Genomic DNA, 56,463 nt, shown 5'->3' with positions numbered 1-56,463 from the left:
GCCGGCCACCGGGATGGTGATGGCGCGCAGCTGCTCGACCGTGGTGGCCGCGCCCAGCACCCGCAGGGTCTGCTCGCGGCCGCCGATCCTGGCGCGGCCGCCGGGGGCGTCGACGCTGAAGCTGGCCAGGGCCTGGTTCAGCTGCGGGGCGGTGACGCCGAAGCTGGCCATGCGGTCGGGGTCGATGATCACGTTGATCTCGCGATCGACGCCGCCGACCCGGGCCACCTGGGCCACGCCCTTCTCGCCCTGCAGGGCGCGGGTGACGCTGTCGTCGATGAACCACGACAGCTCGGTGGCGCTCATGTTCGGGGCCGAGACGGCGTAGGTGATGATCGGGGCGCTGGTGATCTCCAGGCGCTGGACGATCGGCTCGTCGACCTCCTTGGGCAGGACGGCGCGGGTCTGGTCGATCTTGGAGCGCACCTCGTCGGTGACCTTCTGCAGGTCCTCTCCGAGGTTGAACTCGATCGTGGTGGTCGAGGCGCCCTGGACCACCGACGAGCGGATGGTCTTGACGTTGGAGATGCTGGCCACCGCGTCCTCGACGGGGCGGGTGACCTGGGTCTCCATCTCGCCGGGCGCCGCGCCGCTCTGGGTGACCGTCACGGTCACGGCGGGGAACTCGACATTGGGGAACTGCTTGATGGGCAGGCCCATGTAGCAGCCGATCCCGGCGATGATCAGGGCGATGAACAGGACCGCGACGGGAATCGGGTTCTTGATCGCCCAGGCGGAGACGCGGAGCTCGCCGGTCTTGTGTTCGCCAGCCATCAGCGGGCCGCCTGCTGGATGGCGGCGACTGCGGGGCGGATCACGTCGCCGTCGGTGACGAACGAGGCGCCGCCCAGCACGATGCGGGTTCCGGCCGGCGGCCCCTGGACCAACTGGGCCCAGCCGCCGCCCTTCTGGCCGATCTTGACCGGCGTCTGGTGGGCGCGGTTGGCGCCGTCGACGGTCATCACGTACAGGCCGTCGGCCTCGTAGCGGATGGCGGTCTCCGGAATGGCGGTGACCGATGCGCCGGAGGCCCCGAACGTGGCGCGGCCGAAGCCGCCGGGCCGCAGGTCGGGACGGACGGGCAGGCGCACCCGCACCCTGCCCAGGCGGCTGGCGCTGTCGACCCGCGGGCTGACCAGGCGCACGACGCCCGACACCGACTGGCCGCCGGGCAGGCTGACCTGAACGGGCTGGCCCTCGCGCACGCCCGCCAGGTCCGCTTCGTTGACCTCGGCGTCCAGCTCGACCAGGCCGTCGCGGGCGATGGTGAACCAGGGGGTGGTCCCGCCGCCGGCGATCTGGCCCGGCTGGACGCCGCGCTGCAGGATCCGGCCGCCGACCGGGGCGGTGATGGTCATCCGCGAAACCCGGGTGCGCAGCTCGTTCAGCGCCGCCTCCTGGGCTTTGGCCTGGTAGCGGCGGGTCTCGATCTGCTCTTGGCTGAGCACGCCCTGGCCGTCCAGGCCGGCGACGCGCTTGGCCTCGGCCTGGGCCTGGGCGGTCAGGGCCGCCTGCTGGTCGACCTGGGCGCGCAGCAGGGTGGCGTCCAGCTGGGCCAGCGGCTGGCCGGCCCGGACCCAGTCGCCCTCGTCGGCATAGAGCCGGGCCACGCGGTAGCCGCTGAGCTCCGAGCCGACGGCGGCCTCCTCGCGCGAGACCAGCTGGCCCGAGGCCTCGACTCCGCCGCCCAGCGGCCGGGTCTCGACCGAGCCGACGCTGACGGCGCGGGCCTGGGCGGCGGCCGGCTTGGAGGCGTCCTTGTCCTTCTTGTCGCCGCAGGCGGTCAGGCCCGTCGAGGCGATCAGGATCATGGCGGCGAGCGCGGTGCGGGTCGTCATGGGGGAGGGTCTCATTTCGAGGAAACTTGGGCCGGAGCCGCGCCCTGCGCGACGTTTTGGGAAGAGACGGAAGCTGGCGACCAGCCGCCGCCCAGCGCCTTGTAGGTCTGGACGGCGTGCAGCAGGGCGTCGGTCCGCGCGCCGGTCAGGGCGGCGCGCGAGGCGCGCCAGGACTGTTCGGCCTGCAGGGTGGTGGTCAGGTCGATCAGGCCCAGGCCGTAGCCCTTGCGGTTGGCGTCGTAGGCGCGCTGGGCCCGGGCTTCGCCGGCGGTCAGCAGGTCGACGCGGCGCTGGTCGGCGGCCAGTTGCAGCATGGCGTTCTCGGCCTCGCCATAGGCGGTCTGCACCGTCTTCTCGTAGGCGATGGCGGCCTGCCGGGTGCGGGCGTTCTGGGCGTCGATGTCGGCCAGCAGGGCCGGGATGTTCAGCACCGGGATCGAGACATTGGCCCCGATGGTCCAGGTGGAGGTGGAGGTCGAACTCTTGCCGCTGCCTCCGCCGAAACTGGGCGACACGCTCTTGGACAGCCCGACACCGGGGGTGATGTTGAAGGTCGGCGGCAGCGCCAGCTCGTTGACCTTCAGCGTGCCGGAGGCCGAGGCCAGGCGGGCCCCCGCCTCGCGCACGTCCGGGCGGCGGCCCAGCAGGTCGCCGGGGATGGCGGCGGGCACGGGCGGGGCCAGGTCCAGCCTGGCGTCGACCGGCAGGCTGGCCAGCGGGTCGATCCCGCGTCCGACCAGGATCAGCAGGCTGCGGCGGGCCGCATCCAGCTGGGCCTCCAGGTTGGCGGCGCGGGCCTGGGTGTCGGCCAGGTCGGCCTCGGCGCGGTCGGCTTCGGAGGTGGCGACCAGGCCGGCATTGGCCTTCTTGACGGCGAAGTCGCGCAGCGAAGTGTTGATGCGCTCGGTCTGGCGGGCGTCGTCCAGCTGCACGGCCAGGCCGCGGGCCTCGAAATAGGACTGGGCGACGTTGGCGGCCAGCGAGGCGCGGGCCCCTTCATAGGCGAAGCGGGCGGCGGCGAAGTCGTTGTTGACCACGCCCAGGCCGGCCCGCTTGCGGCCGAACAGGTCCAGTTCCCAGCTGACGTCGAAGTTGGCGTTGTAGCTGTCGCTGTCGCCGCCCCGGGTGAAGGGGATGCCGCCGCTGGGAACGGTCTGGCTGAGGATCTTCGTGTGGGTGCGGCCGGCGTCGCCGGTCAGGGGCGTGCCGGGGATCCAGATCTGGCGCACCTGGCCCCGGCGCACGGCGCGAGCCTCGTCCAGCACCGCGGCGGCGGTGCGGGCGTCGGGGGCCTTGTCCAGCGCTGTCTCGATCAGGCTGGTCAGCTGCGGATCGTTGAAGCTGGTCCACCAGCGGTCGAGGTCCGCCTGGGTCGCACCGGCGGGCGTCTCGTAGGCGGCCGGCAGGCGGGTGTCGGGCGTCGGGCGCGGGGTGTTCACGCAGCCGGCCACGGCCAGGCCCGCCAGGCCCAGGGCCAGCATCGAGGCGCCGGATCGGGATGGCCGAGGGCGCCCGCGCTCTCCGGTCATGATCTCACTCATCAACAATCACCTGCAGGCGCGACCGAAAGGGGAGGACGGTCGGGATCGATTTCAACAGTGGGGCGGGGAAGCCGGCGACGACGGAAGGCCGGCGACGGCTCCGTAGACGTCGACGACCTGGTCCAGAAAGCGTTCGATGATCTGCCGCTCGCCGGATGACAGGGGGGCGATGACCGCGTCCAGCCCATCGATCATCGGCGCCAGCTGCGCGAAGGCCCGGTCGAGCGAGGCCGCCACCGGCACGACGCAGACCTTGCGCCGGTCGTGGGTCCGCCGCTCCCGGGCGACGTGGCCGGCCCGCTCCAGGCGATCGACGATCTGGGTGGCGGCCGCGGTCGTGACCTTCAGATGCTCGGCCAGCTGGCCGGGCGTCATCGGCCCGTTGTTCAGCAGGTGCTCCAGCGCCGCCATGTCGGTGACGTTGACGCCCAGGCTCTCGCCGATCTTGCGGCCGATCTGACGCGTCAGCATCGAGATGGTCTTCAGGCGCTGGCCGATCGGATCGCGGGGCGTGTGCGACACGCGCCATGCCTCTCGTGGGTCGGGATCGCCGGTCGTCATGGTTGTGATCTATATCGCTAAGCGGATTAATAGTCAAATTGCTTAGCGATATGTTCGGCCGCCATGAAGCGCCTGTCGCGCGCTCGATCGCCGGGAGGCTCATCGCCGAATCCCCAAGAACAACCGCCGCTCGACCCTCGCGACCGATCGGCGTTCGTTCAATTGGGGATGAAGGCGCCGAGATGGAAGGGCGGGACGTCATCGCAATTTTCTCTCCCGGCGGTTGATGGCGCGCGGCCCCTTCCGGGCGCCGCCGTTCGGTCTTCGGAGAGATGACGAACCAGGGGCCGGGTTTTGCGACACCGGCGCGGCGATTATTTTCACTGACCGGACCGCCCGGACCTCGGCTGCGCCTCGTTCACCGGCGACCCTCTGGGCCGGTCTGGCGGCGTGCCGGCAGAGCGTCTGTGCGAAATCGGCGAAGGCGTAATCCCTCACCCTCCCACCGCTGCGCGGCGGGCCCCGCCCTCTCCCTCCGGGAGAGGGAGAATTACCGCGAAAACAATCCCGTCAGCAGCGGCCGGGCGAACAGCCTGGCCGCTTCGTCGTGTTCCAGGCCGGGGACCCAGATCCCCAAGGACGCCGCCGCATTGAGCATCGAATTGATCATGTGGGCCGCGATCATCGGGTCCGCCGCCCGGATCGAGCCCTCGGCCACGCCGTCGGAGATGATCGCCGCGAAGCGCTCCGAGCCGCGATTGTAGCCCTGGGCCATCTCGTGGCGGATCTCGATCGGCAGGGCGCCCATCGACGAGGCGCGCAGCAGCGGTCCGTGGTCCGACAGCTGGTAGGCGACCAGGGCCGCGGTCGCCGACGACAGCTGCTCCCAGCTGTCCCCGGCCAGGGCGCGGGCGTCGGCCTGGGCCTTGCGGGTGACGGCGAAGGTGCGCTCGAAGCACTCGACCACCAGGGCGTCCTTGTCCTCGTGGTGGTGGTAGAACGAGCCCTTGGTGACGTTCAGCTGGGCCGAGATGTCCTCGACAGAGGCCCCGCGATAGCCGCGCTGGTTGATCAGCCGGGTGGCGGCGACCAGGAAGGTCTCGCGCCATTCCTGGCCGTCGGGCGACTGCGGCGTCGGGTCGGGCAGGGCCACCGGCGCCCAGGCGGCGTGGCCGCCGGCGCCCTTCGGGGCCAGGCCGTTGACCAGGATGTCGTACATCTTGTCGCGCACGCGGCCATAGTCGTCGACGTCGTAGCGGCGCAGCCACGAGCCCGACCAGAACACCTGCTCCAGCAGCAGGTGGGTGCGGGCGTTGCGGTCGCGCTTGTCCAGGTGGTCGAACTCGGGACCCTCGAAGAAGCCGCGCACCCGGCGGAACAGGTCGTTGAACGCCCCTTGCACCGAGCCGCGCAGCGGCTCCTTCAGGGCCCGCATCTCGGTGAAGCTGGTCAGGGGCGCGGCCTCGCCCAGGCGCACCCGGCGGTTCAGGTCCAGATGGAGGTCGAGGAATTTCAGCAGGCGGCCGGGGGCGTCGGGCGCCTTGGCGGCCTCGGTGACCAGGGCGTCGAAGCGCTCCAGGCCGCGCATGAAGCAGGCGGCGGCTAGGTCGTCCTTCTTGCGGTAGTAGTAGGTGACGCTGGTGGTGATCAGCCCGACCTTGGCGGCGACGTCGGCCAGGGTCATGCCCTTTACGCCCTGGCGGTTCAGGATCGCCGTGGCCGCGGCGAGGATCGCCTCTTTCTTCTTCGTGTACCGCTCGGTGGCGGGGCTTGCGATCCGGCCGTCGTCCATAAGTCGCCCCCCTTGTTGGCGGCCCGTGCGCGAGTCCCTTGGACCCGTGGGTCCAGATTTAGGAAGCCCGGCCTTCACGACAAGGCGGGCGGCGCGCTTGGTCGCCGCTTTCGTGCGCGCGGAATCTTGCAGCCGTGTTGCGCGATTGAGGCGACGGCGTGGTTCGAAGGCCCAGGACGTCTGGGAGCGTCCGTTGGCGGCGGCCTGTCGCGCAAGTGCTTGCCCATCTCCGCTCCCTCGTTTTCAATCGATATGCGCCTGATCGGGGCGAAGGCCGTGTTGCGACATGCGGCCTCTTCGATCGTCGCCAAGAACAGCACGCCGGCTCCTTGGGAGCGGCCGCAGGAGGGATACCGTCTTGAGCACGCCTGAAGCCGTGGGTCTGTCGTCCGACCGACTGAAGCGCATCGGCGCCTTCATCCAGGAGCGCTACGTGGCGCCCGGAAAGCTGCCCTGCGCCCTGGTCCAGGTGTGGCGTCGCGGCCAGCTGGCGCACACGACGATCTTGGGCGCGGCCGACAAGGAGCGCGGGCTGCCGCTGCAGGCCGACAGCCTGTTCCGCATCTATTCGATGACCAAGCCGATCACCTCGATCGCCTTCATGATGCTGGTCGAGGAGGGCAAGGTGGCGCTGGACGATCCGGTGCACCGGTTCATCCCGTCGTGGAAGACGCTGGGCGTGTTCCAGGCCGGCGTGGCGGGCGCGTTCCTGACCCAGCCGGTCGACCAGCCGATGCGGATCATCGACCTGCTGCGCCATACCAGCGGCCTGACCTACGGCTTCCAGCAGCGCTCCAACGTCGACGCCGCCTATCGCAAGCTGAAGCTGGACGGGGTCGACAGCGAGGGCGGGCTGGAGGGCTTCGTCGAGGCCCTGGGAACCGTGCCGCTGGAATTCTCGCCGGGCCAGGCCTGGAACTATTCGGTGGCCACCGACGTGCTGGGCTACCTGGTGCAGGCGATCTCGGGCCAGCCGTTCGACCTGTTCCTGAAGGAGAGGATCTTTGATCCGCTGAAGATGACCGACACCGGCTTCTTCGTGCCCGACGACCAGCGCCATCGCTTCACCGCCTGCTACACCCTCAATCCCAGGGGCGAGGTGGTGCTGCAGGACGATCCGACCACCAGCCGCTACCTGTCCGAGCCGTCGGTGAAGTCCGGCGGCGGCGGCCTGGTCTCGACCGCGGACGACTACATGCGGTTCTGCCGCATGCTGCTGAACGGCGGCGAACTGGACGGAGCGCGGATCGTCAGCCCCAAGACCCTGAAGCTGATGACCATGAACCACCTGCCGGGCGGGCGGGAACTGACCCAGATGTCCAAGTCGCTGTTCAGCGAGGCGGTGTTCGAGGGCCTGGGCTTCGGCCTCGGCTTCGCCATGACGGTGGACCAGGCGCGGACGAAGAACCTAGGCTCGCTGGGCGAATATTTCTGGGGCGGCATGGCGTCCACCGCCTTCTGGATCGATCCGGTCGAGGACCTGGCGGTGGTGTTCATGACCCAGCTGATCCCGTCCTCGGCCTATCCGATCCGGCGCGAGCTGCGGACGCTGGTCTATGCGGCGCTGACGGAGAGCAACGCTTAGTCGGGGACAGGCCTTGCAAGAAAACGGCGCGGGAGGGGGCTCCCGCGCCGAGTGCGCTTCACCTAGTCGACACGCCGGAACGGCGCGCCGCGTGCGCGTCAGGGGCGGGCTTCGAAGACGGGGGACGCGTGCAAGCCGCGCCCCGAAGCCCTTCTCTCACGCGTACGCTCTCGACAGTCGGACCTCATGCCGGAGGCTCCGCGACGGCGGCGGGCGCTCGGCTCGGCGGCTTCCCCCCGCCCCGCACGGATTGGCTCCGGCTGAAACTTAGGTTTTCGAATTTCAAGTATGAGTTCGGCGGCGTCAATGGCTGGGCGCCTAAATTTCCGGCGCCGTTACGGACCTCTGGACTTCGGCGGCGGGTCGTGCAGGGTTTGCTTCAAACAATCGTTCAAACGCAAGAACGCCAACCTAGGGGTGGAGCACGCCATGGCCGCGATCAACAACGTCACGGATCTGACCGTCGAGGGCGACATCGGGGTCGTCACGCTCGACTCGCCGCCGGTCAACGCCCTGTCGGCCGCCGTGCGCGAGGGGCTGAAGGGCGCGTTCGAGCAGGCGATCGCCGACCCGGCGGTCAAGGCCATCGTGCTGATCTGCGCGGGCAAGACCTTCATCGCCGGCGCCGACATCACCGAGTTCGGCAAGGCCATGACCGGGCCGTCGCTGCAGGATGTGCAGAACACCATCGAGAACTCTCCCAAGCCGGTGGTCGCCGCGATCCACGGCACGGTGCTGGGCGGCGGGCTGGAGGTGGCGCTGGTGGCCCACTACCGCGTCGCCGTGCCCTCGGCCAAGGCGGGCCTACCGGAGGTGAACATCGGCCTGCTGCCTGGAGCCGGCGGCACCCAGCGCCTGCCGCGCGTCGTCGGCGTCGAGAAGGCGCTGGAAATGGTCACCACCGGCCAGCACGTGCCGGCCAAGGCGGCGCTGGCCATGGGCCTGTTCGACTCGATCGTCGAGGAGGGCGCGCTGCGCGACGGGGCCATCGCCTTCGCCCGCGTGGTGCTGGCCGAGGATAAGCCCCTGACCCGTATCCGCGACCAGAACGCCAAGGTCGAGGCGGCGCGCGGCAAGCCTGAGATCTTCAGCGAATTCCGGGCGGCCAACGCCCGCAAGTTCCGCGGCTTCCTGGCTCCGGAGAGCAACATCAAGTGCATCGAGGCGGCGGTGAACCTGCCGTTCGACGAGGGGCTGAAGGAAGAGCGGCGCCTGTTCATGGAACTGATGACCGGCAGCCAGTCGGCCGCCCAGCGCCATGTGTTCTTCGCCGAGCGCCAGGCCGCCAAGATCCCCGACGTGCCGGACGACACCCCGATCCTACCGGTCCGGAAGGTGGGCGTGATCGGCGCCGGCACCATGGGCGGCGGCATCTCGATGAACTTCCTCAACGCCGGCGTCCCGGTGACGATCATCGAGGCCAAGCCGGAGAACCTGGACCGCGGCGTGGGGGTAATCCGCAAGAACTATGAGAACACCGCCAAAAAGGGCCGCCTGACCCAGGACGACGTCGAAAAGCGCATGGCGCTGCTGACCCCGTCGATGAACCTGGAGGACCTGGCCGATTGCGACCTGATCATCGAGGCCGTGTTCGAGCTGATGGAGATCAAGCAGGAGGTGTTCGGCAAGCTGGACAAGATCGCCAAGCCCGGCGCGATCCTGGCCTCCAACACCTCGTATCTGGACATCGACGTGATCGCCGCCGCGACGTCGCGTCCGGAGAGCGTGATCGGCCTGCACTTCTTCTCGCCGGCCAACGTGATGCGGCTGCTGGAGATCGTGCGCGGGGCCAAGACCGACAGGTCGGTGATCGCCACCGCGATGCAGGTCGGCAAGAAGATCGGCAAGGTCGCGGTTCTGGTCGGCAACTGCCACGGCTTCGTCGGCAACCGCATGCTGGCCCAGCGCCAGCGCGAGGCCCAGAAGCTGATCCTGGAAGGGGCCATGCCCTGGGACGTCGACCGCGTGCTTTACGACTTCGGCCTGCCGATGGGGCCATTCGCGATGAGCGACCTGGCCGGCCTCGACATCGGCTGGGACCCGGCCAAGACCAGCTCGTCCACCGTCCGCGAAGTGCTGTGCGAGATGGACCGCCGGGGCCAGAAGAACGGCAAGGGCTTCTATGACTATGACGAGAACCGCGTCGCCCGGCCGAGCAAGGAGGTCGAGCAGGTGATCCTGGACTTCGCCGAGAAGCACCAGATCCAGCGCCGCGAGATCGGCGACCAGGAGATCCTGGAGCGCTGCCTCTACCCGATGGTCAACGAGGGGGCCAAGATCCTGGAGGAGGGCAAGGCGATCCGGGCGTCGGACATCGATACGGTCTGGATCAACGGCTACGGCTGGCCGGTCTATACCGGCGGTCCGATGTTCTGGGGCGAGCTGGTGGGGCTGGACAAGGTGCTGGCGGGGATGAAGGCGTTCCAGGAAAAGCTCGGCGACGACTTCAAGCCCTCGGCCCTGCTGGAGCGGCTGGTCGCCGAGGGCAAGGGGTTCAAGGAGGCTTGATCCCGCCCGAGGCTTTCCCGTTGTCATCCCGGGCGAAGCGCAGCGAAGACCCGGGATCCAGGGGCCGTGCGCACCGCCCCTGGATCCCGGACAGCCTCTGCGAGGCTTCCGGGATGACAACCGTTTTTGCGTGATGCGGATGTGTTCGCCATGACCTCGATCCAATCCATGATCACCGCCGACTACGGCGTGATGGGCGACATCCTGCGCCAGCGGGCCGCCGAGGCCCCCGGCCATCCCGCCGTGATCATGGAAACCGGCGAGGCGGCGACCTACGCCCAGTTCGACGCCCTGGCCGACCGGGTCGCCGCCGCCCTGCAGCGCGACGGGATCGCCCCGGGCGAGGCCGTCGCCGTCTGCGCCCTGTCGTCCATTCCCTACGCGGCCCTGTTCCTGGGCGCCCTGCGAGCCGGCGTGGCGGTCGCGCCGCTGGCCCCGTCCTCGACGCCCGAAGCCATCGCCGGCATGGTCGCCGATTGCGGGGCGCGGCTGGTCTTCATGGACGCCGGCGTGGCCGAGGCCCAGCAGGCCGCCCCGATCGCCGTGCGCTCCATCGCCCTGGACGGAGCCGAGTTCGCCGAGGCCTTCGACGCCTGGCTGGCCCCCGTCGGCGCGGTCCCGGCCGCCGTGGCCATCGCCCCCGAGGCCCCTTTCAACATCATCTATTCCAGCGGCACCACCGGAGCCCCCAAGGGCATCGTCCAGTCGCACGGCATGCGCTGGAAGCACGTGTTCCGCGGCGACGCGGTCGGCTATGGGCCCGAGGCCGTCACCCTGCTGTCGACCCCGCTGTATTCCAACACCACCCTGGTCTGCTTCTTCCCGACCCTGGCGGGCGGCGGGACGGTGGTGCTGATGCGGAAGTTCGACGCCGGCCGCTATCTGGCGCTGGCCCAGCAGCACCGCATGACCCACACCATGCTGGTGCCGGTGCAGTATCGCCGGCTGATGGACCGGCCCGACTTCGGCGACTTCGACCTGTCGTCGACCCACCTGAAGTTCTGCACCAGCGCCCCGTTCGCGGCCGCGCTGAAGGCCGACGTGCTGGAGCGCTGGCCGGGCGGGCTGGTCGAGTACTTCGGCATGACCGAGGGCGGCGGCACCTGCATCCTGATGGCCCACGAGCATCCGGACAAGCTGCACACCGTGGGCCGCCCCGCGCCCGGCCACGACATCCGGCTGATCGACGAGGACGGGGTCCAGGTCGGACCCGGCGTGGTCGGCGAGATCGTCGGCCGTTCGGAAGGCATGATGAACGGCTATCACGGCCAGCCGGGCAAGACCGCCGAGGCGACCTGGATCTCGCCCGAGGGCTGGGCCTTCATCCGCACCGGCGACGTCGGCCGGTTCGACGAGGACGGCTTCCTGACCCTGATGGACCGCAAGAAGGACATGATCATCAGCGGCGGCTTCAACATCTATCCCAGCGACATCGAGGCCCAGATCGTCCAGCACCCCGACGTGGTCGAGGCGGCGGTGGTCGGCGTGCCGTCCGACGCCTGGGGCGAATCGCCGGTGGCCTTCGTGGCGGTCAAGCCTGATGCGCGAATTGACGCGGAAGGGTTGAGAAGCTGGGTCAATACGCGCCTTGGTAAGACCCAGAGGCTGGTCGACCTGAAACTGGTGGAATCCCTGCCCCGCAGCCATATCGGCAAGGTCCTCAAGCGCGACCTGCGCGACAATTGGACGGCTTCTGCCTAGGTCGAAGATTCCGGCCACATTTTTGCCGCGACGGCGCGCCGCATCCGGGGCCGGCGAGTCACTCGATACGTTCTCTTAACCATAGCGGCGCTGTCGTGTGACGGCGCTGGATTGTTCGGAAGCGACGTGTCTGATGCAAGCCCTCCCCAAAGTGTCGCCGGAAGCCCGCAAGCAGGCCCAGGCCGAGGCGGCCCTGGCCGCCGCCGGCGTCCCGCTGGACTTCGCGGCCGTGGAGAAGGTGCTGCGACAGGGCCTGACGCCCGGCCTTGACGCCCGGCTGGCCGACCGCTTCGACCGTCCCACCGCCGTCCGCGCCGTCTCCACCCGAGTGGCCGCCCTGACCGCCGCCCTGGTCGCCCTGGGCGTCCGCCGCGGCGGCGTCTGCATCGTTCCGGCCCTGGCCTCGGCCGCCACCCTGGAGGCCATCGCCGGCGCCGGCCTGCGGCCCTGGCTGGTCGACGTGGATCCCTGCAGCTGGATGTTCGATCCGGCCCACCTGCGCGAGCGCCTCGGCGAGGCGCCGCCGCCGATCGAGGCCATCGTGCCCACCTGCGCCTTCGGCCGCGCCCCGGACATGAGCGCCTGGGCCGCCTTCCACCGCGAGACCGGCCTGCCGATCGTGGTCGACGCCACCGAGGGCTTCGACGTGGTCATGGACGCCCCGGTTCCGGTGATCGTCGGCCTGCCCAGCGGGCGCGGCGTGTTCGTGGCCAGCCAGGACGCCGACTTCATCGCCAGGCTCGACGCGCCGGCCTTCTCCGGCGAGGCGGGACTCGACGACTGGTCGGGCCAGCGCTTGCGCCTGGCCACCGCCGCCCAGCGCCTGCGCATGCTGCTGCTGGGCGCCCGGATCGGCTTCCAGCCGGGCTGGGGGATGAGCTGGGTGTCCAACGCCTGGGTCGTCAGCCTGACCGAAGGCGCGGCCCCGGTCGTGGCCGCCAAGCTGGCCGAGATGGGTTACGCCACCAACCCGGTCGGCCCGGGCGTCGTCGTCCGCGACCAGACCCCGGTTGCCGACCGCCTGGCCAAGTCGGTGCTGAGCCTGCCGTTCCACGCCGACCTGGGCATCGCGGAACTGGACGAGCTGGCGGAGGCGGTAAGGCGGGCGCTTTAAGTCACCCTCTCCCTCTGGGAGAGGGTCCGAAGGGAGTCAGTGCGCCGCGACGTAAGCCTCGATCCCGGCCACCCGCCGCGCCTTCTCCGCCTCGTCCAGGAACGACCCCGTGAAGCTGTTCTTGGCCAGGGTCACCAGCTCGTCGCGCGTCAGGCCGAGGGCGTCGGCGGTCTGCAGGTAGTTCTCCAGCAGGTAGCCGCCGAAATAGGCCGGGTCGTCGGAATTGACCGTGGCCTTCAGGCCCAGATGCAGCATGCGCTTGAGCGGATGTTCCTTCAGGTTCGACACCCCGCACAGCTTCAGGTTCGACAGCGGGCACACCGTCAGGGTCGTGCCGTCCTGCACCAGGCGGGCGGTCAGGCAGTCGTCCTCCAGGGCCCGGTTGCCGTGGTCGATGCGGTCGACATGGATCAGGTCGACCGCCTCCCAGACATAGGCCGGCGGGCCTTCCTCGCCGGCGTGGGCCACGACCTTCAGGCCCAGGTCGCGGGCCGCCTGCATCACGCGGGCGAACTTGGCGGGCGGGTGGCCGACTTCGGAGGAGTCCAGCCCGACCCCGGCGAGCCTGTCGAGATAGGGCTTGGCCTGTTCCAGGGTGGCGAAGGCGGCGGCCTCGTCCAGGTGGCGCAGGAAGCAGAGGATCAGCTTGGAGGTGACGCCCAGCTCGCGCTCGGCCTCTTCCATGCCCGCCGTCAGGCCGTCGATCACCGTGCCGAACGCCACGCCGCGGTCGGTGTGGGTCTGGGGGTCGAAGAAGATCTCGGCATGGGTCCCGCCATCGGCCTTCAGGCGGCGGAAATAGGCCAGGGCCAGGTCCTTGAAGTCGGCTTCCGTCAGCAGCACGCCCGCGCCCTGGTAGTAGATGTCCAGGAAGTCCTGCAGATTGGAGAAGGCGTAGGCGGCGCGGATCTCGTCGACCGTCTTGAACGGCAGGGTCACGCCGTTGCGCGCGGCCAGCTCGAACATCAGTTCGGGCTCGAGGCTGCCCTCGATGTGCATGTGCAGCTCGGCCTTGGGCAGGCCGCGGACGAAGGTCTCGAGGGCGGTGTCGGTCATGGGACAATTATGGGCGCTGGGGGCGGGGGTGTTCAACCCGGGGACATGCACTTGTGCGTGTCCCCAGGCCTGGCGCGGCGTTTGGGGACACGCGCGAGCGCATGTCCCCGTCCAGGAAACCCGGCGGGTGGGAGGCGGCGGAGCGTCCGGGCCATGCCCGGAGGATTGTTTTTGGAGTGTACCGTTTCGACAGGATCCGAACGCTCCGCGCGGCGCGTTATCCGGAAGCCTTCGGATCGCGGATTTTTAACCCGCTCCGATGGAGGCCCCCGACGGGCGGAAGGTTGACGACCCTTCCGGACCGCCCGGGCGATTTCAGCCCGGGCCTGTTGCGTCCGCCGATCCTTCGCCGCCAGGGTTTCGTCCTCTCAGAGGAACCTGCCCTGGACCGCCGCGAAGGCGTCACTGAAGACCACCGACGAGCGCTTCCCGCTCGACCGCCCCCGTCGCACGTTTCGGTCGCCGGCCGGACGTCCTCCCCCGCGACAGGGCGAGGACAAGTATGCCGACGGTTCGAACACGGCCGCGGATGTGACGCTGATTTTCTTTCAGGGCGTTGAGATTGTTGGGGTTTGCCTTGCGACTGACGAGGATTGAGCGGTCTCTGTCCCCGGAATCCCGCTCTCAGAGAGAGGAACCCCAGCGCGCGACCCTACGCCCTCGGAGTCCCCATTCCCCGCCCGATGCCCTAAAAGCCATCCGGTGACCGCCGACCACCTGCCCATCCCCGTCGAAGACCTCGGCCCCGACATCGGCTTCGCGGAAGCCCAGGCCGCAGCCCTGTACGGCCGCGACTACCGCAAGGTCCTGGCCAGCGACGACGGCTTTCAGCGGCTGGACGCCGTGGAGCGGCTGGCGGGCGCCCGCGCCGCGCTCGGCGTCCAGGAGGTGGCGGTGATGGACATGGCCGCCGGCCGGGGACACGCCCTGGCCGAGATCGTCCGCCTGACCGGCCGCGAGGCGGGGTTCGTCGAGGCTCTGTTCCTGGGCGCCTGCGCCAGACTGGTGGCGCACTACCAGGCCGTGGGCGAGGCCGACGACGAGGTGGGGCCGGGGCCGCTGCGGCTGCCGGGGCCGTTCTTGTAGCGGGGGCTTCCCGCCGCCGCCTCATTCCCTCCGAGCCGTCACCCCGGGCCTTGTGCCCGGGACCCTTTTATCCGCTGCAGGTGCTGGGAGGTGGCGCGCCAGCGCGCCATTTCGCTTCACCGTCAGCTGAACTAGGGGTCCGGGCACAAGGCCCTGGGTGACGGTGTTTTGGGTCCCTTCAAGACATCGGCGGCGCCGCAGGCGGGGGCTCGGGCAGGGGGGTGAACTCCTGGTCGTCCAGGTCGGGCAGCTTCATGCGCTGGGCCCGCCAGTCGGCCTTGGCCTGCTCGATGCGCTCCCGGGACGAGTGGACGAAGTTCCACTCGATGAACCGCGGCCCGACCGGCTCGCCGCCCAGCAGCATGACGGTCGAGGGCTCCAGCGCCTCGAAGGTGATCGTCTCGCCCGGCTTGAACACCGCCATCTGGCCGGCGTGCAGCACCTGGCCGGCGGCCTCGACCTTGCCGACGGCGACATAGGCGGCGCGCTCGGGATATTCGGCCGGCAGCCCGGCCTTGGCCCCGGCCGCCAGCTCCCAGTGCACGTAGAACAGCGGCGAGAACACCGGCACCTTGGCCTCGACGCCGAACGCCTTGCCGGCCACCAGGGCGGCCTTCAGGCCGTTGGCCTCGTAGACCGGCATCTCGTCGCGGGGGTGATGCGAGAAGCGCGGGGCGATCTCCTCCTGGCCGTCGGGCAGGGCCACCCAGGCCTGGATGCCGTGCATGGCGCCGCCGACTTCACGCAGGTGCTCGAAGCGCTCGGAATGGGTGATGCCGCTGCCGGCCGTCATCCAGTTGACCTCGCCGGGACGGATGTCGATCAGCGAGCCGACGCTGTCGCGGTGGGTGATCTCGCCCTCGAACAGGTAGGTCAGGGTCGACAGGCCGATGTGCGGGTGCGGGCGCACATCGACGGTGCGCGGGAAGCCGGGCTCGAACTCGACCGGCCCCATGTGGTCGAAGAAGGTGAAGGGCCCCACCATCCGCCGGCTGTGGAACGGCAGCACCCGGCCGACCTCGAAGCCGCCGAGGTCCTTGCGGCGCTGGTCGATGACGAGGTCGATCATGAAGGGGCTCCGGTCGCGATGGAGCCCTTACTGTGCAGGGGGAGGCGAGGGGATTCTAGAAGAAATCGCCGACGCGGGCCGCGCTCAATCCTGTCAAGCCGCGCCGGGCTTCTCGGCGAGGCGTCGGCGTCGTTAGCTTGGCCTTGGACGATTCGAGGAGCAGCCGATGGACGACCGCTGGAACCTGCTGTTTATCGGCTTTCCGATCGTCTGGATCGTGGGCCTGGTCACGCTGTCGATCATTGTCCGTCGTCGTCAGGGCAGGCCGATCTTTCCACGCCGTCCGCCGGCGGCCCTGTTCGCTGAATTCCTGGCGTCCGGCGGCCCCGACGGCATGCTCAGCGGCGCGCGGAACTGCCTGCTGGTGACGGTCGAGCGGGACAAGCTGACGATCGTCCCGATCTTTCCGTTCAACCTGATGTTCGTCGGCGACATTTTCGGCTTGGACATCGTCGTCCCGCGCCACGCCGTGGTCAGGGTCGAACGCCGGCCCGAGATGTTCCGCGAAAGGGTCGTCGTGCACTACCGGCGTCCACACAAAGAGGACCATTTCGTCCTGTATCTGCGGGATCCGGCGGCTTTCGAACAGGCGATGAACGCCTGACCGACCTCAGCTCAGCGGGCTCACATACGGGCTGACCAGCCCCAGCGGCACGGCGGTGGAGTTCTTGACGCCGCGGATGACGATCCGGCTCTCGATGTTGCTGACAAGGCCCAGCGACAGCAGCTTGTCGCGCAGGAACTCATCGAAGGCGCGCATGTCGCGGGTGACGATTCGCAGCTCGTAGTCGGCCGCGCCGGTCACGGTGGCGCATTGCACCACCTCGGCCCACTTGGCGACCGCCTGCTCGAAGACCTCGAGGTTTTCCTTGGTCGGCAGCGACAGCTTGGCGGTGCAATAGACCTCGAAGCCCAGGCCCAGCTTCTCGCGGTCCAGGATGGTCACGCGGCGCTGGATGACGCCCGCGTCCTCCAGCCGCTTGATCCGCCGCCAGCACGGGCTGGACGACAGGCCGACCCGCTCGGCGATCTCGGCGACGGACAGTCCGGCGTCATGTTGGATGAGATCGAGGATCTTGGCATCCACAGCGTCGAGTTGTTCGGACAAGAATTCCTCCCCCCAGAGGGTGATTGGCGCGTTGATCTTGCGCAAAGCGGCCTTGAGTCGGGCACACCTTGGGCAAACAATTTCCCCGTTTCTATAAGATATTGCTGAGCGGGCGAGAAGACCCGGGAGGAATTTTTTTGCTATGCGGCACTCGGAAGTCACGCTCGACGACAAATATCTGCTCGAAGATGGTCGTGCGTTCATCACCGGCGTGCAGGCGCTGATCCGAGTCCTCCTCGACCGAAAGCGCCTGGACACCCGGGCCGGGCTCAATACGGCGGGCTTCCTTTCCGGCTATCGCGGCTCGCCCCTGGGGGGGCTGGACCAGCAGGCCGCCCGCGTCTCGAAACTGCTCACCGCCCATGACGTGGTCTTCAAGGAAGGCCTGAACGAGGACCTGGCCGCCACCGCCGTCTGGGGCAGCCAGCAGGCGAATCTGTTCCCGGGCGCGACTCACGACGGCGTCTTCGGCATGTGGTACGGCAAGGCGCCGGGCGTGGACCGCACCGGCGACGTCTTCAAGCACGCCAATTTCGCCGGCAGCTTCCCGACCGGCGGCGTGCTGGCCGTGGCCGGCGACGACCACGCCTGCAAGAGCTCGACCCTGCCGTCGCAGTCGGAATTCGCCTTCCAGGACTTCGAGATGCCGGTGCTGTCGCCGGCCGACGTGCAGGAGGTGCTCGACTACGGCCTGCTGGGCATCTCGATGTCGCGATTCTCGGGCCTGTGGATCGGCATGATCGCCCTGGCCGACACCATGGACTCGGGCGTGACCATCGACGTCTCGCTGGACCGCCACAAACTGACGATCCCCGAGTTCCCGATGCCGCCCGGCGGCCTGGGCATCCGGCTGAAGGACCAGCCGATGGAGAAGGAGCGCCGCCTTCGCCTGCACAAGATCCCCGCCGCCCTGGCCTTCGCCCGCGCCAACGGGATCGACCGGGTGGTGCTGGGCGCCCACCATGTCCGCGTCGGCAAGGCGCGCCTGGGCATCGTCTGCCAGGGCCAGGCCTACAAGGACGTGCTGGAGGCCTTCACCGCTATGGGCATGACCCTGCAGGAGGCCGCCGACCTGGGCGTGTCGATCTACAAGGTCGGCATGCCCTGGCCGCTGGAGCCCCTGGGCCTGCGCGCCTTCGCCGCCGGTCTCGAGACCCTGATGGTCATCGAGCACAAGCGCGGCCTGATCGAGCCCCAGGCGCGGGCCGCGCTCTACGACCTGCCGGCCCACGCCCGCCCCCGGATCATCGGCAAGCTGGACGAGCACGGCCATCCGCTGCTGTCGGAGCTGGGCTCGCTGTCGGTGGCCGAGATCGCCCTGGCCATCTACGACCGCCTGCCGGACGGCCCGCACATGGAGCGGGCCCAGGCCTACCTGAACCGCGTCTCGGCCGCCGGCGTCGCCGCCGTCAGCCTGGCCGCCGACCAGGCCCGCAAGCCGTTCTTCTGCTCGGGCTGCCCGCACAACACCTCGACCAAGCTGCCCGAGGGCAGCCGGGCCCTGGCCGGCATCGGCTGCCACTACATGGCCGGCTTCAACGATCCGATGACCGACCTGAACACCCACATGGGCGGCGAGGGCCTGACCTGGGTCGGCGCCGCGCCGTTCACCACCGAAAAGCACGTCTTCCAGAACCTGGGCGACGGCACCTACAACCACTCCGGCTCGCTGGCGATCCGCGCCGCCGTCGCGGCGGGCGCCAACATCACCTACAAGCTGCTGTTCAACGACGCCGTGGCCATGACCGGCGGCCAGCGCGCCGAGAGCGGCTTCACCCCGGCCCAGATCACCCGCCAACTGGCCTCCGAAGGCGTGGCCCGCACGGTGATCGTGGTCGACGAGCTGGAGCGCTACAGGAACGTCGCCGACCTGGCGCCCGGCGTCGACGTGTTCCCGCGGTCCGAGCTGATGAGCGTGCAGAAGATGCTGCGCGACACGCCCGGCACGACGGTGCTGCTCTACGACCAGACCTGCGCCACCGAAAAGCGCCGTCGCCGCAAGCGCGGGACCCTGGCCAAGGCCACCAGGCGGGTGTTCATCAACCCGCTGGTCTGCGAGGGCTGCGGCGACTGCTCGATCAAGTCCAACTGCGTGTCGGTGGAGCCGCTGAACACCGAGTTCGGCCGCAAGCGCAAGATCAACCAGTCGACCTGCAACCAGGACTACAGTTGCCTCGACGGCTTCTGCCCGTCGTTCGTCACCCTGGAAGGGGCCGAGGGCGCCCAGGCCAAGAAGATCCCGGCCCTGACGGCCGATTCCACGCCGCTGCCGGCGTTCGACGACTTCCACGGCGTGCGCCGGATCATCTTCACCGGCGTCGGCGGCACCGGGGTGACCACCGTGGCCTCGATCCTGGCCATGGCCGCCCACGTCGACGGCCGGGCGGGCAGCGTGGTCGACATGACCGGCCTGGCCCAGAAGGGCGGGGCGGTGTTCAGCCACGTCAAGATCGGCGAGACCGAGGAGACCGTGGTCGGCGGCCGCGTGCCCGCCGCCAGCGCCGACGTGCTGATCGCCTGCGACATGCTGGTGGCCGCTTCGCCGGAAGGCCTGTCGCTGTACGCCAAGGACCGCACGGCGGCCTTCGGCAACAGCGACTTCGCCCCGACCGCCGACTTCGTCACCAGCCGCGACATCCGCTTCGACAGCGGGGCCATGGCCCGGCGGATCAAGGGCGCGACCAGGAGCTTCGACTCCTGCCCGGCCCAGCACCTGGCCGAGGCCCAGTTCGGCGACGCCATCTTCGCCAACATGATCATGGTCGGCTTCGCCTGGCAGCGCGGGGTGATCCCGCTGTCCAGCCGCGCGGTCTATCGGGCCATCAAGCTGAACGGCGTGGACTACGAGTCCAACCTGGCCGCCTTCGAGCTGGGCCGCCGCGTGGCGCATGACCCGGCGTCCATGGGCCCGCGCGACGCCGACGTGCCGACGCCGGAAACGATGCCGCTGGACGAACTAATCGCCCGGCGCACGGCCGACCTCGTCGCCTACCAGAACCAGGCCTATGCCGACCGCTACGCCGCCAAGGTGGCCAAGGTCCGCGCGGCCGAAGTCGCGGCCGGCGGCGAGGAGAAGGGCCTGCCCCTGACCCGCGCGGCGGCGGTGAACCTCTACAAGCTGATGGCCTACAAGGACGAGTACGAGGTCGCCCGACTCTATACCGACGGCCGGTTCGCGGCCGAGCTGGCCGGGACCTTCAAGGGCGGCAAGGCCAAGGTCTGGCTGGCGCCGCCGATCCTCGGCGCCAAGGACAAGGACGGCCGGCCGCGCAAGATGGCGTTCGGCGGCTGGATGCTGGACGTCGCCTTCCCGATCATGGCGAGGATGAAGGGCCTGCGCGGCGGTCCGCTGGACGTGTTCGGCAAGACCGAGGAACGCCGCATGGAGCGCGGCCTGATCGCCGACTATGAACTCACCCTGGACCGCCTGGCCGGCGGCCTGACGCCGGAGCGCCTGCCCCTGGCGGCGCGCATCGCCTCGATCCCGCAGGAGATCCGCGGCTACGGCCACGTCAAGGACGCCTCGGTGGTCAAGGCCAAGGCCGAGGCGGCGACCCTGTGGTCGCAGTGGGAGGGGTAGGGGCGGCCTGCCTCTGAGCCAACTCGGTTGTCATCCCGGAAGCCTCGCAGAGGCTGTCCGGGACCTAGGGGACTGGGCTGATGCGGTGCGGCGGTCCTGGATCCCGGACAAGCGCTGCGCGCTTTCCGGGATGACAACGGAATGGGCGGTCGGCCGGTCCAGGACGCCTCACTTCTGCGCCGAGCCGTCCGCGCGATCCGGCTTGATTCCGGTCGCCCGGATGTTGGTCACCGATTGCAGGATGCCGAACCAGAACGGCGAGCCCAGCGAGACCGCCAGGCCGGTGATCGCCAGGCCCAGCAGGGTCAGGAAGATCTTCGCCGTCGCGCTCCAGCCGCTGCGATAGGGCGTCTTGCAGGTGGAGGACGGCCGCGTGCTGGGGGGCAGGGACGACAGCGGCTCGTGGACCAGGGCGCAGAGGCCTTCGCCGCTCCAGCCGATCGGCAAGGGCAGGTCCTGGGCCAGGTCGGCGGCGTTCCGGCCGCCGTCGCAGGCGCATTCGGGGGCGGCGGCTTGGGCGTCGGGCGCGGCGGCGGCCTCGTCGCCCTCCGGCGCAGCCGGCGCGTCCGGCGCGGTCGCCGGCGCGGACAGCCGGATCCGGGCGCTCCGCACGTCGTCGGCGCTCTGGGCCGTTTGCGAGGCCTGGGCGACCAGGCCGGCCCGCGCCACTGGGTCGCGCCACAGGTTGTCGATCAGCTGCAGCGAATTGACGTTGAAGGCCACGGCCACCCCGAAGCCGGCCCAGAAGGTTAGCCGGTGGACCCAGCGCTTGTAGGTGCCGCTGGTGCGGTCCATCGCCCGGTCGAACCAGGTGGCGACATTCTGCTGGAACACGTCGAGCTTGCCCTCGGCGTCGTCGAGCATCGGCAGCAGAGCGGCCTTCAGGGGTTCGTTGTTCTCGATGCCGGCGACGGCGGTCTTCAGCTGGGCGAAGCTGAGATGGGTGGTTTCGGACGGCTTCAGCGTCTCGGTCAGGGCCACGGCGAAGGTCTTGCCGGGAATGTACGACGGGGCGTTCTTCAGCAGCGTCCCGCGCTTGGTGCCATGGTCCTCGGCCTGGTTGTGCGACTTCAGGGCGTTGATCAGCGGGTGGTTCCAGACCGCGCACATCTGCGGCGACCATTCGCCGGACTTGGCTTCCGACCCGTCGCCGCCCAGCAGGCTCTGCACCCGCTGCAGCAGGAATTCGCTGCGCTTGTTCAGGAAGCTGGAGATGTATTCGTTCAGCGCGGTGACGAACAGGCTGACCAGCAGGTAGACGAAGATCAGCCCGATCGCGACGTCGAGCGCGGCGCCGAAGTTCATGATGCCCTTCCCTGAGACGCCGGCCTGACGACCGCCGCGTCCTCAACCTTGTCGGGTAAGGTTTCACAGCTCTCGAAAAAGGGCAATGAAGGCCGAGGCCAAGTCGGCTGCTCCATATGGCGCTGGCCATGGGGCGTGATAGGGTTGGGCGCATGAAAAAGCCTCTCCCGCCCGCCCCTGTCGTCGTGGCCTTGTCCTCCGACGACGCCGCCGACCTGAAGGCGCGGGTCGAGCGCGGCGAGTTTGCGTCCCTGGACGAGGCGGTGGCCGCCGAGCTGGCGGAATTGAACTATCGCCGGGCCGCCGAGATCATGGGCGGGAACGACAAGCTGGAGCGCTTTCTCGACGAACTCGAGGCGGAAGCGATCGACACCAAGGACTATGTCGACGCGGAAGATTTCTTCGCCGATCTTCGCGCGAGCCTGAAGCAGCGCCTGGATGCGCCACGCGGGTGAAGCGGCGACGAGTGACTTACGGATGACCGAAGAGTTCGATTTCGACGCCGTCGTCGTGGGCGCCGGGGCCGTCGGCCTGGCCTGCGGCTACGCCCTGGCCCGGCGCGGCCTGGTCGTCGCGGTGCTGGAGCGCGAGGGCCATATCGGCCAGGGCGTGTCGTCGCGCAATTCCGAGGTGATCCACGGCGGGCTCTACTATCCGACCGGCTCGCTGAAGGCCCGGTTCTGCGTCCAGGGGCGGCGGCTGCTCTACGCGTTCCTCGACCGGCATCATGTCGACTACAAGAAGTGCGGCAAGCTGGTGGTGGCGACCAGCGAGGGCGAGATCCCGCAGCTGGAGGCGATCTACGACCAGGCCCTGGCCAACGATGTCGAGGGCATGGAGCGCCTGACCGGGGCCCAGGCCCGGGCGCTGGAGCCCGGCCTCAACGCCCACCTGGCCCTGCTGTCGCCGGAAAGCGGCGTGTTCGCCAGCCACGACTATATGCTGGCCCTGCAGGGCGAGATCGAGGCCGCCGGTGGGGCGGTGGTGGTCAACACCCCGTTCGAGGGCGCGACGCCCCGGGCTGGCGGCGGCTTCACCGTGCGGATCGGCGGGGCCGAGCCGGCCAGCCTCTCGTGCCGCCTGCTGGTCGCCGCGCCCGGCCTGTCGGCCCAGGCCGTGGCCGGGACGATCGAGGGCTTTCCCGCCGACCAGATCCCCCGGGGCTGGTACGGCAAGGGCGTCTATTTCCGCTTGGCGGCCAAGGCGCCGTTCCAGCGGCTGATCTACCCGCCGCCGATCCACGGGGCGCTGGGCACCCACTACCGCAACGACCTGGGCGGCCAGGCGGTGTTCGGCCCCGACCTGGACTATGTCCCGGCCCCCGACTATTCGGTCGACCCCGCCAAGGCCGCGGCCTTCGCCGGCTACATCCGCAAGTTCTGGCCGGACGTGCCCGCCGACCGGCTGGTTCCCGACTACGCCGGGGTGCGGCCCAAGATCCACGGGCCGGACGAGCCGCAGCCCGACTTCCGGCTGAGCGGACCGGAGAGCCACGGCCTGGAGGGGCTGATGGCGTTGTTCGGCGTCGAGAGCCCGGGCCTGACCAGCTCGCTGGCGATCGGCGACGAGGTGGCGCGGCGGCTGACGGCGTAAGGGATTGCCACCAACTGGCGTCTCGCGCGTTGCAATCTCGGCTTTTCAGGAGGGCAGGATGCTGGACGACTTCATCGACAGGCTGATCTCGCGGCTGATGGCCGGCGCCGGCCTGATCATGGCCGCGGCGATCGCCGCGGTGGCCGGGGCGATGGCGGTGTTCGCCTTCCTGGCCCAATGGGTCGGCTCGGCCTGGGCCTACGCCATCGTGGCGATCACGGCGGCGGTGGTGGTCGCCGTCTGGTCGGTGCTGCAACGGCGGCACCTGGCCCGCACCCGCCAACCGCCGCTCGACAAGCGCATCCTGGCCATGATGCAGGAGCACCCCACCGCCTCGTTCCTGGCCGGCATGGCCGCCGCCACCCTGCTGAAGGGCAAGCCGTCGCTGGCCGCGTCGCTGTGGGAGGCGCGGAAGGGGAAACCGAAGTAGGGCGGTGGCGCACACACTTGCCCCCACCTGACCGCTTCGCGGTCTAGGGGGCGGAGCCTTCGCGCTTAGGCTCTTCCCCCTCTGGGGGAAGACGGCCGAAGGCCCGTAGGGGGCAAGTGCGTGAGCCGCTAAAGCTTGGGAGAAACCCGTAGCACCCGCCCGTCATCCTCGTCGGTCACCAGGTACAGCGCCCCGTCCGGGCCGACCTTCACGTCGCGGATGCGGAAGCCCAGCTCCGACAGCAGGCGCTCCTCGCCGACCACCTGGTGGTCCTTGACGGTCAGCCGCACCAGGTAGCCCTTCAGCCCGCCGACGAACAGGCTGCCCTTCCAGGCCGGGAACAGGCCTCCGTCATAGAAGGCCAGGCCCGAGGGGGCGATCACCGGGTCCCAGTAGTAGATCGGCTGCTCCATGCCCTCGTGCTGGGTGATCCCGTCGCCGATCGGCTTGCCTGAATACTCCTCGCCATAGGTGATGGTCGGCCAGCCATAGTCCTTGCCGGCCTTGGGGGTGTTGATCTCGTCGCCGCCCCTGGCGCCGTGCTCGACGGTCCACAGCTCGCCGGTCCAGGGATTGATCGTCGCGCCCTGGACGTTGCGGTGGCCCTTGGACCAGATCTCGGGCTTGGCCTGCGGATTGCCGACATAGGGGTTGTCGGCCGGGATCGAACCGTCGGGGCGGATGCGGATGACCTTGCCCAGGGCCGCGTCCAGCTTCTGGGCCTGAATCCGGCCCGGGAGGATCGAGCGCTCGCCGGTGGTGACGAACAGCGCCCCATTGCGGGCGAACGCCAGGCGGCCGCCGAAGTGCAGGGGCGAGTCCATCGTCGGCAGCTGCCGCCAGATCACCTGGACGTTCTCCAGCCGCGGCGCCGCGCCGGTCACCAGCTTGCCGCGCGCCGCCGTGGTGCCGTTGCCGCCCTCGCGCGGCTCGGCATAGGTCCAGTAGACCAGGCCGTTCTTGGCGTAGTCGGGGTCCAGCGCCACGTCGAACAGGCCGCCCTGGCCTTCGGCGAACACCGCCGGCAGGCCGGCCACGGCGGGCGACAGCTTGCCGTCGGTCCCCAGGATCCGCAGGCGGCCGGCCCGCTCGGTGACCAGCTTGGAGCCGTCGGGCAGGAAGGCCAGGCTCCAGGGATGGTCCAGGCCCGTGGCCAGGGTCTCGACCTGGTAGGCCACGCCCAGCTTCTGCTCGGGCGCGCGGGTCTGCTCCGGGAAGGCCGGCTTCTGGTCGGGGGCGTTGGGCGGGCCGGTCTCGACCGGCGGGTTGGGCAGGGCCTGGACCGTGTTGGCGGGACCGCACGCCGACAGGACCAGCGCGGCGAGGGCGAGATGGCGAAGACGCATGGGAACTGTCCGGTTGGGGAGGGGCGACGACGGGGCAGGCGGTGACGTTGTCATTCCAATCCCCAGTTGTCATCCCGAACAAGCGAGAGCGGCGGCCGTTGACTTGCGCGGCCCCCCCGACGAAGGTCCGGCCTCGCCGCAGACGGAGCCCGCCTTGACCGCCATCCTGCACGCCATGTTGGGCAAGGGCCTGGGCGGCCTGGAGCAGGTGTTCCTCGACTACCAGCCGATCCTGGAGGCCTACGCCGCCGCCCATGGCGGGGCGGCGACGGGGGTGGTGCGGGCCGGCGGCAGGGTCGCGGTCCAGCAGGCCGACCGCGTTCCGCCCCTGGCGACCATGCCGGCCCACACCGACTGGGATCCGCTGACCGTGGGCGCGGCCCGCAAGATCGTCCGGGCCGCGGCCCCCGACCTGATCCTCAGCCACGGCCAGCGGCCGGCCCGGCTGATGGCCAAGGTCGCGCCGGCCAAGGCCGTGCTGGCGGTCTGCGTGCACAAGCCGGCCTTCGACGTCGAAACCGCGCGCACCCACTATGTCTGCGTCGGCCGGCACCTGGCCGAGCTGGCGGTCGAGCGCGGCGTCCCGGCCCAGCGCGTGCACTTCGTGCCCAACGCCGTGAAGGCACCGACGGTCCTGGCGACGCCGTTCGCCGACGCCTTGAAGGGGAGCGAGGGCCGCCCGCCGCGCATCGTCGCCGCCGGCCGCCTGCATCCCAAGAAGGGCTTCGACGTCCTGGTCGCCGCCCTGGCCCTGCTGCGCGATCAGGACCTGGCCTTCGACTGCGAGATCGCCGGCGAGGGCGACGAGCGCGCCCGGCTGGAGGGGCTGATCGCCCAGCATGGCTTGGGCGACCGCGTGCGCCTGGTCGGCTGGCGCGGCGACGTCCCGACCTTCCTGGCGACCGGCGACGTCTTCGCCTTTCCGTCGCACCAGGAGGGGTTTCCGCTGGTGCTGCTGGAGGCCATGGCCGTCGGCCTGCCGGCCGTGTCGAGCGCGATCCCCGGCCCGGTGGAGATGATCCAGGACGGCGTCGACGGCGCCCTGGTCCCGCCCGGCGACCCGGCCGCCCTGGCCCGGGCCCTGGCCGGCCTGGTCGCGACGCCGCGAAAGGCCGCCGCCCTGGGCCTCGCCGCCCGCGCCAAGGTGCTGGCCGATTACGGCCCGGCCAGCCTGAAGCGGCGTCTGGACGCGGTGCTCGATCTGATGCTCGGACGGGCTTGAAGCCGCCCCCGCTTTGCGCTTATAAGCCCGCCTCCGCTTCGTGCGGCTGGGTAGCTCAGATGGTTAGAGCGGTGGATTCATAACCCACAGGTCGGCGGTTCGATCCCGCCCCCAGCCACCACGCGGTTTCCTGACAAGATGCTGACCTCGTCGTCCCTTTCCGCGACCGCGGCTGGGCGAAACGAGGTCGTGGGTTCGCCCGTCCAAGCCTTGAATTATGTCACCGGCTGCTGAAGCCCATACCAGCGCTCGACCTTGGCCACCATCTCGGGCGACAGGGCGTGGCCCTTGGCGTCGAAGGCGGCGGCTTCGAACTTGTCGTGACCGGCGGCCTCGAGCCGGGCGGCGGCGGCCGAGACTAGGTCGGTTCCGACGCGGCGGTCATGCCGGCCATAGACGATCAGGCCCGGCTTGGCGGCGATCGACGGCGTGCCGGGCCGGCAGCGGCTGTTGGACTGCCAGCGGAACTCGTCCAGGCGCGAGAGGTCGGTGACCGGAGAGATCGCCGCCCAGCCGTCGACCGCCGGGTCCTGGGCGGCGAGCATGGCGTGGTAGCCGCCATAGCTGATCCCGACGGCGTATTCCTTGGCCGCGCCGTAGCGGTGAGAAATGTCCCGTTCGAAGGCCGAGAACCAGGCCCTGAACGCCTGGCAATAGGCCGCGCCGCCGTCGACATAGAAGGCCTGCCTGGCCGCCGGCAGGCGCACGACCACGATCTGCGAGCCGTCCTCCTGCAGGGCGTCGACCAGGGCCTGTCGGTCGGGGCTCTGCCAGTAGCCGTCCAGGCCGGGCAGGCCGTGGAAGAGGTAGACGCGCTTGCCGAAGTTCCGGCCGATCACGCGGTCGGCCTGGGTGAAGGTCGGCGCGACGGGCTTGGCGGGCAGGGCGGCCGCGCTTTCGGCCAGCCGCCAGACGTGCGAGGCGGCGGCGCGCCGCTGCACGGTCGGCAGGACCATGGCCACGCCAAAGGACAATACGCCCGTCAGGGCGATGAGGTAGCGCTTTTTCATTCCTGGAGTCCCCCGACCCGCTTGTTCTTTTGAGTTCGAGCGAAAGATCGCCCTAAGCGTTACTCTGTCACGATCGCTCTCGCTTGGCGATTTCGGCCGTGGCTTGCCCCGCGGCCTTGGCGGTCGCGTGTCCCCTTCGTCCTTGCGGCCTAGGGTGTAGCTCAGCCATAGCAATTTCGCTCGCGCTTGTCGCGAGTGTGGGGGCGTTCGCGTGCGGTCAAGTTGTCGCAGGGCGGGCGGTGTTTTTTGAGCTCGGCGCTGTCGGATCGCGCCGCCCTTGATCGTCCTCGGTACGATCAAGGCGCCCATCCCATGCTCTACGCCATTCTCTGCTACAATTTCGAGGACGTGGTCGGCGCCTGGAGCCCGGCCGAGGACGCCGCGGTGATGGCGCGGCTCGGGGCGGTCGAGGCCGGGCTGGCCGCCGCCGAGCGGCTGGGCGCGACGGCCCGGTTGCTGCCGACCACGGCCGCCGTCACCCTCCGCAAGGGCCGCGAGCCCCTGGTGATCGACGGCCCGTTCGCCGAGACCAAGGAACAACTGCTGGGCTTCTATGTCGTCGACTGCGGGGACCTGGAGGCGGCCATCGCCGTGGCCCGCGACCTGGCCGCGGCCAATCCCGACCGGGGGGCCTATGAAATCCGCCCGCTGGCCGTCTATCGTCCCGGCCATCTGACCGGGGCGCGCGCCAGGCGGGTTCACAGGAGGAGGGCGGGCGCATGACCATCGCCAATATCGACGCGGCCTGGATCGACGCCGCCCTGACCGCGGCGCGGCCCCAGGCGGTGGCGGCCCTGCTGCGCTATTTCCGCGACCTGGACACCGCCGAGGAAGCGTTCCAGGACGCCTGCCTGCGGGCCCTGAAGGCCTGGCCGAAGAACGGGCCGCCGCGCGACCCGACCGCCTGGCTGATCCTGGTCGGCCGCAACGCCGCCCTGGACGGGGTGCGCAAGCAGAGCAAGTCGTCGCCCCTGCCGCCGGAGGAGCTGATCTCCGACCTGGAGGACGCCGAGGCGACCCTGGTCGACCGGCTGGACGGCGAGCACTATCGCGACGACGTGCTGCGGCTGCTGTTCATCTGCTGCCATCCGGACCTGCCGGCCACCCAGCAGGTGGCCGTGGCCCTGCGCATCGTCTCGGGCCTGTCGGTCCGCCAGATCGCCCGCGCCTTCCTGGTCGGCGAGTCGGCGATGGAGCAGCGGATCACCCGCGCCAAGGCCCGGATCGGGGCGGCGGCCGTGCCGTTCGGCGCGCCCGACCTGGAGGAACGGGCCCAGCGGCTGAACACCGTGGCGGCCATGGTCTACCTGGTCTTCAACGAGGGCTATTCGGCCGGCGGCAAGGAGCTTCTGACCCGCGGGGCGCTGTGCGACGAGGCCATCCGCCTGGCGCGGCTGCTGCTGCGGCTGTTTCCCGGCGAGCCGGAGGTCATGGGCCTGACCGCCCTGCTGTTGCTGCAGCACGCCCGCGCCCCGGCCCGGTTCGACTCCGACGGGGCGGTGGTGCTGCTGGAGGACCAGGACCGCGCGCTGTGGAACGGGCGGATGATCGCCGAGGGCCTGGCCCTGATCGACAAGGCCGTGCGCCACCGCCGGCCCGGACCCTATCTGGTCCAGGCCGCCATCGCCGCCGAGCACGACCGGGCCGAGCGCCCCGAGGACACCAACTGGCAGCGGATCGACCTGCTGTACGGCGACCTGGAGCAATTGGCGCCGTCGCCGGTGGTGACCCTGAACCGCGCCGTGGCGGTGTCCAAGGTCGCCGGACCCGAAGCGGCCCTGGCGATGATCGAGCCTCTGGCCCCCAAGCTGTCGGGCTATTTCCACTTCTTCGGCCTGCGGGGCGGGCTGCTGCTGCAGCTGGGGCGGCGGGACGAGGCGCGCGTCGCCTTCGACCAGGCCATCGCCCTGGCCAACACCGCCGCCGAGGCCGCCCACATCCGCCTGCACCTGGACCGGCTGATGAAGGAAGGGGCGGGCGGCTAAAAAAGTTTTCGGCCGGTGTCGGCCAGGCGATGCGACGTCCGTCCTTTGGTCGAACCGCTGAACGGGAGACCGCCATGACCGCCGCCATCGAACAGAGCGCGATCCGCCGCGCGATCGAGACGTGGACCCAGGGCCTGCACGACAAGGACGTCGAGGGCGCCATCGCCAACCTGGCCGACGATTTCGCGCGCTATTCGCTGGCCCCGCCGCTCGGCTCCACGGGGGTGAACGCCGCCGGCCTGCAGGCTTGGTTCGACACCTGGTCCAGCCCGATCGGCTACGCCCTGGCCGACCTGGACATCGCCGCGGCCGGCGACGTCGCCTTCGCCCACGGCCTGGGGCGCCTGACCGGGACCAAGACCGACGGCGCCGTCACCGACCTGTGGTTCCGGGCCACCCTGGGCCTGCGCAAGCACGGCGAGGCCTGGAAGATCGTGCACCTCCACGAGTCCGTACCGTTCCTGATGGACGGCAGCCTCAAGGCCGCCGTCGACCTGAAGCCCTGACAACCTCAACCTGGAGACCAACGACCATGACTGACGCCCAACCGCAGATGCCCCCGCTGCCGGCCGTTTCTGGCGGCATCGTGCCCTATCTGTCGCCGAGCAACGCGACCGAGGCCGCCGATTTCTACATCAAGGCCTTCGGCGCCCAGGACCTCTACCGCATCCCGCCCGACGAGAAGGGCCGGACCATGCACATCCACCTGCTGATCAACGGCAATTCGCTGATGCTCAGCGACTTCTATCCCGAGCACGGCTACCCGCCGGAGAAGCCCGGGGCCTTCACCCTGCACCTGCAGGTCGATGACGTGGACAAGTGGTTCGAGCGGGCGACCGCCGCCGGCTGCGAGGTGGTGCTGCCGGTGCAGCTGATGTTCTGGGGCGACCGCTACGGCCAGGTCCGCGACCCGTACGGCTTCCTGTGGTCGATCGCCACGACGCCGCCGAAGACCTGACCGACCAGGGCGATCGCATATGACCCGAACGGTTGTGATCCCGGACGAGCGCGCAGCGCGAAGATCCGGGACCGGGGCGTGAACGCATGCGCTTCCGGTGGTCCCGGATCTGCGCCCGGCTTTCGCCGGGCTTGTCCGGGATGACAGCTCTTTTCTCAGCAAATCCATATGCGATCGCCCCGCCGCAACGAGGAGGGAACAACCATGCTCAAGATCATCGCCGTCGTCGCCATCGTCGTCGTCGTCGCGATCGTCGTCCTGCTGGGCTACGCCGCGACCAGGCCCGATCATTTCCGCATCGCCCGCTCCACCATGATCGCGGCGCCGCCGGATCGGATCTACGCCCTGCTCGACGACTTCCACAAATGGGGCGCCTGGTCGCCCTACGAGAAGCTGGATCCCGCCATGAGCCGCACCTATGGCGGTCCGGCCAGCGGCCTGGGCTCGACCTACGCCTGGAGCGGCGACGGCAAGGCCGGGGCCGGGCGCATGGAGATCGTCGAGGCCGCCGCCCCGTCGAAACTGGTGATCGACCTGGACTTCACCAAGCCGTTCCAGTCGCGCAACAAGACCGTCTTCACCCTGGTCCCCGAGGGCGGCGCCACCCGCGTCACCTGGGCCATGGAAGGCCCGTCGCCCTTCCCGTTCCGGGTGATGGACGTGATCTTCAACATGGACAAGATGGCCGGCAAGGACTTCGAGACCGGCCTGGCCAGCCTGAAGGCGGAAGCCGAGAAGTAGGGGGCGTTCAAGTGAAACGCCCCAACTCTTGTCATCCCGGCCGAAGCGAAGCGTAGAGCCGGGATCCAGGTGCGGCCGCCCCTGGATCCCGGACAGCGTCTGCGAGGCTTCCGGGATGACAACCGTTTTTAGGTTTCGGGTATTTTGCCGGGTATTTCGCCGTTCAATTAGGCGCGGACCCTAACGCGCCTGGCGGCGGCTCAGGTCCCCGCCAGGACCAGCACCATCACCCCGTCGGCCGCGCCGTCGCGCAGGATCGGGGCCAGGGACAGTTCGACCGGGCGTTCGTCGCCGGCCCGGACCAGCAGGGCGGTCTCGACGCGTATGGCCGCCCCGCCCTGCAGCACCTTCTCCAGCGCCTGGGTCAGGAGGCGGCGGTCGGACGGGCGGACGATGTCGGTCAGCCGGCAGTCCAGCAGCTCGGCGCTGGAGAATCCCGCCAGGCGCAGGAAGTCCTCATCCATCTCGGCCAGGACGCCGCGGATGTTCAGCCGCGCCACCGCCAGGCTGGGCAGGACGGCCGTCGCCGCCTGCATGGCCCGGGCGTGGCGCAGGCGGCCGCGCAGGCTGTGCTCCTCGGTGCGGTTGGCGAACAGCGCCGCGACGCCGCCCGGATAGGGGAAGACCCGGACGCCGTAGCAGCGGCCCGGCTGGACGGTGGAATCGGCCTCGAACTCGACCGCCTCGCCCGTGCGCAGCACCCGCCGCATCTGCTCGGCGATCACCGCCTGGGTGGGCAGGGGGAACAGGTCGCTCCAGCTGGCCCCGACCAGATGGCCGGCGCTGCGGCCGGCCAGGGCCTCGAACACCGGATTGACCTTGGTCACCCGCAGCGTCGGGTCCAGGGCGATGAAGCCTTCGGCCATCTGCTCCAGCAGGGCTTCGCGGCTGGTCTCGGCGATGTGGGCGTCCTGGACCCCGCCGGTCGCCGGCAGGTTGATCCAGCTGGCGTAGCGGTCGGCCGACAGCAGCACCACGCGCGGGCGGCCGTGATGGGTGATGATGACCGGGCCGGTCAAGGCGACGTCCTGCCACTGGCCGAAATTCCGGCTGACCTCGCCGGCGGTGGCGTGCGTGGCAGGCGAGTCGTTTGTCATGGCCACCCCAGAAAATACGGAGAATCAGTCATCTCCGTCTTGCCCGTGAAACTACCTGGCCGAGAAGAGCTTTCTTCCTTGTGAAGCTACCATCGTGGCAGTTGAGCGACAATTGACGGCGACAGCCTTCGGGCGAGACAGGCTGTCGCCGTGAAATACGCATTTCACGTATTATCTGGATAAACTTGGCCGCATCCATGCCGGGCCGATCCTGCTTGCGCAATCTTCGCGAGAAGGGGGCGAGCGATGAGGAAGACCAGCGGAACGAGCGTGGCGGTTCGGCGTCTCCGGCGCGACCAGTCCGGCGCGACGGCGGTGGAGTTCGCCTTCCTGGCCCCCGTGCTGATCCTGATCCTGATGGGGATCACCGGCTATGGCGGCTATTTCTGGATGTCGCATTCGGTCCAGCAATTGGCCAATGACGCGGCCCGGGCCGCGATCCCGGGAGCCAGCGCCGCCGAGCGGGCCAGCCTGGCCAAGGCCGCCGTCGCCGCCGGCGCCGGCGACGCCCAGTTGATCCCGGCCAAGGTCTCCACCGAGGTGATCGATCGCGACGGGCGGCTGACCGTGGCGGTGTCCTACGACGCGGCCCAGTCGTTCGCCTTCGCGGTGCGCGGGGTGACGCCCATGCCGTCGGACCAGATCCGCCGCCGGGCCTCGGTGCAGCTGGGAGGCTATTGAGTCCGATGAGGGGCTTGCGAATTCGACGTCCGGCCTCGCGCGATCGGCCGCGGGGCGGGACCGGCTTCCACCGAAACCGCCGAGGCGGGGTCGCGGTGATCACCGCCATGTCCCTGACCCTGGTGCTGGCCCTGGCCGCCTTGGCGGTCGACACGGGCTGGATCTATCTGCAGACCCGCCGGCTGCAGGGCGTCGCCGACCTGGCGGCGATCACGGCGGCCAACGACATCGGCCGCGCCCAGATCGCCGCCGAGGCGACCGTGACGGCCAACGGCGAGGGCTGGCGCACGCCGCCGCGGGCGACGGTGACCCTGGGACGCTACACCGCCGACAGCGCGATCCCGGTGAAGACGCGCTTCCAGCCGACGGCCCTGGACCCCGACGCGGTCCGGGTTTCGGTCGCCAGCGAGGCCGAGCTGTTCTTCGGCGCGGCGCTGCTGGGCCGGCCGTCGGTGCCGATCCGTCGCGAGGCGACCGCCGCCCGGGCCGACCTGGCCAGCTTCTCGATCGGCTCGCGCCTGGCCAGCCTGAAGGGCGGCCTGGCCAACGCTCTGCTCGGCGACCTGACCGGCAGCCAGGTCAATCTGTCGGTGATGGACTACGACGCCCTGGCCGACGCCGACGTCAGCCTGTTCGGCTATCTCGACGCGGTCTCCACGCGCCTGCACCTGACCGGGCCGACCTACGACCAGGTGCTGCAGGCGGACCTGACGACCGGACAGGCGCTGCAGGCCTTGGCCGACGTGCTGGCGGCCGGGGGCGACGCCAAGGCCGCCTCGGCGACGCGGACGCTGGCCCTGTCGGCCGGCGACCGGACGCCCGCCCACCTGGACGCCGTGGCGTCGCTGGGTCCGTACGGGGACCAGGACCACGTGGCCGGCGGTTCGCGGGCCGCCGTGGCGCTGAGCGCGATGGACCTGGCCCAGGCGGTCCTGCAGGCCGGCCAGGGCCACCGCCAGGTCCAGCTGGACCTCGGCGCCACCGTGCCGGGCCTGGCCGACACCGATGTCTGGCTGGCGATCGGCGAGCCAATGAACAACGCGCCCTACATGACCGTCACCCAGGACAAGACGGTGGTGGTGCGCACCAGCCAGGCGCGGCTCTATGTCGACGCCAAGCTGGCCGGATCGGGCCTGCTGGGCGGCCTGGCCCAAGTGCATCTGCCGGTGCTGGTCGAACTGGCGTCGGGCGAGGCGCGGCTCAAGGAGATCGACTGCGGGCGCAAGGCCGCCACGCTGGAGGTCAAGCCCAGCATCGGATCGTTGAAGATCGGCGACATCGACCTGGCCGCGCTGGACGACTTCAAGCGGCCGCTGACCGTGAACCGCGCGCAGCTGGTCAAGGCGCCCCTGTTCGGGGTGAGCGGCAAGTCCGACGTCGCGCTCGGCGGCATGTCCTGGCAGACGGTGGCGTTCACCGACGCCGAGGTGAAGGCCGGCGCGGTCAAGACCGTGAAGACCAACGACACCCTGGCCGCGACGACCGCCTCGCTGCTGGCCAATCTCGACCTGGACGTCGACTTCGCCGGCCTGATCCATGTCGGCCTGGGCGACGCGGCGATCCTGGCGGCGCTGAAGCCGCTGCTGGCGGCGGCGGCCACGCCTCTGGACGGGGTGATCACGTCCCTGACCGACCTTCTGGGGCTCGGTGTCGGCGAAGCCGACGTCCGGGTCAACGGCCTGAGGTGCGGCGTCGCCGCCCTGGTCGCCTGATGGATTCGACACGCATGACCGGAGTGAAGACGATGAGCGCCTTGGACTGGCCCGGCCTGGAATCGCTGGAGTTCGACGCCCCCCAGCGCGCCTTCGGCCGCAAGGGCGACGCGCCCGCCCAGCTGCCGGAGGCCTCGCTGCTGCACGCGCCGGCCCCGCCGTTGGACATCCGGGCCCGGCTGCACGCGATCTGCGCCCTCTACGCCCACGCCCGCACCCCGGCCCAGCGCCTGGCCCTGCTGGAGCAGCTGGAGGACATGGCCCTGGAGACCGCCCACCTGCTGGCCGTCGACCTGCTGCGCAACGGCTGGCGGCCGGACTGACGGCGAAAAGCGCTACCGATGTCTCGAGAGCGTTTGCCCGCTATTTGATCCCGTCATCCCGGACGAAGCGCGCAGCGCGCAGATCCGGGACCGGGGCCTGAGCGCCGCGCTTCCGGCGGTCCCGGGTCTTCGCTTCGCTACGCCCGGGATGGCAGGGATTTGCAAGCGAGCTGGAAGGGTCTCTCAGCAGTCGAGGAACTTCACGTCCGTGGCGGCGTAGCGCATGTCGCTGGGGGTGAAGAGGCTGGACAGGCCCAGCAGGGCGGGGCGGCCCGGCATGCTGAACACCGGGAGATCGGCCAGGTAGTAGCTCATCCGCCCCTTGGCCCGGTAGCGGCGGGCGAAGGCTTCCAGGTCCAGCAGATCGCCGATCGCCTCGAGCAGGGGGCTGTTGAGGAACACCCCGCCTCGGGCGGCGAACATCAGGGCCAGGTCGCCGGCGAAACCGCCCAGCAGCGCGCTGAAGATCGAGATCGCCTCGCGGGCCAGGGCGTCGCCGGCCCGGGCGCGCTCTATGATAACGTTGTCATTTTCGGGCGTGACAAGGGGATCCCCGTCGCCGACCAGGGTGCAGTGGATGTCGCTGAGGCCTTCCTTGGACAGCAGGCGCTCGGCCGAGACTTCGCCATGGCGGGCCCGGATGGCCGAGAAGATCGGGGCCTCGCGGGCCTCGACCGGGCAGAAGTCCATGTGGCCGCCCTCGCTGGGCACGGCCAGCCAGCCGTCGCCGCGCAACGGAGCCAGACCGGCCACGCCCAGGCCGATGTCGGGGCCGAGCACGGCGATGGCGCCGTTGCGGGCGGCCTTGCCGGGATGGATCACCCCAAGCTGCGCCTCCGCCACCTTGGGCGCGCCCATGGCGCAGGCGGTGAAGTCGTTGACCAGATAGACCCTGGGCGTGCGCAGCACGTGGCGCAGCCAGGTCAGGGAGACGGTCATGCCGGTGCTGGTCAGGGTGACCGCGCCGTCGATCTCCGGACCGGCGGCGCTGACCGCCGCGCCCACCAGTTCGTCCGCGCCCAGCTCGGCCAGCACCGCCTTGAGGCTGGCCTCCAGCTCCAACGAGGTGGAGCCGAGCAGCACGCGGTGCTCGCCGGGCGCGTCGCCGGGGCGGGCCAGGGCGACGATCAGCTCGCGACCTGTCACATCGGCCAACAGCACCGCGCCGTGGGTCATCAGGCAGTCCTTTTCGTTTCCTCGACCGGCTGGTCTTCGCCAGCTGCGCGGATCATTAGCGCCGAGCGGTTACCGGCTAAATAACCGTGATGCTCCAAGGTTCCCGGTGTTGCGGGGGATAAGTCGGGCCGCCGGCGTGGTCAGCGGTAAATAAACCCTGCCATTGCACCGCCGATTAACGTCGCCGCGCGTTGTTAAGGTCATGTCCAAGTTTGGTCCTGGCGGGGCTCTCGACCGGCGCGCCGGCCCCCGCATCGTGATGCAACATCCCGGGAAGGTGCTCTGCGGCGCCTTTGCGTGGGACTGCGTCGTGCGCGACCAGTCCGACACCGGCCTGCGCATCCAGATGCTGTCCGGCGCCACCCCGCCGCCCAGCGTCCAGCTGGTCGACTTGGTCAGCGGCTACGCCCACGACGTGCGGGTGATCTGGCAGAAGGACCGCGAGTTCGGCCTGAAGATCGTCCGGAGCCACGACCTGCGCGGCCTGGCCCCGGCCGCCCTGCAGACGGCCAAGCGCATCTGGCAGGCCGGCCAGGGCCGGGTCTCGGCCAGCTAGGGGCTCCAAGGCTTGTCATGGCGGCGTGGCCAAGCCTTGGAATATACCTATAATTGTATTATTAAATTTTCATCCATGAATTGACTCACCCTTCCGGGGTGAGCACCCTTCGTGTCGACCATTGCTGGTTGCGCCGACCTCGCGTTGCGCGTCGCGGTCGGTTTTCGAAGCCGCCGGGAGGACGAGACATGTCTACGCCGCAGACCGCCCAGGTTTACGTCACCAACACCACCGACGGGAACGCGTCGATCACGCTGTGGCACAACAACTCGGACTATCCGACCGAGAGCGCCGCGTGGACCGCCGCGCCTGGCCAGACGGTCGGCCCGCTGACGGTGCATTTCAAAACCGGCATCGGGTCGTTGACCGTCCAGGACTACTGGGCCCTGAAGCTGGTGGTGCAGGACGGCTCCGGTCCCGGCGTCTACCAGAGCGCGGGCTCGACGCTGTACCCGCTCTGGAAGGAGTGCCAGCTGCAGTCGGCCGACGCCGACCAGACCCTGACGTTCACCGTCGACACCAGCGCCTTCGCGATCAACCTGCCTTCGGGCGGGACCTCGACCGGGATGACCAGGACCGGTCCCTACGCCGTGGTCGACAACGTCTTCGTGCTGATGCTGGAGAACCACTCGTTTGACAACATGTTCGCCCTGTCGGGCATTCCGGGCATCACGGCGGCCATCACCGCCGACACCAATTCCTACAACGGCAAGCCTTACGCCGTCGGCTCGCCGGCCCCGGCGGCCATGCCGACGGATCCGGGCCACGAGTTCGCCGACGTGGTCGAGCAGCTGTGCGGCCAGGGCGTGACCCATACGCCCTGGCAACCGTACAACACGCCGATCGACAACAGCGGCTTCGTCGCCAACTACGCCACGACGACCAGCGAGATCACCTCGGGCAATCCCAGCCTGCCGACGGCGTCGGAATATGGCGACGTCATGCTGTGCTTCGATACGCCGACCCAGCTGCCGGTGATCTACCAGCTGGCCACCACCTTCGCCCTCTGCGACCAGTGGCATGCCTCCATCCCCGGCCCGACCTGGCCCAACCGGTTCTTCGTCCACGGCGCCTCGTCGGCGGGCTGGACCGACTCGCCCAGCGCCTCCCAGATCGGCACGTGGATCGCGCCGCTGGGCGGCGGCTTCGCCTATCCCAGCGGTTCGTCGATCTTCGACAAGGTCGTGGCGAACGGCCAGCAGTGGCGCATCTATGTCGACGAGAGCGGTCCGGTGTCCGGCGGCGTCCCCCAGGTCGCGGCGCTGAAGGGCATCGTCTGGAAGTACGACACGACCTCGTTTAGTTCGTTCGCTTCCGACGTCCAGGGGCCCTATCCCTACGCCTACACCTTCATCGAGCCCAACTATGGCGACGTGCTGAGCGGCAGCTACGAGGGCGGGTCGTCGCAGCATCCGATGGACTCGGTGGCGGGCGGCGAAGCGCTGATCAAGGCCACCTACGAGGCGATCCGCAATTCCCCGCTCTGGGACCGCAGTCTGCTGATCATCACCTATGACGAGCACGGGGGCTTCTACGATTCGGTCGCGCCCACCGCCGCCCCGCCGCCGGACGACGGCAGCCCCCAGGACCTGTCGATCAATTCCGGCGGCTTCATGTTCGACGTCTACGGCGTGCGGGTGCCCGCGGTGATCGTCTCGCCGCTGATCCCGCAGGGGGTGGTCGACAACACGACCTACGACCACGCCTCGGTCTCGGCCACCCTGCAGGCGCTGTTCGGCACGTCATGGATGACCCAGCGCGACAAGGCCGCCGCCAGCGTCCTGCCGCTGCTGTCGCTGCCTTCCCCGCGCACGGACTGTCCGACGGTGCTGAACAATCCCGCCAGTTCGGCCGCCCCGCGCGCCGCGGCCGCCGCGGCGTCGCCGGACACGCCCCTGCCGCAGACCGGCAACGCCCAGGGCTTGCTGCAGGTCCTGGCCAAGACCGACATGGCGTTGACGCGCGGCGATCTGGCCGAGAACGCTGCGATCCAGGCGCGCGTCGCCGCCATCAGGACCGCGGGCGAGGCCCAGGCCTATGCGAACGAGGTGTCGGCCAAGGCCAGCCAGGCCGCGGCCAGCCGCAACGCGCCGGCCGCTCCGTCGCCGGGCCCATCGACCTGAGAATCGGCGCTCCAAAAGCGTTCGGGCCCCGGCGAGGGATCGCCGGGGCCCGAACGGACGCGTTACTCTGGTCGCCGCGATCAGGCGGCGGCGTTCTCGGTGCGGGCGGCTTCCTCGGCCATGGCGCGGACCAGGTCGAGAACCTGGCGACGGACGCGGCCGCGGCCGATCTTCGGGAACACCTCGGCCAGCTCCAGGCCTTCCGGAGTGGTCAGGAACTCCTGCACGATGCGTTCGGCCTGTTGGCCGATCTCGTCGCCGTCCGAGCCGTCCATCGGGTCGGCCAGGCCGTCGAAGAAGAACGACACCGGCACTTGCAGGGTCTTGGCGATCTCATAGAGCTTGGACGCGCTGACGCGGTTGGCGCCGCGCTCGTACTTCTGCACCTGCTGGAAGGTCAGGCCCAGCGAGTCGGCCAGCTGCTCCTGGCTGACGCCCAGCAGTTTGCGACGCATCCGGACACGGCCGCCAACGTGCAGATCGACGGGGTTGGGGCGTCGGCCCTCGGTTTCTTCGCTCAAGTCTCGCCTCCAAAGGTTGTCCACTCACCATGCCACGTCCGGCGCGTTCATGGAACGCCGCAGCGACAGGGCGCGGCGTTAGGTCGCTGAGGTTCAGCTTATTAACCTCGAGCTAGCGCCGGCGGACGGACGTACGCGCTAAAATCGCGGCGATTTCCAGGCAAATTTGTTGCGGTAACGCTTCAAAATCCGGGTGTTGAGTCGCTCCGGGGGCGGACGAGAATCACGATGGGTCAGGATCGAGCGAATCGATCGGCGTCGCCCGTTAGGTTAATTTCAATCATTGGCTGATTTTGACCGCGACCTTGCCACGGAGGCCCGCCGGGCGGAACATCGGCCATGGCCATGCCAGACCGCACCTCCAAGGACCAGGACGGGCGCTATCGCACCTTCGCGGCGTTCTACCCGTTCTACCTGACCGAACATGTCAACCGCACCAGCCGGCGGCTGCACGTGGTCGGCACGACCCTGGTCATCGCGGCCGTGGCCTGCGGCGTCCTGCTCGACTGGCGGTTCTTCGTCGCCGCGCCCCTGGTCGGCTACGGCTTCGCCTGGGTCGGGCACTTCGCGTTCGAGAAGAACCGCCCGGCCACGTTCAAGTACCCGCTCTTCAGCCTGGCGGGCGATTTTCGACTGTGGTTCGAGGTGGCGACGGGCAAGCGGCCGTTCTGAACGCCTCTTCGCGCGCGCGATATTGCGCCGCAGCAAGAGCCGGTTCATGATCGCTGGTAAGCAAGAACGATAAACGGGAAGCGCAGGATGACCGCCAAGCCGTTCCAGCACGCGCCCGACGCGCCCTGGATCTTCCGCACCTATGCGGGGCATTCCACGGCGGCGAAGTCCAACGCGCTCTACCGGACCAACCTGGCCCGGGGCCAGACCGGCCTGTCGGTGGCCTTCGACCTGCCCACCCAGACCGGCTACGACGCCGACCACATCCTGGCGCGGGGCGAGGTCGGCAAGGTCGGCGTGCCCATCGCCCACCTGGGCGACATGCGTCAGCTGTTCGACCAGATCCCGCTGGAGCAGTCCAACACCTCCATGACCATCAACGCCCCGGCCGCCTGGCTGCTGGCGATGTACGTGGCGCTGGCCGACGAGCAGGGGGCCGACCGCAGGCTGCTGCAGGGCACCACCCAGAACGACCTGATCAAGGAATATCTGAGCCGCGGCACCTATATCTTCCCGCCGGGACCCAGCCTGCGGCTGATCGGCGACATGATCGCCTGGTGCTATCGCGAGGTTCCGAAATGGAACCCGATGAACGTCTGCAGCTATCACCTGCAGGAGGCCGGGGCGACGCCGGAGCAGGAGCTGGCCTTCGCCCTGGCCACGGCGATCAGCGTGCTCGACACGGTCAAGGCCGGCGGCCAGGTCCCGGACGAGGACTTCGAGATCGTCGCCTCGCGGATCAGCTTCTTCGTCAACGCCGGCGTGCGGTTCGTGACCGAGCTGTGCAAGATGCGCAGCTTCACCCGGCTGTGGGACCAGATCCTGCTCGAGCGCTACGGCGTCCAGGACCCGAAGGCGAGGCGCTTTCGCTACGGCGTGCAGGTCAACAGCCTGGGCCTGACCGAGCAGCAGCCCGAGAACAACGTCTATCGCATCCTGATCGAGGCCCTGGCCGTCACGCTCAGCAAGGACGCCCGCTGCCGGGCCCTGCAGCTGCCGGCCTGGAACGAGGCCCTGGGCCTGCCGCGCCCGTTCGACCAGCAGTGGTCGCTGCGCCTGCAGCAGGTGCTGGCCTACGAGACCGACCTGCTGGAATACGAGGACCTGTTCGACGGCAGCCACGTGGTCGAGGCCAAGGTCGCCGAGCTGTCGAGCGGGGCGCTGGCGCAACTGGCCCTGATCGACGGGATGGGCGGGGCTCCGAACGCCATCGACTACATGAAGACCCAGCTGGTCGCCTCCAACGCCCAGCGGGTGCGGTCGGTCGAGACCGGCGACCTGACCGTGGTCGGGGTCAACCGCTGGACCGACAGCGAGGCCTCGCCGCTGGCCGCCGGCGGCAAGGCGATCGAGACCGTCGATCCGCTGCTGGAGGCCGGCGTCGTCGAGCGGCTGAAGGCCTGGCGGGCGGCCCGTGATCCCGTCGCCGCCGAGGCCGCCCTGGCCGGGCTGAAGGCCGCCGCCGCCGATGACCGAAACATCATGGAACCCTCGATTATCGCCGCCAGGGCCGGGATCACCACCGGCGAATGGGCTGGTGCCCTGCGCGAGGTGTTCGGCGAGTATCGCGGCCCGACCGGCGTCGCCGTCGTGGTCTCGACCGGCGAGGCCGAGGACGTCGAGGCGGTGAAGGCCGAGGTCGAGCGGGTGTCGCAGGTGCTGGGCCGCACCCTGACCTACCTGGTCGGCAAGCCGGGCCTGGACGGCCACTCCAACGGCGCCGAGCAGATCGCCACCCGGGCCCGGGCCTGCGGCATGGAGGTGATCTACGACGGCATCCGCTCGACCCCGGAAGAGATCGTCCGCCGCGCCAAGGAAGGCCGCGCCCATGTGGTGGGCCTGTCGATCCTGTCGGGCTCGCACCTGGACCTTGTGCAGGAGGTCATCCGCGTCATGCGCGCCGAGGGCCTGGGCCACATCCCGGTGGTGGCCGGCGGCATCATCCCCGAGGGCGACGCCCTGGTCCTCAAGCAGATGGGCGTGGCGCGGATCTATACGCCGAAGGACTTCAAGATCACCGAGATCATGGGCGACGTGGTGCGGCTGGTGGAGGCGACGGCGCTGGCGGAAGCTTGAGCGGGGGCGGCTTCATGCTACCTTGGCGCGCATGAACCCTCTGGCCAAGGTGACCGACGGCGAAGACGCGTCCGCGCTCATGCGGGCGGGCGCATTCAATTTCTTCCTGGCCGCGCCGTGGATCGCCCTGTGGTTCGGGGTGCACGTGACGGGCGGCGGCTGGTTCGCGGTGTTCCTGGCTGGAACGCTTATGGCCGGCGGCATCTATCTGTTCTCCCGGATTCCGGAACGCGAGGAGACGCCGTCGCCGGGCGTCTGGCTGACCACCCGCAAGGGGCGATGGCGCCGCCAGGCGGTAGCTAGGGCGCCCCTGCTCGGGATGCTGGTCATGCTGATCATGGCCGTCGTGGCAGCTGTGAGAGGAAGGAGCCCGCCTGGGAAACCGTCTATGCGCTTTGCGTGGCGGCGACGTTCGGCGTTCAGGCTTTCCTGGCCGCGCTGAAGGCGCGGCCGGTCGACGACGTCGAACTGCGGATCGACGCGGCGGGACTTTACAGCCGCGATCTTGGCGGGACTCTGGCCTGGGACCAGATCCTGGAAATCGGCCCGCGCCTGCGCGGCGACGAGGCGATCCTGCGCTTGGCCGTCGGGCCGAACGCGGCGCCGGGGCTGTCGGCGAGCCTGCGCGAACAAGGCGGCAAGGTCATCGTGAACCTGCGCGACGCAGGCGCGCATCGCGACGTCGTGATCGGGGCCTTGACGGCCCATCGTCCGTCTCTCGATCCGACGGTGCGCGCGGAGAAGACGGCCGACGCCGTGTTCGTGCTTCCCATCGAGGGGATTTATGTGGAGCCGCCGGTCGACGGGGACGGGGCGGCCCTGGCCCCCGTCCTCGTCGGCATCGCGATCGGGGCGGCCATATCGAGCTGAGCGCCCGGGGGCGGAGCGGAATCTACTCCCGCCCCAGCCGCCAAGCCGCCGCCAGGCCCACCACCGCCAGCGGCACGAACGCCGCGAACAGCCACAGACCATGCGCCAGCCCGTCCTCCGGCGTCACCCCATGCGCGAAGCCCAGGGCGTTGGCCAGCGCGCCCGCCGCCGCCGCGCCCGTGGCGCCGCCGATCAGCTGGGTGGTGGGCACGGCGGCCGAGGCCAGGGGCTGTTCCTCGATCGGCGCGCCGCCGATCACCCGTTTGGCCAGGAACGCCCAGCAGATCCCGAACCCGCCGCCCAGCAGCACCATCGACAGGGTGATCCCGACCAGGCCGCCATAGACCATCTCGTAGGCGCCCCAGGCCACGCCGGCCGCGATCACCACCGCGCCGAGGCGGATGGCGCGGCCTTCGTGGTTCGGCTTCAGTCCGGCGACCCCGAACGACAAGGCCGTCCAGCCCGCCGCGATGCCGCCGATCACATAGCCGCTCAGCAGCGGCTGGGCGCCGTGCAGCACCTGGATGAAGGTCGGGCCATAGACCGAGAAGCCGACCGTCGCGGCCTCGCAGAAGAAGATCACCATCAGGCCAAGGCCCGTGGCCGTGGCCAGGTCGCTGGCCGAGCGCGGCAGCAGGCGGTCGCGCGTGCGGGCGTTGACCGCCAGCATGGCGGCCATGGCCAGGGTTCCGAACGCCGCGCACAGGGCCGCCGCCAGCCCGCCCGGCACGACGCCGGCGGCGGCGATCAGGGTCACGCCCACGGTCAGCAGGGCCAGTTGCCGCCCGGGGATGCGTCCGCCCTCTGGCGCTTTGGGCGTGCTCGGGACCATGACCAGCACCGCGACCACGAAGATCACCGCCTGGACCACGAAGAACCAGAACGCCCCGCGCCAGAAGCCGGCCTCGGCGAACAGGCCGCCGCACAGCGGGCCCAGCAGGGTGGCCGCGCCCCAGACCCCGGCGATCGCGCCATAGACCCGCGGCCACAGGCTTTCGGGGAACATGGCGCTGATCGCCACGTAGCACAGCGAGACGATCGCCCCGGCGCCCAGGCCCTGGACCAGGCGGCCGGTGACGAAGACCAGGAAATCCGGCGCGGCCGCCCCCATGGCGCAGCCGACGGCGTAGACCACGCCCGCCAGGGCGGTGGCGCGCCTCAGGCCGAAGCGGATCGACAGCTTGCCCGCGCAGGCCCCGGCCAGGATCGAGCCCAGCAGGAAGGCGGCGATCGACCAGCCGAAATACTGCCAGCCGCCGATCTCCTTGGCCACGCTAGGCATGATCGTCACCGTCACCAGGGTGTCGGCGGCGTTCAGCCAGATGCCCAGGCACAGCAGGGCGAAGCGCGGAGCCAGTTCGGCGTTCAGCAGGCCGCGCCAGCTGTTCGAGGGGGTCATGGGCGTCTCCAGGGACGCGGTAGATGCCTGTTGATGAAGCCCTGAACAACCCTTCCTCCCGTCTGGGCGACGAGGCGAGGGAGGGTTGTCGGGGGGCAGGTCCTAAGGCAAGGCTTGGCCGTCAACCCTTTCCAGGCGCGCCCTCCGCCCATGGCCTATCGCGTCCCGCGCCATCCGCGCGTCGAGCACCGCGCGCGCCGCCAGAACCGCCTGGCGGGGCTGACGGCGCTGGTCTTGCTGTGGGCGCTGGTGCTGGTCATGGCGCTGGTGGCCGAGCGCGGCGTCGCCCGCCAGCACCTGCCGTGGAAGCCGCTGAGCATCGTCGATCCGGTCGGGATGGCCACGCGGATCAAGGCGGCCCGGGCCGGCCGGGACCCGGTCGTCTGCCGGGCGATCCTGCGCAAGGCGGGCCTGTCCTACGAGGAGGTTCCCGAAACGACCGACGGCGGCTTCTGCACGGTCCGCGACGCCCTGAGGATCGACGGCGGCATGGCCGGCCTGACGCCCGCCGACGCCCCGATGGTCTGCAAGGAGGCCCTGGCCCTGTCGATCTGGGAGCGCCAGGTGGTGCAGCCGGCCGCCGACGAGGTGCTGGGCCAGGGCGTGGTCGGCTTGGAGCACTACGGCACCTATTCGTGCCGACGGATGTACGGCCGGACGGCCGGCCCGGTCAGCGAGCACGCCAGCGCCGACGCCATCGACCTGGCCGGCTTCAAGCTGGCCGATGGCCAGACGGTGTACGTCGCCCGCGACTGGAACGACCCGGGCCCCAAGGGGCGGTTCCTGCGCCGGGTGCGCGACGGGGCCTGCCGGGTGTTCGTCACCACGCTGAGCCCCGACTTCAACGCCGAGCACCACGACCACTTCCACCTGGACATGCACGGCTGGAACAAGTGCGCGTGAGGCGGGATGCAGTTGGGGACAGGCGCATGCGCCTGTTCCCAAAATTAGCTCAGAACGTCCTGGCCACCTCGGCCAGCTGGTCGGCGACGACGCCCCAGCCTTCGTGGAAGCCCATCTGCTCGTGGGCCTGGCGGTCCTCGATCGTCCAGTGGCGGGCGGTGGCGGTGTAGCGGGTCGTGCCGTCGCCCAGGTCCTCGAACTCGACGATCGCGACCATGAACGGCTTTTCAGACGGGACCCAGGCCGAGGTGAAGGCGTCGGTGAAGACCAGGCGCTTGTTCGGAACGACCTCGAGATAGACGCCCGGGTTGGGGACCTCCTCGCCGTTCGGGCCCTTCATGACGACCAGGCTGGAGCCGCCGGCCCGAATGTCCATCTCGGCGTGGGAGACGGTCCAGGGCTTGGGGCAGAACCACTCGTGCATGCGCTCGGGCGTCGTCCAGCACTTGAACAGCTTGTCGGCGGGCACGTCGATGATGCGGGTCAGGACGAGTTCGCGATCGGCGATGGAAGAGGGGGTGGTCATGGCGTTTGTCTCCAGGGTTTCGGTTGGTTGCCCCGAGGACGGCCTCATGGGCGTCGATCCGACATCGCCGGAGAAATTTTGTCGGCGCGGACGTCGCGTCGGCGAAAGCCTCGCCGCCAGGGATCAGGCCTGGCCCGTCCCTCGCCGATGGGAGCAGGATTCCGCCGCCGGCTCGCACTTGGCGCGTCGGAGGGCGGCGTCGACATGGTGGACGAGGACGCCGGGACGCAGCTCGGTGTTCGCGCTGGTCGCCACGCCGACCGCCGCCCCGCCGATCCTGAGCGCCAGGTCATCGATCTCGAACGGCGCTTCCAGGGCGCGGACCAGCCGCTGGGCGGGATATCTGGCGGCCTGGGCGCAATCGAGGCGGGGCAGCACCACGGCGAACTCGTCGCCGCCCAGGCGCGCGACCATCTCGTCCTCCCGCGCGACCGATCGCAGGCGTTCGGCGACCATGCACAGCAGCCGATCCCCGACCGCGCGGCCATGGGTCTCGTTGATCGGCGTGAACCGCTTCAGGTCGATCAGCAGCAGGCCGGTGACCTCGTCGCCGGTCTTGCGCGTCTGCAGGGAGTGGCCCAGGAATTCGAGCATCCGATCGCGGTTGGCCAGGCCGGTCAGCGGGTCTCGCGTCTCCAGCTGGGCGAGGCGCTGCTCGGCCGCTTGCCGCCGAGCCGACTCGGCGCGCAGTTCGAAGGCCTTGAGGATCGCGAGCCCGGCCAGGACGACGACCGCCAGCAGCGAGACCGCGGCGTCAATTCGCCAGCCCGCGAGATCGCGGCCGAAGGCTCTCTCGACCACCCCGAACTCGATGCAGACCTCGAGGGTTAGAAAGCTGGCGCAGATCAGGACGACCGCGGCCTGAAGGCGATTAAAGAAATCGTTCTTATCTAAAGTCCTTGTCATGGCGATCATTTACCATTGTCGCGAGGGCGTGATGATGTGGATAATGAATATCCGCCTGTATTCAACATTACATGGCGTGTCGGCAGCGACTAGTATGGTGCAGCAATAGGTCGCGGAGCGCGTTTCGCGCCTTGTCGACGAGCAGGGGCCGGCTTGACGCGCGCTTGCGGCGACAGCACTGTGTCGAAAATTCAAACAAATGTTTTAGGAAGCGCGCATGACCCCCCTCTTCGACCTCACCGGCAAGGTGGCGATCATCACCGGCAGCTCGCGCGGCATCGGCAAGGCCATCGCCCAGCGCATGGCCGAGCACGGCGCCAAGGTGGTGATCTCCTCGCGCAAGACCGGCCCCTGCGACGAGGTCGCCGCCGAGATCAACGCCCGTCACGGCGCGGGAACGGCCATCGCGGCGCCGGCCAACATCGCCTCCAAGGAGGACCTGCAGCGCCTGGTCGACGAGACCCGCGCGGCGTTCGGCAAGGTCGACATCTGCGTCTGCAACGCCGCCTCCAACCCCTATTACGGCCCGCTGGCCGGCATCGCCGACGACCAGTTCCGCAAGATCCTGGACAACAACATCATCAGCAACCACTGGCTGATCGGCATGGTCGCGCCGGAGATGCGCGCGCGGAAGGACGGGGCGATCATCATCGTCAGCTCGATCGGCGGCCTGCGCGGCAACGCCGTGATCGGGGCCTACAACATCTCCAAGGCCGCCGACTTCCAGCTGGCCCGCAACCTGGCCCACGAGTTCGGCCCCGACAACGTGCGGGTCAACTGCATCGCGCCGGGCCTGATCAAGACCGACTTCGCCAAGGCCCTGTGGGACGATCCCGAGACCCTGGAGCGCTCGACCAAGGGCGTGCCGCTGCGCCGGATCGGCGAGCCCGACGAACTGGCCGGGGCGGCGATCTATCTGGCCTCGCGGGCGGGCCGCTTCATGACCGGACAAGCCCTGGTGGTGGATGGCGGCGCCACCATCTAGGCGGTGGCGATAAGTCGGGCATACGACGCAAAAACGGACGTTTTCTCCCAGTTTCAGCTGTTTCGCGGCAGAATGTCGCGCGAGCGCCGATTTTAACTTTGAGTACAGGCCCTTTCCGTACCGTACCGATGTTCACCGGGAAACCATGGCTTGCGGCGCTACGTCCTGTTCCTTGCGGCGATCGCAATCCTGTCGGCCGGGCCCGGCGGCGCGGCCTTCGCGCGGTCGCCGCAGTCGGCCAAGCTGGACGCCCTCTATCTCGAGATCCGGCGCGACGAGATCCAGCCGCCCGCGCGCGAGAACGACGACATCGAGCGCGCCGGACGCCGGGCGCTGAAGCAGCAGGGCGACAAGCGCCTCTACGGCCTGTGGTCGGTGCTCTACGCCTACAAGAGCAACCAGGTCCAGCCGCAGTTCGACGACTGGGCCCGCCGCGTGCGCCGCCTGGCCCAGGACGAGGACGACGTCGAACTGGCGACCCTGGTGGACCTGCTGCAGATGGCCTACCGCCACGAGACGGGCGGGTTTCGCACCTTCACCGACGCCGACTGGACTCGGTTCCTCGATCGCTCGGGACCCAACATCCGGATGATGGCCGCGATCGAACGGATCCGCAGTCTGGGCCGTTCGGGGCAGTGGGCGGACGCCTCGCGGCTGGCCGCCGAGACCATGGGCCAGATGGAGCGCCGGGGCGCCATCGCCCGGCCGATGTTGGCCGAGACCCATCAGGTGCACTCCTACACCCTGTCCTACATCGGCGATAAGGAAGGCGCGCTGGACCACATGAGCCAGGCCGCCCGCCTGGACGAGGGCGAGGCCTTCTACATGCGCAAGGTCGAGCGCATCTATGACATCGCCTACACCGCCGCCGAGATCGGCGAGCTGGACGCCGCCGAGCACTTCGCCGGCGTGCACCACAACATGACCCAGGCGGCCGGCGATCCGGACCTCAAGACCTGGGACCGCTATCTGTGCGCCCGCATCGCCAGCGCCCGGCAGGCTCCGCGTCGGGTTCTGCGGTGCCTGGCCGACGCCGACTTCGAGATCGCCCGCCCGACCAACCGCCTGACCGGCCTCAGCCTGCGCCTGCGCGCCCAGGCCCGGGCCGAGCTGGGCGACGCCGCCGCCGCCAAGGCTGACCTGGAGACCCTGCGCGCCGTCCCGGTCGACACGCTGGAGCGCGATCCTCAGGCCGAGCTGTTGCTGAGCGCCTACATCGCCCTGGCCGAGCATCGCGGCGAGGAGGCCTTCCGCCAGCTCGACCAGTGGCGCCGGCAGGACCACGAGAAGACCCAGGCGGCCCTGTCGCGCAACGGCGCCCAGATGGCGTCGGCGCTGGAGACCGAGCTGAAGTCCAAGCGCGACGAAAGCCGCCGCCTGACCGCCGAGGTCGAGCTGAACCGCCGGCTGGCCCACGCCTCGATCGTCATCGCCATGCTGCTGGGCGTGCTGGTGCTGGGCGGGGTGGCCTGGGGCGTCTATCTGCGCCGGACCTCCGAGCGGCTGAAGGAGGCCCGCGGCCGGGCCGAGACGGCCAACGAGGCCAAGTCCGCCTTCCTGGCCGTGATGAGCCACGAGCTGCGCACGCCGCTGAACGGCATGCTGGGCATGGCCCAGGCCCTGCGGACCGAGAGCCTGGACCCGCGTCAGCGCGAGCAGGTCGAGCTGATGATCGACAGCGGCGACACCCTGCTGGTGCTGCTCAACGACATCCTGGACCTGTCGAAGATCGAGGCTGGCAAGCTGGAGATCGCCCCCACGGCCGCCGACATCGTCGGTGTCTGCGCCCGACTGGTGGGCGGCTACCAGCCCACGGCCCGCGAAAAGGGGGTGGAGTTGACGTTCGCGGTGGCCGGCGATCCGCCGCCGATGCTGCTGTTCGACGCCGTGCGCGTGCGCCAGTGCCTGGCCAACCTGCTGTCCAACGCTTTGAAGTTCACGGTGGTCGGCCGGGTCGACGTGACCCTGGCCTGGGCGCCCGATCCACAGACCGGACGCACGGCGGTCAGCCTGACGGTGACCGACACCGGCATCGGCATGAGCCCGGCCACCCTGTCCAAGCTGTTCGGCGCCTTCACCCAGGCCGACGCCTCGACCACCCGCACCTTCGGCGGCACCGGGCTGGGCCTGAACATTACCCGCCGCCTGGCCGAGCTGATGGACGGCGAGATCCTGGTCGACAGTCGCGAAGGCGCCGGCTCGACCTTCACGCTCGGCTTCCAGGTCGACGTCGCCGCGGCCTCGGCCCTGGACGGCGCGGTCCCGGCCTTCGGCGCCGCCAACGAGGACGAGCCGACGCTCTCGCCGCTGCAGGGCCGCCGCGTGCTGGTGGTCGACGACCACCCGGTCAACCGGCGGGTCATCAAGCTGTTCCTGGCCCCGTTCGACTGCGACCTGGTCGAGGTCGAGAACGGCCGCCAGGCCCTGGACGCGCTGGAGGCCGAGGCCTTCGACCTGGTGCTGATGGACGTCAACATGCCGGTGATGGACGGGCTGGAGGCCACGCGACGCCTGCGCCGCGATCCGCGCTGGGCCGGCCTGCCGGTCATCGCCCTGACCGCCGACGTCATGCGCACCCAGATCGACACCTGCCTGGAGGCGGGCATGGACGCCCACATCGCCAAGCCGATCGACCTGCGCGACCTGCTGTCGGTGCTGGTCCAGGTGCTGGACAAGCGCGGGGCGGTCCCGGTGACTGGCGAGACCGTGCCCGCCTAGTCGGGCCGACTCGATTGCAACACCTCCACGGTTGTCATCCCGGAAGCCTCGCAGAGGCCGTCCGGGATCCGAGGGGCTGGGCAAAAGCGGTGCGGCTCGCCTGGGTCCCGGCCTTCCGTTTCGCTACAGCCGGGATGACAAGGTTGAGCCGGCGTGCCGGCGGATCGCATCCACTACGAGGTGTTCGGCCCGACGGCGGAGGCGATCGCGGCTTAGGCGTCGCGGGACGCCCCCTCCGTCACGCTGCGTATTCGCAGCGCGCCACCTCCCCCGCCTTGCGGGTGAGGAGGATGCGGCTCCTTTCTCCTCCCCCGTGAAACGAGGGAGGTGGCGGGCGAAGCCCGACGGAGGGGGCGTCTCCTGAGTCTATCCCCCCGCCCTCGCCAGCCGTCCCACCGCCTCGTCCAGCGTGTCGTCCGCCTTGGCGAAGCACAGGCGCAGGACGTGGCGCACCGGATCTTCCGCATAGAAGGCCGAGACCGGGATGCTGGCCACGCCGTGGTCGCGGACGGCCCGCAGGGCGAAGGCGCGGTCGTCCTCGTCGATCCCCGAGGCCCGCAGGTCGACATTGAGGAAATAGGTTCCGCCGCTGTCGAGCACCGCGAAGCCCGCCTGGCGCAGCCCCGCCGCCAGCCGGTCGCGCGAGCGCTGCAGGCCGGCGGGCATGGCCTCGAACCAGTCGCCCGGCTCGCTCAGACCGAACGCCACCGCCTCCTGCAGGTTGGGCGGGGTGGTGAAGGTCAGGAACTGGTGGGCCCCGGCCAGGGCCCTGGTCAGGGCTGGGGCGGCGCACAGGAAGCCGACCTTCCACCCGGTCATGCCGAACATCTTGCCGGCCGATCCGATCTTCACCGTGCGCCCGCGCATGCCCGGATAGCCGATCAACGGCCGGTGCCGCCGGCCGTCGAACACCACGGCCTCCCAGACCTCGTCGCAGACGGCGATCGCGTCGTGCCGGACGCAGAACTCGGCCAGCAGGGCCAGGTCCTCGTCGGGGGTGACCACGCCGGCCGGGTTGAGCGGGGTGTTCAGCACCACCATCCGCGTCCGCGCGCTGAACGCCGCCTCCAGCATCGCCCGGTCGAACCGCCAGTGCGGCGGCGCCAGGCGCACCAGCTTGGGGACCCCGCCGGCCCGCTTCACCATCGGCAGGTAGGCGTCGTAGAGCGGCTGGAACAGCACCACCTCGTCGCCGGGCGAGATCAGGCTGAGAAAGGCCGCCGCCAGGGCCTCGGTCGCGCCGGAGGTGACGACGATCTCGCTCCCCCAGTCCAGGTCCAGCCCCTGGGTCCGGCCGTAGTGCGCCGCCACGGCCTGGCGCAGGGCGGGCAGGCCGCGCATCGGCGGATACTGGTTCGTGCCGGTGATCAGCGCCTCGCCGGCCTTCCGGCGCAGGGTTATCGGACCCGCGTCGTCCGGAAAGCCCTGGCCCAGATTGATCGCCCCGGTCTGGCGCGCCAGGCCGCTCATTTCCTCGAAGATGGTGGTGGGCAGGTCGGCATAGACGGGGTGAACCATGGCGCGGGGACTCCTCGGGAGCCTGCCTAGCACAGGTCGCGCGGGAAGCCCCCGCCCAGGCGCATCCCGCAGGGCGACGGCCCGGGCCGGCGCTTCGAATTGTGTCGCAACCAACCGCGCGTTCGGGCATTTTCCACAACAACCTTGGCTGTCAGGAACCAACGACATGAATGGTGTGGGCTTCATCGGCGCGATCATCATCGGCATCTTCGCCGGCTGGATCGCCGAGCAGATCATGGGCCGCAATCACGGCCTGATCACCAACCTGATCGTCGGCCTGGTCGGCGCCCTGGTCGGCGCGTTCCTGGCCAGCATGCTGGGCATCCACTTCTTCGGCTGGGTCGGCAGCCTGATCATCTCGACGATCGGCGCGATCGTGCTGCTGTTCATTCTCGGGCTGTTCAAGCGCCGGGCCTGACGCCTGGCTGCAAACGAAAAAGGCCGCCGTCCCGAAGGGCGGCGGCCTTTTCTGTAGGCGTGGCGCGGAGGCCTATTCTTCCTTGACGCGACGCTTGCGGAACGACGGGTTCAGGATCTGCTTGCGCAGGCGGATGTTCTTGGGCGTGACTTCCACCAGCTCGTCTTCCTCGATGTAGGCGATGGCCTGTTCGAGGGTCATGCGGCGCGGCGGGGTCAGGCGGATCGACTCGTCCTTGCCCGAGGCGCGGACGTTGGTCAGCTGCTTGGCCTTCATCGGGTTGACGTCGAGGTCGTCCTGGCGGGCGTTCTCGCCGATGATCATGCCCAGATAGGTCTTCTCGCCGGCCCCGACGAACATCGTGCCGCGCTCTTCCAGGTTCCACAGCGCGTAGGCCGCGGTTTCGCCGTCCGAGTTGCTGATCAGCACGCCCTTGCGCTGCTGGTCGATGGCGCCCTTGTAGGGCTCGTAGTGGCTGAACACGCGGTTCAGCACGCCCGAGCCGCGGGTGTCGGTCAGGAACTCGCCCTGATAGCCGATCAGCGAGCGCGACGGCGCGGTCAGCTGGATGCGGGTCTTGCCGGCGCCCGACGGACCCATGTCCTTCAGCTCGGCCTTACGCAGCGACAGCTTCTCGATGACGATGCCCGAGAACTCGTCGTCGACGTCGATCATGACGTCTTCCATCGGCTCCAGGCGCTTGCCGGTTTCCGGGTCGGTCTGGAACACCACGCGCGGACGGCTGATCGACACCTCGAAGCCTTCGCGGCGCATGTTCTCGATCAGCACGCCCAGCTGCAGTTCGCCGCGGCCGGCCACCTCATAGGCGTCGCCCTCGCTGGTCTCGGTGACCTTGATGGCCACGTTCGATTCGGCTTCCTTCAGCAGGCGGTCGCGGATCACGCGGCTCTGGACCTTGTCGCCTTCGCGGCCGGCCAGCGGGCTGTCGTTGACCGAGACGGTCATCGAGATGGTCGGCGGATCGATCGGCTGGGCCGGCAGGGCCTCGGTCACTTCCAGGGCGCACAGGGTGTCGGCGACGGTGGCCTTGGACATGCCGGCGATGGCGACGATGTCGCCGGCCTCGGCGCCCTCGTCGATCGGCTGGCGCTTCAGGCCGCGGAAGGCCAGCACCTTGGTGATGCGGCCGCGCTCGATTTCCTTGCCGTCGCGGTCCAGGGCGTGGATGGCCATGCCGGGAACGGCCTTGCCGCTCTCGATGCGGCCCGTCAGCAGGCGGCCCAGGAACGGGTCGGATTCGATCAGCACGTTCAGGATCTGGAACGGCTTGTCCTTGTTCTCGGCGACCTTGGGCGGCGGCACGTGGCGCACGATCAGGTCGAACAGCGGGGCCAGGTTGTCGTTGGGGACGTTCATGTCCAGCGTCGCCCAGCCGGCGCGGCCCGAGGCGTAGATGTGCGGGAAGTCCAGCTGCTCGTCCGTGGCGCCGATGGCGGCGAACAGGTCGAAGGCGGCGTTGTGCACGCGGTCCGGATCGGCGTGGGCGCGGTCGACCTTGTTGATGCAGAGGATCGGGCGCAGGCCCATCTTCAGCGCCTTGGTCAGCACGAACTTGGTCTGCGGCATGACGCCTTCCTCGGCGTCGACCAGCAGGACGCAGCCGTCCACCATGCCCAGGATGCGCTCGACCTCGCCGCCGAAGTCGGCGTGGCCGGGGGTGTCGATGATGTTGATGCGGGTTTCGCCCGCCTCACCGTTCCACAGGACGCTGGTGCACTTGGCCAGGATCGTGATGCCGCGCTCGCGCTCCTGGTCGTTGGAGTCCATGGCGCGCTCGGTGGTCGCCTCGTTGGCGCGGAACACGCCCGACTGGGCCAGAAGCTGATCGACGAGGGTGGTCTTGCCATGATCGACGTGCGCGATGATGGCGATGTTTCGCATGGACATGGAGAAGGCGAACTTTCGGGAGGAACAGATGGGGTTTGACGCTGCGCGCGTCAGGCGCGCGGCTTTTACGCGACTGCGCGACGTTTATCCACCCCACCCCTGCGCGAGAGATTATCCGGGAAACCGGTGTCAGATCAAAACCCCTTAAATTTATTGGGTTTGCGAAAGTTGCGGATGGATGTCGTTTCTTGGGCAACTAATTGTGCGGTGCAGCATTGGGCGAAAAAGCGGCCAAGCTTGAATAGCGGCGTTCTTTGGGCCTTGTGTTACAAAGGATTTCAGTTCGCGGGGGCAATAAAAAAGACAACGGTGTCTGTCGATTTTGCTTGATGCGTTTCGCACCGCACCCTATAAACGACCCGTGAGGCGGCGCTGCCGCCTCTGCCCTTCCTGGGCGTTTCCTCCCTAATGAACTGCCCGGCTTTCGAGCCGGGCTTTTTTTTGGTCTGGGCCCGGGAGGTCCGCTTCCCTACGTCCGTCATCCCCGGACTTGTTCCGAGGACCCCTGTTTCAGTCGCGAAGAAGGCTGATCCGTGGCGCGGAGAGATCGCGGCCCAATCCCCAACCGGCGACGCGGCCGACATAGGGGTCCTCGGAACAAGTCCGGGAATGACGGATATGCGCTAAAGCAGCTCGGCCCAGTCGGTCTGGACCAGGCGCGCCGTCACCGACTCGATGTCCGCCTTCAGCCGCGCCAGGCCCTCGGTCGGCTCGCGGGTCGTCTCGTTCATGTAGAGCGCGCGGTTGATCTCGACCTGGATGGCGTGGGTGCGCTTCGTCGGGCGGCCGTAGTGCTCGGTGGTGTAGCCGCCGGCGTACGGCGCGTTGCGGGCCACGCGATAGCCCAGTCCCTCCAGGGTCTTTTCCATCAGCGCGGTCAGCCTGGGCCCGCAGGCCGCGCCGAAGCGGTCGCCCAGCACGATGTCGCACGGACCGCCGCCGCGGGCCCGATGACCGCGCGCCGCCGCGGCCGGCATCGAATGCCAGTCGACCAGGATGGCCAGGCCGTGGGCGTGGCGGGCCTGGGCCAGCAGGCGGTCCAGCGCGTCGTGATAGGGCTGGTGGGCGCCTTCGATGCGGACCTTGGCCTCGGCGAAGGTCAGCTTGCGGGCGTAGATCGGTCGGCCCTCGCCGGCCAGCCGGGCGATGGCGCCCAGCCCCGCCGCCACCCGCGCCGTGCGGGCCTGGGCGAAGTCGGGCAGGGCGTCCTCGAACATCGCCGGGTCCAGCTCCCAGGCGTCGCGGTTGAGGTCGATATAGGCCCGGGCCAGCCGGGCGCGGATCACGCAGACCCCCAGGGCGGGGGCGCCGGCGACCAGATCGTCGACGAAGGCGTCCTCCGAGCCGCGCAGGTCCTGGGCGGTCAGCCGGGCGGCGACCATCATGTCGGGCGGATAGAGGCGTCCGGAATGGGGCGAGGCGAAAACCAGCGGCGTGGGCGGCGGCTCGCCGTCGGCCTGGGCGCGCGCGACCTCGAAGGCCGGTGAGAAGCCGGGTTCCACCGTCGCCGGCGTTGTCGAAGCGATCGGCTCCCAGGCGGTCATGGGCTTATTGTCGCGGCCTCGAGGTTCCGGGTCAAACGCTGACGGTCCAGGTTATAATGAGACCAAGCCAACGCCGGGCTTTAGCTGTGGACAGCGCGGGTCCGGTTCATACCCGATTTACCGTCCTTCACTAGATTCTCACTTTCCAATTCCGCCCGTCGCCTGGAAACTGACCGAATGGCCCGCATCCTCCTCGCCGAAGACGACGACTCCCTCCGCGGGTTCCTGGCGCGGGCGCTCGAGCGCGCCGGTTTCGAGGTCACGGCCTGCGCCGACGGCGAAGAGGCGGTCCAGCACCTGGACACCGCCTGGGACCTGCTGCTGACCGACATCGTCATGCCGGGCATGGACGGCATCGAGGTGGCCCGCCAGGCCGCCGCCCGCGACCCGTCCCTGCGCATCATGTTCATCACCGGCTTCGCCGCCGTGGCCCTGTCGGCCCAGGACCGCGCGCCGGCCGGCGCCAAGGTGCTGTCCAAGCCCGTGCACCTGCGCGACCTCGTCTCCGAGGTCGAGAAGATGATGGCCGCCTAATTTTTTCGAAGGCCGCCGAAAGGCGGGTTGCGCGACGGCCAAGCCGCCGCTATACCCCCACACCTTCCCGCCCGGGACGCTTTTCAAAAGCGCTTCCAGGCCGCTTTGGCGGACGCGTAGCTCAGCGGGAGAGCACTACGTTGACATCGTAGGGGTCACAGGTTCAATCCCTGTCGCGTCCACCATTCCTTTTCTTCCATAAAAATCAATACCTTACGCCGGTTTAGC

The 56,463-nt window shown here is 69.5% G+C and carries 50 protein-coding genes, 2 tRNA genes and 1 pseudogene (1 of these 53 only partly in view); 33 read left to right on the top strand and 20 right to left on the bottom strand.

The window, feature by feature from the left end; translation table 11 throughout:
- From BM066_RS18655 to BM066_RS18635, 5 genes are all read right to left on the bottom strand, one after another.
- Positions 1-774, bottom strand: partial view of an efflux RND transporter permease subunit gene (locus BM066_RS18655; RefSeq protein ID WP_089929869.1) — the 5' portion only. It extends 2,367 nt beyond the left edge of the window; the window shows 774 of its 3,141 coding nt (coding positions 1-774); the start codon lies at positions 772-774; its stop codon lies off the left edge, out of view.
- On the bottom strand, positions 774-1,853 hold the full coding sequence (locus BM066_RS18650; protein ID WP_089929868.1) for an efflux RND transporter periplasmic adaptor subunit: 1,080 nt from the start codon (positions 1,851-1,853) through the stop codon (positions 774-776). Before BM066_RS18650 ends, BM066_RS18655 begins: the two co-directional genes overlap by 1 nt.
- Positions 1,850-3,367: an efflux transporter outer membrane subunit gene (locus BM066_RS18645; protein ID WP_089929867.1), complete on the bottom strand. Its 1,518-nt coding sequence runs from the start codon at positions 3,365-3,367 to the stop codon at positions 1,850-1,852. The genes BM066_RS18650 and BM066_RS18645 overlap by 4 nt, the downstream gene beginning before the upstream one ends.
- 63 nt (positions 3,368-3,430) lie before the next feature.
- The gene (locus tag BM066_RS18640) at positions 3,431-3,901 is read right to left on the bottom strand and encodes a MarR family winged helix-turn-helix transcriptional regulator (protein WP_255367645.1); all 471 of its coding nucleotides are present in this window, start codon (positions 3,899-3,901) and stop codon (positions 3,431-3,433) included.
- 529 nt (positions 3,902-4,430) lie between these two features.
- Positions 4,431-5,672: a TetR/AcrR family transcriptional regulator gene (locus BM066_RS18635; protein ID WP_018061236.1), complete on the bottom strand. Its 1,242-nt coding sequence runs from the start codon at positions 5,670-5,672 to the stop codon at positions 4,431-4,433.
- 358 nt (positions 5,673-6,030) lie between these two features.
- Here BM066_RS18635 and BM066_RS18630 point away from each other — a divergent pair, with 358 nt between their 5' ends.
- The 4 genes from BM066_RS18630 (at position 6,031) to BM066_RS18615 (ending at position 12,580) form a co-directional block, all read left to right on the top strand.
- Complete coding sequence (locus tag BM066_RS18630) at positions 6,031-7,257, top strand: serine hydrolase domain-containing protein (protein ID WP_089929866.1); 1,227 nt, start codon at positions 6,031-6,033, stop codon at positions 7,255-7,257.
- Positions 7,258-7,674: 417 nt separating this feature from the next.
- A complete protein-coding gene (locus BM066_RS18625; RefSeq protein ID WP_018062240.1) occupies positions 7,675-9,765 on the top strand; it encodes a 3-hydroxyacyl-CoA dehydrogenase NAD-binding domain-containing protein in 2,091 nt (696 codons plus the stop codon).
- A 150-nt stretch (positions 9,766-9,915) separates the two neighbouring features.
- On the top strand, positions 9,916-11,466 hold the full coding sequence (locus BM066_RS18620; protein WP_026176581.1) for a class I adenylate-forming enzyme family protein: 1,551 nt from the start codon (positions 9,916-9,918) through the stop codon (positions 11,464-11,466).
- 133 nt (positions 11,467-11,599) lie between these two features.
- Positions 11,600-12,580: a DegT/DnrJ/EryC1/StrS family aminotransferase gene (locus tag BM066_RS18615; RefSeq protein WP_018062242.1), complete on the top strand. Its 981-nt coding sequence runs from the start codon at positions 11,600-11,602 to the stop codon at positions 12,578-12,580.
- A gap of 36 nt (positions 12,581-12,616) precedes the next feature.
- Here the strand turns inward: BM066_RS18615 and BM066_RS18610 are convergent, their stop codons facing one another.
- The gene (locus BM066_RS18610) at positions 12,617-13,636 is read right to left on the bottom strand and encodes an adenosine deaminase (protein WP_018062243.1); all 1,020 of its coding nucleotides are present in this window, start codon (positions 13,634-13,636) and stop codon (positions 12,617-12,619) included.
- Positions 13,637-14,338: 702 nt separating this feature from the next.
- Here BM066_RS18610 and BM066_RS18605 point away from each other — a divergent pair.
- On the top strand, positions 14,339-14,722 hold the full coding sequence (locus BM066_RS18605) for a hypothetical protein (RefSeq protein WP_018062244.1): 384 nt from the start codon (positions 14,339-14,341) through the stop codon (positions 14,720-14,722).
- 178 nt (positions 14,723-14,900) lie between these two features.
- Here the strand turns inward: BM066_RS18605 and BM066_RS18600 are convergent, their stop codons facing one another.
- A complete protein-coding gene (locus tag BM066_RS18600; protein WP_018062245.1) occupies positions 14,901-15,791 on the bottom strand; it encodes a pirin family protein in 891 nt (296 codons plus the stop codon).
- 166 nt (positions 15,792-15,957) lie between these two features.
- Between BM066_RS18600 and BM066_RS18595 the strand changes: the two genes are divergently transcribed.
- Positions 15,958-16,395: a hypothetical protein gene (locus BM066_RS18595; protein WP_018062246.1), complete on the top strand. Its 438-nt coding sequence runs from the start codon at positions 15,958-15,960 to the stop codon at positions 16,393-16,395.
- Between the two features lie 6 nt (positions 16,396-16,401).
- Here the strand turns inward: BM066_RS18595 and BM066_RS18590 are convergent, their stop codons facing one another.
- Positions 16,402-16,899: an Lrp/AsnC family transcriptional regulator gene (locus tag BM066_RS18590; protein WP_026176582.1), complete on the bottom strand. Its 498-nt coding sequence runs from the start codon at positions 16,897-16,899 to the stop codon at positions 16,402-16,404.
- A gap of 142 nt (positions 16,900-17,041) precedes the next feature.
- On the opposite strand from BM066_RS18590, the gene BM066_RS18585 reads away from it, so the two are divergent.
- Positions 17,042-20,479, top strand: a complete 3,438-nt coding sequence (locus BM066_RS18585) for an indolepyruvate ferredoxin oxidoreductase family protein (protein ID WP_018062248.1) — start codon at positions 17,042-17,044, stop codon at positions 20,477-20,479.
- A gap of 168 nt (positions 20,480-20,647) precedes the next feature.
- Here the strand turns inward: BM066_RS18585 and BM066_RS18580 are convergent, their stop codons facing one another.
- Complete coding sequence (locus BM066_RS18580) at positions 20,648-21,784, bottom strand: hypothetical protein (RefSeq protein WP_018062249.1); 1,137 nt, start codon at positions 21,782-21,784, stop codon at positions 20,648-20,650.
- Between the two features lie 116 nt (positions 21,785-21,900).
- Between BM066_RS18580 and BM066_RS18575 the strand changes: the two genes are divergently transcribed.
- From BM066_RS18575 to BM066_RS18565, 3 genes are read left to right on the top strand one after another with little or no spacing between them, the layout of a single operon-like run.
- On the top strand, positions 21,901-22,239 hold the full coding sequence (locus BM066_RS18575) for a hypothetical protein (protein WP_255367644.1): 339 nt from the start codon (positions 21,901-21,903) through the stop codon (positions 22,237-22,239).
- Between the two features lie 22 nt (positions 22,240-22,261).
- Complete coding sequence (locus tag BM066_RS18570) at positions 22,262-23,377, top strand: NAD(P)/FAD-dependent oxidoreductase (RefSeq protein WP_018062251.1); 1,116 nt, start codon at positions 22,262-22,264, stop codon at positions 23,375-23,377.
- 58 nt (positions 23,378-23,435) lie between these two features.
- Positions 23,436-23,807 (top strand): hypothetical protein, encoded by a 372-nt coding sequence (locus BM066_RS18565; RefSeq protein WP_018062252.1) that lies wholly within the window; start codon positions 23,436-23,438, stop codon positions 23,805-23,807.
- Positions 23,808-23,935: 128 nt separating this feature from the next.
- Here the strand turns inward: BM066_RS18565 and BM066_RS18560 are convergent, their stop codons facing one another.
- The gene (locus tag BM066_RS18560) at positions 23,936-25,153 is read right to left on the bottom strand and encodes a PQQ-dependent sugar dehydrogenase (RefSeq protein WP_018062253.1); all 1,218 of its coding nucleotides are present in this window, start codon (positions 25,151-25,153) and stop codon (positions 23,936-23,938) included.
- Between the two features lie 154 nt (positions 25,154-25,307).
- Here BM066_RS18560 and BM066_RS18555 point away from each other — a divergent pair, with 154 nt between their 5' ends.
- Together BM066_RS18555 and BM066_RS18550 are read left to right on the top strand one after the other, a co-directional pair.
- Complete coding sequence (locus BM066_RS18555; protein WP_026176584.1) at positions 25,308-26,375, top strand: glycosyltransferase; 1,068 nt, start codon at positions 25,308-25,310, stop codon at positions 26,373-26,375.
- Between the two features lie 44 nt (positions 26,376-26,419).
- Positions 26,420-26,496: transfer RNA gene (locus BM066_RS18550), tRNA-Met, on the top strand.
- A 94-nt stretch (positions 26,497-26,590) separates the two neighbouring features.
- Here the strand turns inward: BM066_RS18550 and BM066_RS18545 are convergent.
- Positions 26,591-27,385: an alpha/beta fold hydrolase gene (locus BM066_RS18545; protein WP_018062255.1), complete on the bottom strand. Its 795-nt coding sequence runs from the start codon at positions 27,383-27,385 to the stop codon at positions 26,591-26,593.
- 312 nt (positions 27,386-27,697) lie between these two features.
- On the opposite strand from BM066_RS18545, the gene BM066_RS18540 reads away from it, so the two are divergent.
- The 5 genes from BM066_RS18540 (at position 27,698) to BM066_RS18520 (ending at position 31,069) form a co-directional block, all read left to right on the top strand.
- Positions 27,698-28,108: a YciI family protein gene (locus BM066_RS18540; RefSeq protein ID WP_018062256.1), complete on the top strand. Its 411-nt coding sequence runs from the start codon at positions 27,698-27,700 to the stop codon at positions 28,106-28,108.
- On the top strand, positions 28,105-29,370 hold the full coding sequence (locus BM066_RS18535; protein WP_018062257.1) for an RNA polymerase sigma factor: 1,266 nt from the start codon (positions 28,105-28,107) through the stop codon (positions 29,368-29,370). The genes BM066_RS18540 and BM066_RS18535 overlap by 4 nt, the downstream gene beginning before the upstream one ends.
- A gap of 74 nt (positions 29,371-29,444) precedes the next feature.
- Positions 29,445-29,876 carry a YybH family protein gene (locus BM066_RS18530; protein WP_018062258.1) on the top strand — a complete coding sequence of 144 codons (432 nt, stop codon included), beginning with the start codon at positions 29,445-29,447 and terminating at the stop codon, positions 29,874-29,876.
- A gap of 26 nt (positions 29,877-29,902) precedes the next feature.
- Entirely contained in the window at positions 29,903-30,328 is a 426-nt protein-coding gene (locus BM066_RS18525) for a VOC family protein (RefSeq protein ID WP_026176585.1), read from the top strand.
- A 204-nt stretch (positions 30,329-30,532) separates the two neighbouring features.
- On the top strand, positions 30,533-31,069 hold the full coding sequence (locus BM066_RS18520; protein WP_018062260.1) for an SRPBCC family protein: 537 nt from the start codon (positions 30,533-30,535) through the stop codon (positions 31,067-31,069).
- A gap of 200 nt (positions 31,070-31,269) precedes the next feature.
- On the opposite strand, the gene BM066_RS18515 is transcribed toward BM066_RS18520, so the two are convergent.
- Positions 31,270-32,166 carry a PAS domain-containing protein gene (locus BM066_RS18515; protein ID WP_018062261.1) on the bottom strand — a complete coding sequence of 299 codons (897 nt, stop codon included), beginning with the start codon at positions 32,164-32,166 and terminating at the stop codon, positions 31,270-31,272.
- 246 nt (positions 32,167-32,412) lie between these two features.
- Here BM066_RS18515 and BM066_RS18510 point away from each other — a divergent pair, with 246 nt between their 5' ends.
- The 3 genes from BM066_RS18510 (at position 32,413) to BM066_RS18500 (ending at position 34,882) form a co-directional block, all read left to right on the top strand.
- Complete coding sequence (locus BM066_RS18510) at positions 32,413-32,847, top strand: TadE/TadG family type IV pilus assembly protein (protein ID WP_018062262.1); 435 nt, start codon at positions 32,413-32,415, stop codon at positions 32,845-32,847.
- Positions 32,848-32,942: 95 nt separating this feature from the next.
- Positions 32,943-34,559, top strand: a complete 1,617-nt coding sequence (locus tag BM066_RS18505; RefSeq protein WP_018062263.1) for a TadG family pilus assembly protein — start codon at positions 32,943-32,945, stop codon at positions 34,557-34,559.
- 14 nt (positions 34,560-34,573) lie between these two features.
- Complete coding sequence (locus BM066_RS18500) at positions 34,574-34,882, top strand: hypothetical protein (protein WP_255367643.1); 309 nt, start codon at positions 34,574-34,576, stop codon at positions 34,880-34,882.
- A gap of 183 nt (positions 34,883-35,065) precedes the next feature.
- On the opposite strand, the gene BM066_RS18495 is transcribed toward BM066_RS18500, so the two are convergent.
- Entirely contained in the window at positions 35,066-36,058 is a 993-nt protein-coding gene (locus tag BM066_RS18495) for a glucokinase (protein WP_018062265.1), read from the bottom strand.
- A gap of 202 nt (positions 36,059-36,260) precedes the next feature.
- On the opposite strand from BM066_RS18495, the gene BM066_RS18490 reads away from it, so the two are divergent.
- Both BM066_RS18490 and BM066_RS18485 read left to right on the top strand, forming a co-directional pair.
- Positions 36,261-36,614 (top strand): PilZ domain-containing protein, encoded by a 354-nt coding sequence (locus BM066_RS18490; protein WP_026176587.1) that lies wholly within the window; start codon positions 36,261-36,263, stop codon positions 36,612-36,614.
- 188 nt (positions 36,615-36,802) lie between these two features.
- Positions 36,803-38,737, top strand: coding sequence for an alkaline phosphatase family protein (locus BM066_RS18485; protein ID WP_018062267.1), 1,935 nt, complete (start codon positions 36,803-36,805; stop codon positions 38,735-38,737).
- 80 nt (positions 38,738-38,817) lie between these two features.
- Here BM066_RS18485 and BM066_RS18480 read toward each other — a convergent pair whose 3' ends face one another.
- Positions 38,818-39,258, bottom strand: a complete 441-nt coding sequence (locus tag BM066_RS18480; RefSeq protein ID WP_018062268.1) for a helix-turn-helix domain-containing protein — start codon at positions 39,256-39,258, stop codon at positions 38,818-38,820.
- 339 nt (positions 39,259-39,597) lie between these two features.
- On the opposite strand from BM066_RS18480, the gene BM066_RS18475 reads away from it, so the two are divergent.
- The 4 genes from BM066_RS18475 (at position 39,598) to BM066_RS18460 (ending at position 42,876) form a co-directional block, all read left to right on the top strand.
- Positions 39,598-39,930 carry an Mpo1-like protein gene (locus tag BM066_RS18475; protein WP_018062269.1) on the top strand — a complete coding sequence of 111 codons (333 nt, stop codon included), beginning with the start codon at positions 39,598-39,600 and terminating at the stop codon, positions 39,928-39,930.
- Between the two features lie 87 nt (positions 39,931-40,017).
- On the top strand, positions 40,018-42,006 hold the full coding sequence (locus BM066_RS18470) for a protein meaA (RefSeq protein ID WP_018062270.1): 1,989 nt from the start codon (positions 40,018-40,020) through the stop codon (positions 42,004-42,006).
- A 22-nt stretch (positions 42,007-42,028) separates the two neighbouring features.
- Positions 42,029-42,448, top strand: coding sequence for a hypothetical protein (locus tag BM066_RS18465; RefSeq protein ID WP_143093764.1), 420 nt, complete (start codon positions 42,029-42,031; stop codon positions 42,446-42,448).
- Positions 42,406-42,876 (top strand): hypothetical protein, encoded by a 471-nt coding sequence (locus BM066_RS18460; RefSeq protein WP_018062272.1) that lies wholly within the window; start codon positions 42,406-42,408, stop codon positions 42,874-42,876. The genes BM066_RS18465 and BM066_RS18460 overlap by 43 nt, the downstream gene beginning before the upstream one ends.
- A 22-nt stretch (positions 42,877-42,898) precedes the next feature.
- Here BM066_RS18460 and BM066_RS18455 read toward each other — a convergent pair whose 3' ends face one another.
- On the bottom strand, positions 42,899-44,275 hold the full coding sequence (locus BM066_RS18455) for an MFS transporter (protein ID WP_018062273.1): 1,377 nt from the start codon (positions 44,273-44,275) through the stop codon (positions 42,899-42,901).
- 150 nt (positions 44,276-44,425) lie between these two features.
- Between BM066_RS18455 and BM066_RS18450 the strand changes: the two genes are divergently transcribed.
- On the top strand, positions 44,426-45,178 hold the full coding sequence (locus BM066_RS18450; protein WP_018062274.1) for an extensin-like domain-containing protein: 753 nt from the start codon (positions 44,426-44,428) through the stop codon (positions 45,176-45,178).
- Between the two features lie 49 nt (positions 45,179-45,227).
- On the opposite strand, the gene BM066_RS18445 is transcribed toward BM066_RS18450, so the two are convergent.
- Positions 45,228-45,704 carry an SRPBCC family protein gene (locus BM066_RS18445; protein ID WP_018062275.1) on the bottom strand — a complete coding sequence of 159 codons (477 nt, stop codon included), beginning with the start codon at positions 45,702-45,704 and terminating at the stop codon, positions 45,228-45,230.
- 123 nt (positions 45,705-45,827) lie between these two features.
- A complete protein-coding gene (locus tag BM066_RS18440; RefSeq protein ID WP_018062276.1) occupies positions 45,828-46,619 on the bottom strand; it encodes a GGDEF domain-containing protein in 792 nt (263 codons plus the stop codon).
- Positions 46,620-46,827: 208 nt separating this feature from the next.
- On the opposite strand from BM066_RS18440, the gene BM066_RS18435 reads away from it, so the two are divergent.
- The 3 genes and pseudogenes from BM066_RS18435 to BM066_RS27100 form a co-directional block, all read left to right on the top strand.
- On the top strand, positions 46,828-47,595 hold the full coding sequence (locus tag BM066_RS18435; protein WP_018062277.1) for an SDR family oxidoreductase: 768 nt from the start codon (positions 46,828-46,830) through the stop codon (positions 47,593-47,595).
- Positions 47,596-47,745: 150 nt separating this feature from the next.
- Entirely contained in the window at positions 47,746-50,313 is a 2,568-nt protein-coding gene (locus BM066_RS18430; protein WP_018062278.1) for a response regulator, read from the top strand.
- Between the two features lie 223 nt (positions 50,314-50,536).
- Positions 50,537-50,602 (top strand): annotated as a pseudogene (locus tag BM066_RS27100) (hypothetical protein); the annotation flags it as partial.
- Positions 50,603-50,679: 77 nt separating this feature from the next.
- On the opposite strand, the gene BM066_RS18425 reads toward BM066_RS27100, so the two are convergent.
- Positions 50,680-51,831 (bottom strand): aminotransferase, encoded by a 1,152-nt coding sequence (locus BM066_RS18425; protein WP_018062279.1) that lies wholly within the window; start codon positions 51,829-51,831, stop codon positions 50,680-50,682.
- Positions 51,832-51,997: 166 nt separating this feature from the next.
- On the opposite strand from BM066_RS18425, the gene BM066_RS18420 reads away from it, so the two are divergent.
- On the top strand, positions 51,998-52,249 hold the full coding sequence (locus BM066_RS18420) for a GlsB/YeaQ/YmgE family stress response membrane protein (protein WP_018062280.1): 252 nt from the start codon (positions 51,998-52,000) through the stop codon (positions 52,247-52,249).
- 72 nt (positions 52,250-52,321) lie between these two features.
- Here the strand turns inward: BM066_RS18420 and typA are convergent, their stop codons facing one another.
- Together typA and BM066_RS18410 are read right to left on the bottom strand one after the other, a co-directional pair.
- Positions 52,322-54,157: a translational GTPase TypA gene (typA, locus tag BM066_RS18415; RefSeq protein ID WP_018062281.1), complete on the bottom strand. Its 1,836-nt coding sequence runs from the start codon at positions 54,155-54,157 to the stop codon at positions 52,322-52,324.
- Positions 54,158-54,780: 623 nt separating this feature from the next.
- Entirely contained in the window at positions 54,781-55,701 is a 921-nt protein-coding gene (locus BM066_RS18410) for an N-formylglutamate amidohydrolase (RefSeq protein ID WP_177218493.1), read from the bottom strand.
- 177 nt (positions 55,702-55,878) lie between these two features.
- Here BM066_RS18410 and cpdR point away from each other — a divergent pair, with 177 nt between their 5' ends.
- On the top strand, positions 55,879-56,235 hold the full coding sequence (gene cpdR, locus BM066_RS18405) for a cell cycle two-component system response regulator CpdR (RefSeq protein ID WP_007672892.1): 357 nt from the start codon (positions 55,879-55,881) through the stop codon (positions 56,233-56,235).
- Positions 56,236-56,345: 110 nt separating this feature from the next.
- Positions 56,346-56,420: transfer RNA gene (locus tag BM066_RS18400), tRNA-Val, on the top strand.
- Positions 56,421-56,463: the final 43 nt, after the last annotated feature.

Origin of the sequence: Caulobacter sp. UNC279MFTsu5.1, assembly GCF_900114015.1 — a bacterium.
Lineage (GTDB): Bacteria > Pseudomonadota > Alphaproteobacteria > Caulobacterales > Caulobacteraceae > Caulobacter.
The sequence above is the reverse complement of the archived record's forward strand: the minus strand, read 5'-3'. Positions and strand labels throughout refer to the sequence as shown.

Bases quoted from the DNA above. Each gene is read 5' to 3' on its own strand.
- BM066_RS18485 (WP_018062267.1), top strand. From the start codon at position 36,803: ATGTCTACGCCGCAGACCGCCCAGGTTTACGTCACCAACACCACCGAC.
- BM066_RS18535 (WP_018062257.1), top strand. From the start codon at position 28,105: ATGACCATCGCCAATATCGACGCGGCCTGGATCGACGCCGCCCTGACC.
- BM066_RS18530 (WP_018062258.1), top strand. From the start codon at position 29,445: ATGACCGCCGCCATCGAACAGAGCGCGATCCGCCGCGCGATCGAGACG.
- BM066_RS18560 (WP_018062253.1), bottom strand. From the start codon at position 25,153: ATGCGTCTTCGCCATCTCGCCCTCGCCGCGCTGGTCCTGTCGGCGTGC.
- BM066_RS18520 (WP_018062260.1), top strand. From the start codon at position 30,533: ATGCTCAAGATCATCGCCGTCGTCGCCATCGTCGTCGTCGTCGCGATC.
- BM066_RS18510 (WP_018062262.1), top strand. From the start codon at position 32,413: ATGAGGAAGACCAGCGGAACGAGCGTGGCGGTTCGGCGTCTCCGGCGC.
- BM066_RS18525 (WP_026176585.1), top strand. From the start codon at position 29,903: ATGACTGACGCCCAACCGCAGATGCCCCCGCTGCCGGCCGTTTCTGGC.
- BM066_RS18475 (WP_018062269.1), top strand. From the start codon at position 39,598: ATGGCCATGCCAGACCGCACCTCCAAGGACCAGGACGGGCGCTATCGC.
- BM066_RS18545 (WP_018062255.1), bottom strand. From the start codon at position 27,385: ATGAAAAAGCGCTACCTCATCGCCCTGACGGGCGTATTGTCCTTTGGC.
- BM066_RS18440 (WP_018062276.1), bottom strand. From the start codon at position 46,619: ATGATCGCCATGACAAGGACTTTAGATAAGAACGATTTCTTTAATCGC.
- BM066_RS18595 (WP_018062246.1), top strand. From the start codon at position 15,958: ATGGACGACCGCTGGAACCTGCTGTTTATCGGCTTTCCGATCGTCTGG.
- BM066_RS18540 (WP_018062256.1), top strand. From the start codon at position 27,698: ATGCTCTACGCCATTCTCTGCTACAATTTCGAGGACGTGGTCGGCGCC.
- BM066_RS18495 (WP_018062265.1), bottom strand. From the start codon at position 36,058: ATGACCCACGGCGCGGTGCTGTTGGCCGATGTGACAGGTCGCGAGCTG.
- BM066_RS18645 (WP_089929867.1), bottom strand. From the start codon at position 3,367: ATGACCGGAGAGCGCGGGCGCCCTCGGCCATCCCGATCCGGCGCCTCG.
- BM066_RS18445 (WP_018062275.1), bottom strand. From the start codon at position 45,704: ATGACCACCCCCTCTTCCATCGCCGATCGCGAACTCGTCCTGACCCGC.
- BM066_RS18565 (WP_018062252.1), top strand. From the start codon at position 23,436: ATGCTGGACGACTTCATCGACAGGCTGATCTCGCGGCTGATGGCCGGC.
- BM066_RS18635 (WP_018061236.1), bottom strand. From the start codon at position 5,672: ATGGACGACGGCCGGATCGCAAGCCCCGCCACCGAGCGGTACACGAAG.
- BM066_RS18490 (WP_026176587.1), top strand. From the start codon at position 36,261: ATGTCCAAGTTTGGTCCTGGCGGGGCTCTCGACCGGCGCGCCGGCCCC.
- BM066_RS18610 (WP_018062243.1), bottom strand. From the start codon at position 13,636: ATGACCGACACCGCCCTCGAGACCTTCGTCCGCGGCCTGCCCAAGGCC.
- BM066_RS18585 (WP_018062248.1), top strand. From the start codon at position 17,042: ATGCGGCACTCGGAAGTCACGCTCGACGACAAATATCTGCTCGAAGAT.
- BM066_RS18580 (WP_018062249.1), bottom strand. From the start codon at position 21,784: ATGAACTTCGGCGCCGCGCTCGACGTCGCGATCGGGCTGATCTTCGTC.
- BM066_RS18500 (WP_255367643.1), top strand. From the start codon at position 34,574: ATGACCGGAGTGAAGACGATGAGCGCCTTGGACTGGCCCGGCCTGGAA.
- cpdR (WP_007672892.1), top strand. From the start codon at position 55,879: ATGGCCCGCATCCTCCTCGCCGAAGACGACGACTCCCTCCGCGGGTTC.
- BM066_RS18600 (WP_018062245.1), bottom strand. From the start codon at position 15,791: ATGATCGACCTCGTCATCGACCAGCGCCGCAAGGACCTCGGCGGCTTC.
- BM066_RS18455 (WP_018062273.1), bottom strand. From the start codon at position 44,275: ATGACCCCCTCGAACAGCTGGCGCGGCCTGCTGAACGCCGAACTGGCT.
- BM066_RS18420 (WP_018062280.1), top strand. From the start codon at position 51,998: ATGAATGGTGTGGGCTTCATCGGCGCGATCATCATCGGCATCTTCGCC.
- BM066_RS18425 (WP_018062279.1), bottom strand. From the start codon at position 51,831: ATGGTTCACCCCGTCTATGCCGACCTGCCCACCACCATCTTCGAGGAA.
- BM066_RS18435 (WP_018062277.1), top strand. From the start codon at position 46,828: ATGACCCCCCTCTTCGACCTCACCGGCAAGGTGGCGATCATCACCGGC.
- BM066_RS18650 (WP_089929868.1), bottom strand. From the start codon at position 1,853: ATGAGACCCTCCCCCATGACGACCCGCACCGCGCTCGCCGCCATGATC.
- BM066_RS18570 (WP_018062251.1), top strand. From the start codon at position 22,262: ATGACCGAAGAGTTCGATTTCGACGCCGTCGTCGTGGGCGCCGGGGCC.
- BM066_RS18470 (WP_018062270.1), top strand. From the start codon at position 40,018: ATGACCGCCAAGCCGTTCCAGCACGCGCCCGACGCGCCCTGGATCTTC.
- BM066_RS18575 (WP_255367644.1), top strand. From the start codon at position 21,901: ATGGCGCTGGCCATGGGGCGTGATAGGGTTGGGCGCATGAAAAAGCCT.
- BM066_RS18615 (WP_018062242.1), top strand. From the start codon at position 11,600: ATGCAAGCCCTCCCCAAAGTGTCGCCGGAAGCCCGCAAGCAGGCCCAG.
- BM066_RS18620 (WP_026176581.1), top strand. From the start codon at position 9,916: ATGACCTCGATCCAATCCATGATCACCGCCGACTACGGCGTGATGGGC.
- BM066_RS18515 (WP_018062261.1), bottom strand. From the start codon at position 32,166: ATGACAAACGACTCGCCTGCCACGCACGCCACCGCCGGCGAGGTCAGC.
- typA (WP_018062281.1), bottom strand. From the start codon at position 54,157: ATGTCCATGCGAAACATCGCCATCATCGCGCACGTCGATCATGGCAAG.
- BM066_RS18450 (WP_018062274.1), top strand. From the start codon at position 44,426: ATGGCCTATCGCGTCCCGCGCCATCCGCGCGTCGAGCACCGCGCGCGC.
- BM066_RS18410 (WP_177218493.1), bottom strand. From the start codon at position 55,701: ATGACCGCCTGGGAGCCGATCGCTTCGACAACGCCGGCGACGGTGGAA.